The sequence below is a fragment of the Chitinophaga solisilvae genome (genome assembly GCF_009928525.1).
Classification (GTDB): domain Bacteria; phylum Bacteroidota; class Bacteroidia; order Chitinophagales; family Chitinophagaceae; genus Chitinophaga; species Chitinophaga solisilvae.
This window is the reverse complement of record NZ_JAABOK010000019.1, coordinates 51944-104810: the sequence shown is the minus strand read 5'-3', so window position 1 is coordinate 104810 and position 52867 is coordinate 51944. Positions and strand designations below refer to the sequence as shown.

Sequence of the window (52867 nt, the reverse complement as noted above, 5' to 3'; positions counted from 1 at the left end):
TACCTTTATTCATGGTATTTTAAAGTGTGGTAACTTAAATCTACCAAAAAAAGGGGGCAATTGCCCCCTTTTTTCTTGTAGTAGGTCTGATTTTTACCGGACACCAATGATTCGTAATTCGTAATTATTTTTTCATCTGCCTTATCCATTCCCCTATCAACACCACACCTTCCTTGTGTATTAACGTACGTGCAAGTTCCGGCATAGCGGTACCGGGTTCGGTGCTGTTCATGCGGTACCAGAGGATGGAGTGAATGGCATCACCGGGAATAACATCGATGTCGAGGCCTCCGGCTCCGCCGCCGGCGGATACGGGCGCTTTCATGATACCGAGGTGATTGGGATCTGTTTGTTCGTATTCGAGGAAGAGGCCTGTGTTGTAGGCATCACCGCCTTTGGTATGGCAGTGTGCGCAGTTAACGTCCAGGTAGGCACGGGCACGCTGGCTGACGGTAAAGTGGACGCTGTCTTTCCAGTCAGGCAGGCGCGGCACCTGCTGAGGGGCAGGAAGCCCTTTCAGCAGGCCGTTAGCCGCCCATTGTTCCAGCTGCGTAGCAGCAGCGCCGTTAGCGGCGAAGTTGAGATTCCGCGCTTTGGGACCTATGGGAGTCAATACGCTGTTGTTGATATGACAGCGCTTGCAGTCATTGGTATTGGGAACCTGATAGGTTGTTGAATGCTGTGCCCCGCTGTCGTCCAGCAGCGTAACGGGAACTTTCTTACCCAATATCCACCTGACGGCGTCCTGCTGATCTTCCTGCCAGAGGTAATTCATCACCTTCCAGTTTTTGTCGGCCGGATCCTTGAACAGCAGCCGGGTTTCAATCATGATGCGCTGATGCGACGGATTGGTGTAAGCGAAGTTCTTGATGATAAAAGTAGAATCCGGGAAGTCCAGCGGGCCATGATCCGTGTATTGTATGGAAGTACCCGGCGGCACTACTATAAACCGGTCTTTAACTGCATAGTCTGTGAATAAAGGCGTAGTTAACTCATAATGCTCTACGCCTTTCCGTGGTTGTAAATCCTTCAGCGCGCCGGTAAAAAAGCCGTAGTCAGATAATTTTTCCTTAAACCGGAAAGCAGTATCCTTTTCCGCTGACTTAGGCTGGCAGCTGAATAATGCGAAAAGCAATATTAATAAACAAGGTCCCCTCATGATCATTTACGAATTACGAATAACAAATGACGGCCGGCTGTTACTGATGACCATCTGACAAGTAATTTTATATGGTTATTTACAAATGAATGGCGTTACGTCTGTACTGGGTTTCCATGCTTTGGTACCCAGGTGCAGGGCATCGATGTTCACGAAGAGGTTGGGCTGCGACTGGCGGATACAGAGGGAATCCGGGTTGGCAGCCGTACCTTTTGTAAGCACGTTGCTGGTGATACCATCATAAGCGATAAAAGGCATCCTGGCATTTTTGCGGGAAGGATCCTGCGCATTGAGCTGCTGCTCTATACCAACCAGGATCTTGCCTACATGATGCTCATATACGGCAGCTGGAAAACTGCTGTCTGTTTTCATCTCGTTATCATGTATAAAAATATTACGCGGAATAGGATCATAATTGGCGTTCATTTTGGCAGCCGCATTCTGGTCAATAAAAAATCCGGATACTACTGAAATAGCGCTGGAGTTATTATTGATGATGCGGTTGTTGTACAGCTCTATGTCTGATGCAGCCAGGATCACCACACCGCTGCCCGGTGCGGCATTACCTACTCCCCAGGTGGAACCGAAGCTGCCTGCCTTCGCAAAATTCCTTTCGTTATTATCATGAAAATGGTTGTTGTAAGCCTTTACAAAGCCGCCACGGCGCGAAAGATCCGGCAGGTCGAAAATCAGGAACCCGGCAGTGTTACCATAGAAATCATTATCATATACTTCTGCATGCGCCGTATTTTCTATTTCGCAGCCGGCCACATTTTTGTAAGCCTTGCACTTGCGCACAATGGCGCTGTCTGACTGCCCTACGTAGATCCCTGCATCGGAAGCGCCCTGTGCGTAACAGTTTTCTATCAGCACATTTTTGCACATTACCGGGTAGATGGCGTATCCGCCGCTGGTAGAATCTGATTTAGACCATACCGCGTGCAGGTTGGTCACCACCACTTTTTCGCTTTTATTGATTTTAATCAGGTCGCCTTTAGAATCCTTCAGCGTCATACCGTTGATGGTAAAGCCTTTTACGTCAGTCACCCGGATGCCTTCCCCACCCTGGCTCTGGGCGGAAAAGTCCAGGATGGTTTTATCCGGGCCTTCTCCATCTATCAGGATATGATTTACCTGTGCAATACTAAGATTATCAAATTTGTAGGTGCCTGCCTTCAGCAGTATGCTGCTGCTGTCTTTCAGCGACAGGAAGGCTTCCGCTATCTTCATTTCCTCGCCTGGTACGAAGGTCAGTTTATTTTTATAACCGCCGTCGTGTTGTTCCGTCTGTGAATTACAGGCTGCCATTGTACAGCCCAGGGCAACAAAAAGCAAATGGTATATGCCGGGTAATTTCATGAGATTGATTTTTTATGTGGATGATATTAAAATACATTATACGCGAAGCTCACATAGTACATGCCGCCAATAGCCGGACTGCCGAAACCTGTTCTGTAGTAAGTGTTGGTAATATTGGTAGCGCCCAGTTTAATCCTGGAATGTGCCTGCAGGAGCCGGTAGCTTACCTGCGCATCTATCACTGCTGATGCCGGCACCATACCGCTGGCGAAGCCTATCTGGTAAAAATAGCCTGGTCTGTATCGGAAAGTTGTGCTGAACGAATATCGCTCTTTATTTCCAAATCCGGTGTTGCCAAGATCGATGTTGAATTTGTAGTTAGGCGTGTTGAAATTGTTTACCTGGCTGTTATTCCTGTTCTTCAGGAAATCGGAAGAGAAATTCACCTTTGCCTGAAAATGGTAAGGCAGCTCTACCCCTATGCTGGCGGCATATCCGTAGGTGTTCACCTTCTCAGCGCCGTTGTACGCTATATTATAGGACATGTAAGTACTATGGTCCTTAAAGGCGGCAGGATCATCCGTACCGGGTGTGTTGGCCACGTTGACGTATCCGATGAAATTCTTCCAGGTAGAATAATATCCCAGCACATCTATCAGTACACATTTGGCGATCAGGGAAGAATAACCTAACTCGAACGCATCTACGGACTGCGGTTTAATATCGCTGAGGGCAAATTTTTCCAGGTCAGCGGGATTATTGCTCTGCTGGTACTTTGTAACGCTGGCAAGGGTATAGGCCGGGTAGCGGTCAAACTGATACACGCCGTTCAACAGGCGGGATGAGCCTCCGGAGGCAAAGCTGTTGTAGTCGATCGGTGTGCTTTGCAGCGACTGTATATTGGAAGGAAAGCTATAGGCATTCTGGTAGGAAAAGCGGATAAAGCTCTCCTTGTTCACCTCTCCTACTGCGGATACCCGCGTGGTGATACGCGGTTTTTCGAACAGGGTATTTTTATCATAGCGGAAAGCGGCGCTGAGGCTCAGTTTATCATGCATCACCTTTTTAGTCAGATGTGCGTAGGCGCTGTACTCCGCTACATCGATAGGGCCATCGTTATCCGGGAAGAGGGTCCCTTTGGAGTCCAGGCGGTACAGCCTGTAATTCAGCCCGGCAATAAGGTCTGCAAATTTTATCAGATGGGAGAAATTGTATTGAGCTTCCACATTATACAACTTGCTTTTATCGAGGAAGAGGGTACCGCCTTTGGAAGTCGGCAGTTGTGAGATACTGTCTTTCAGGCGCAGGAACAGCGGGCTGCCGGCATCCGGCATTCCCTGGTTAGCGAAGCTGCGTGCAATATTGCCGGCCTCTTCATAGCTTTTACCGCCGGCCATTGCTTCCAGCAGGGCGCCGGTATATTGCGGATACCAGCCGTCGCCGGTGGCAGCGTTATAGCTGGGCTTCCAGGCTTCGTTGATCAGCTGGGCGGTAGGGCTGGCGATGATAGTATTACCGGAATTTTCCTGGGAGGTATATCCTCTGAGGAACCAGTTAGCGGCTTTCAGTTCCGCGCGGTACTGCCCCAGCTGGAAGTTGGTGAGCGCATAGCGGGTATCATTGCTGTATACGGCGTTACCTTTTCCGAATGTTCCGGAAACAATGGCTTCCAGCCCGGGCGTGATCTTATACCGCATCTCCAGGTTGGCCTTCAGTAATTTGGCATCGCTGCTGAGGTAGCCGTATTCGGCATAGCCGCTGCGCGCCACATAGTTGCTGCCCCTGGCGAGCAGCGGATCGATGAGTGGCGCCAGCTCAGGCTGCGCCTGCAGCGCGCCCTGCAGGAAAGGATTGATATCCACAGAAGTTTTACTGCCGTACATATTCACCCCGTTATAATTAGGGTCTGTGAGCGGGCCACCGGGACTGTTTGTATTTGTCGTATCATTGGCCATCCACTCTTTGGCCTGTACGTATTGTACATTGATTTTGAAGGCAAACCGATCGCTCACTTTCTTTGCCCAGCGCACGGCCCAGTCGTAGTACGGCGAAGGGCCAATCGGATCATTGGCTTTTCCTTTCTTAATATGATTAACGCCCTGGGTGATCTGTGCACTCAGGCCCTGGTATTTAAAAGGGTCCTTGCCGGTCATAACCAGCGTACCATTAAGGCCGCGGGAGCCATACAGCGCAGAAGATGCGCCGGACAGCAGTTCCAGGTTATCGACATCCAGTTCCGTTAAACCAATGGCAGTACCCAGCGGGAAATTAAGTCCGGGCGCCTGGTTATCCATCCCATCCACTATCTGCGTAAAATTGGTGTTCCCGCTGGTATTGAAGCCGCGGGTGGTCACGGTGGTAAAGGTCAGGCTGGAGGTAGTGATATCCACCCCTTTCAACCCCTGCAGCATATTAAAGTAGCTGGGCTGCGGGGAGTTAATAATATCTTTGGTGCCTATCCTTTCTATGGTTACCGGCGATTCAATTTTCTTCTGGACGCTCCGGCTGGCAGATACCACTACTTCCCGCCCCAGGATGGATACAGGCGACAGCTCTACCCGCTGCGGTCCGGCAGCGCCGACAATCACTTCTTTCGATTCAAAACCTACCGCAGAAAATATCAGCGTAACAGGTAATGCCTTTCTGGTAGAAAAACGGAAATTCCCCTGGTCGTTGGTATAATCACCATTAGGACCTTCCTTCATAGATACAGATACAGCAGGGACTACTTCTTTTGTGGCAGCATTCCGCACATTACCGGAAAGCACGGTTTGTGCATATGACAATTGAAAACATGCCAGCAGACAAAGAATACTTAACAGGACGGATTTTGACATTGGCTGGTGGAATTTAGACAGGTTGATAAAGGCGATATTACATAAAAGCGGGGAGGTAAATATGCAGTGGCAGGGGATTTGGGGCGAAATGGGGTGTAGAAGGGGTGAAATTGATGGAGATAAGATAATTGCGAATTACGAATTGCGAATTACGAATGTAGAAGCGAAGATTAAAACGAGATTTAAGGAGATAATTACTAGATATCTCCTTAAATCTCGTTTTAATCTTCGCTTCTACATTCGTAATTCGCAATTCGTAATTCGCAATTATTCATTTAAAGTGCTGTTGAAAACCCGGCAACCATGTATTAGATACCGGCACCATCATATCTTCCAGACCTTCTAATTGCAGGTAATGGCCTTTTGTATTTTTCTTAAAAAGCACCACTTTGGAGAGGTTCACCAGGTAGGAGCGGTGTGCACGGGTAAGGCCTGCGGATGAGAGCTGTGCTTCCAGTTTTTTGAGGGAAGTACGCACCAGCTCTTTGGCAATAGTTGTACCGGACAGGTAGAAGACATGTACATAGTTATCTTCTGCCTTCAGGAGCAGCAGTTTACCAGGGTGCAGGGAAAGCACCGGTTTATCATTTTCATCACGGATCTGCAGGCAGGTATCTGTTACCAGCTTCGGTGCGGGTACGGGTACAGATATTACCGGCTGTAGTTGCTCCTGCTCCAGGGTATGCAGCTGCCTCAGCTTTTCCCGGGTATAGAACCAGAGCAGCGCAATAAAATAAGGCAGGGGCATGATGAGCGCCGTATAGCGCAGGGTATTTATAAACTCACTCCAGGTGAGAAAGAATGTATCGATAAGCAGCACGTCTACCGCCGTAACAATGGCGGTGACCAGCACTATTTCTCCGAAAAACCAGAGCAGGTAGGTCGCGTTGGTGAGACGCTGCCGCCATTTCCATCTGGCCAGGGCGAACTGGGAAATGGTGAGTGCCACCATTCCGCAACCGGTGAAGATCCCGAACAGCTGCACCAACGCCAGCTGCTGCCCTTCATACCACATATTGATATTAAATGGGAGAAAGATATACATGAACAGGAAACAGAAAATGCTGCAGAAAGCAATCAGCATGATCCTGTTCTGTACGGAGTCCAGCAGGGAAAACCGGGGTTGTTCCAGGGTGGACTTTACAATCAGTGGTAAGGTTGGCAAGCTTTTCATACCGGGCAGTTTTCACCAATTAAGATAAGGAAATCCGCCGACAGTTGCATCAAAAGGACGGCCTTTCTCCGGGTTTCAGCTCCCGCCCGCGCCGTTGCTCCGCATTGGCAAAGGCGGCCGCATCCAGCGGGGTAAATCCTTTAGGGGCTTTGTGGGCAGGACCACTATAAATCCCTATAAATGCCTTATTCACCATGCGCCTGCTAACGGGATCGGTTGTACGAAAATACTGCGGATACCAGCCCTGTACAGGTCGCTGATCCGGCGCCGGTTTAGCGGCAGCCTTCTCCCTGTTGGCCAGCAGCTGTGCAGCGGTAATCTTCTCTACGGCCGCAGGAGAGAAAAAATAAACCTTCCGGCCGCGCAGGGAAGCACCACTGCTGCCTTTGAAAACACCCGCATGATGCCATTCGGTAGCAAATACGGTCAGTTCCGCAGCGCTCACTTTCATCCCCAGCTTCTTCGACAGTAATACTGCCGCTTCGCCGGCTTTCAGCAGCCCTTTTTCTTCTGCATCCTGGTAATTTTCAGACTTCCCCTGCCGTATATAGTCACGCATTTTCATGCCGGGAAGTTACAGGAAAAATTCAGTTTCGTGGTATTGACGTATCCCATACCAATGAATTGCATAGTCTGCTCCCCCCAAATAGGGATATATCCGTTGACCGGATTTTCTTTCCTTTATCGCGCAGGCATTATTCATAACGTCTTCTTCCTCATAACACATATAATACAACTCCGGAATTACTTCCGGGGTTGTTCCGCAGCATAGATACTGATGGCGGGGAGGCGGCCTTGCTCCTCTTTACAGCTGTTTTTCCAGCATAATCATATGTTTACACTGAATACCATTTTCAAAGATGGGGGCAGGATAATGATCCAGGAAGAAGTTTTTTCGTATAGCCGTGATCTCAAAACCACTTTTCTGATAAAGATGCAGCTGTCCCAGGCTGGAGTTACCTGTACCTATCAGCAGTTTTTCCGCATGCAATTCCTTTGCCTTTACTGTGGCGTCTTCCAGCAGGCGCCGGCCGACGCCTTTCCCCTGGCAGGTTTCCTTCACTGCAATATTCAGAATTTCCGCAACGCCGTGTTCCAGGGACAGCACATAAACGCCGATCGTTTCACCCTGGTGGCGGGCTACAAAAACGGCAGCTGCCGGCAGGTATTTACTGATAGCCGCTTCAGACGGATCCGCAAGCAGGAGTAATGCCAGCGGAGGTTCCTCCTCCGGGGACAGGCGGGTGATCTGTATCTCAGGGAAATCGTTCATGCCGCAAAGGTAGCGCAAAAATGCGGCGGGCAGGCGTTCAGCTGTTTTCTATTTCGCTGAGTGTTCTGCCTGCGGAATCTCTCCAGCTCTGCAGTCCGTTGCTGTTATAGCCCGCAATAATTGCGGCAGCAGCGGAAGGCGACCGGAAGATGATGTCTTCGCTGAAAACGTATTTGCCATCTTCCGGTTTCAATACTTCGGTAGTGATAAGGCTATCTCTTAATTTTTTATATCCCGGAGACAGGGAGCCGGTATTCAGGGCAGCCTGGGAACCTTTGCGTACCAGGATACCTTCGTCCGTCTGCAGGGCATAAGCGCTGAGTCCAGCTACCAGCATGGACAGCGGCCGGTTGTCTGCAGATTCATTCATATTTGCCAGCGTTCTTTCCAGCTGGTTGCGGGAAGGCATGGTAAGATGCTGCGGTTCATCCAGGAGCAGGTGCCCCATAACGCCCAGCAGTAACTTTATCAGCCCGAGGAATTCTTCCATGGAGTCTTTATCCGCTACCGGCAAAACAGCTCCCTGGGACTGGTTAACGTTTTCCAGTTCGTACCTGCCTGCATTGCGGGCCATCTGTATTAATCTGCTTTCCAGGTATTTTACATGCGCTTTGGTAAGATGCTCATCTTTACTGATAAAGAAGATAGCTTCGTTCCAGAAATCCCGGTTGGTCAGATGGTCCCGCAGGCGCATCCGGATATTCTCCGCCTCTCCGATATAGGCTTTCTGTTTGTTGGTCAGCTCTCCCTGTCCGAACAGGAAATATATTCCCGGCTTCCTGATCTGCGTAAAGTCGTCTTGTTCCTGCGAGAGCCGCAGTCTGCTGCAGGCGATGGCCTGTATAGTATAGTTCACTATTTCAACTACCCTGAACCCGGTTGCAGAGCCGTCTTTCAGGTGTATCTTCACATTTTTTCCAATGATGGCCATGAGGGAATGTTTTGTAATGAATATACTGATTATGGTTCAGGAAAAAACGGTTGTATAATTTTTAGCGGTAAAAACTTGGTAAATAAATAAAACCTGTTTATTTTGGTTAACCGGAATAACGGGATGTAGCGCAGCCCGGTAGCGCGCTTCGTTCGGGACGAAGAGGCCGCTGGTTCGAATCCAGTCATCCCGACCTTAAAACCAAAGAGCTTTACGTATTACACGTAAAGCTCTTTGGTTTTATGATAGATTTCCGTTAATATCCATATTAAAATTTTGTACCCTTCTTATATATTGTCCGCTTATCTGACGCCATCCAGCTGCAAAATGTATACTCATTATCAGGAAGAAAAAAAATGTACGGAATTCTCTGATATTAATACTGATTTTTAAGCGGTAGCACAGGTTTGACAAATACCGCACAGCTCAACCTGATCCTGTTCTTTAATCCGTTGATGATCCTTACTGAATGATTGGCATCATCAAGATAAATCACCAGCAAAGCCGCCATGGAGAAAAAGAAGGATAACAATCCATGCGTAAGAATGATTAAAAAATGAAACAGGAACCCCAAAACAAGAAAGATTGTTTTTACTTTTCCATTGGCAAAAATACAGGCAAACATTCCGATCTCAAATATGATCACTCCCCAGGTCAACAAGGTGACCCAATCAGATAAGGTAGCCGTTTCATATATATTTCTCAGCCAATCCGGCGCACCGATTATGGTATGTGAAATCCAGTAGTACAAAGCTGTTCCTTCTTTCCATTCTACCGTATACAGTTTCCCTATGCCGGCATTTAAGTAAATAATTGCCGCCTGTACCTGAATAAAAAACAATGCGACATTGGAAAACACGTTTATGCCGGATCTGCCGGGTAATTTGGGGGCGGACCATTGATTTACTCTCGGATCTGTTACACATAGCGGTATAAGTAAGCATGCGAGATTTGCAGCAATCTGATCTCCTCCATCTACTACAATTACCGTATTCGTTATACTCAGGCTAACCCATAAGTGCAGGAATGAAGTGACTTGCGGCAAAAAACCTGAAATCACGGATAATAATATCGCGATTGCTATGAACCGACCTGATTCAACTGAGAAAACAGTAAAGATATTTATATGAAAAAACAGAAGTTTATCTTGTAAATGATCTGCCCCATTGGCATCGTACATATATTGCGTATGCGTCAATAAACTGATATCATTAAACAGTAATACAGTTAATGTACCAATAGCTAAAAATGCCCTTACAAGCGCGATTTTTTCTGTATGGATAGTTTTAGTGCTTAGTGTTTCCAGGAAGGTCTTCATAAAATTGAAAAATGCTATTTAATAAGAACCGGTATTAAACTGATTTTTTGTTTCACCTCAAATTCATCTTTTCGTTTTAAAATAGACCAGGGCCTAAAGTCTTCTATGATGATCACATACTTCCCACGCAGGAGTTTGAGCTGTTCATCTGCTGTCACGTTATTATACAACAATGTATCCGCAGAGAAATAATCATTTATATTCTCTCTAAACTTTATGTTTTGCAAATAGGTCATCTTTCTCATACCGGCAGCATTTACCTTCCTGATAACATTACTCACTTCTACACTTAGCAACCTGTTATTTCTGTTGGCTCCCCAAAGAAATCTGGATTGAAAGGCACGGAGATCTTCTCTCTTCAGCATTCCATTTTCTACTTTATATAAGGAAAGGGAAGGTTCCTTAACTGTCTTTGTAAAAAAAGACCATCCTTCCGGAAAGATTGAAATATAATTTGCAGCATTAATTTTGAGTTTATTCAGCGGGTTATTCCCGGCGTAATTGGCCAGTAACAATGTAGTCAAAATACAATAGGCGAGTACCGAACAACCGAATATGAACAATAGTTTAATGTATCTATTCATGTTTCTTTATTTAGATCGGTTAAGATATTAGAGATCCGATATCTTAACCGATCAATTACTGAAGTACTTACTTACCTGCAAAACCTATCGTAATCATAGACGAATAGTCATCGAAACCAAAACCATTCGTTTTGGTAAGATCATCGTTAAGCAGTTGCTCGTTAGGAGTATATCCCAATACAATAACAATAATAATTAACACTGCAGCTGCTGCATAATAATACAACAGACTGGCAGTTTGGGTATGTACGGTTGAAGTTACCTGATAGTATGATTCTGATGAGTCAGCAGCCGGGGCAACAATGCTATTAGCCTCTTTGGCGAAATGCCTGATGTTTCTGGCCAGGTCGGTTTTAGATACGCTCTCAAGACTGCCGTATTTTTTTGTAAACTCCTGTACAACCGCCTTTCCTAATTCATCATCTAATTTTTTCTGCCCGTTCAAATGAACGATGGCCTCTAAATATTGCCTGGCTCCTTCTTTCATAGCAGCGCTTACCTGGGAGTAATCACCAGAAGTAACTTTTGCTTTAAAATCAACGAAGAAACCAGCACTGCTACTTTCAATATACTCAAGTACCTTATTCTCTGTAGCCCGTATTTCTTTCAGGGCTTTATCATCATCTACCATCCGGGAAACAGATAATGCCTGATAATCACCCAAATTTTTAACCAGGGGGCCATCAAGGAAAAAAACGGCCTTGAAATAATCACTGTCTGTTACTTTTACCGCTGCTTTTCCTGGTTCCGGTTCCCTTTTCACGTTGTCTTTTGAGCAACTATAGAAAAGAAAAGCAATTACAAGCAGCTGGCATAACTGATACTTTATAATAGTCGATTTGAAGCGTTGGATTAACATAGTTTTCAGATTATGAGGTTAGAAACTCGTCATGAACGGCTGTATTCATTGAAGGACACTAAGGACCTCTGGGTTTAATCAGCATAGACTTGTTCATATAAAGATATAGATGTATAGAGATATAGAGATATTGGGTAACTTATCTACTCCCGGAACAATTTAACAGGGATTATTTACATAACTACAACAAGCAATCATATCAATTTTGGTGGAGTCGGGGCCGTTCTGGAGTTAACGTATGCTTAAGCTGTTCAAAAGTTATACAAATGATGTATCATTTTCCTTAGCTGAATTCTAATATACTTTTTTTGTTTTAAACGGGAAAAAATATTAGCAGAAACGATGTCTGCACCTACGTTACCAGCGCCGCTTGATAACATTACAGACAAACAGAAAACATCCCCCATCTGCGGTATTAATACCGCAATATTACTACAGCATTCTATTGCAGATTATACTGTAGCATAGTCCTGAAAAGCTGGTAATAATTTCCGGAATGCTTGTTCACCAGCAGCAGGATGCCGATAAACATGATCTGGCAAGTTCACCCTGCGCCAGCCCCATAGACTGACATATCCGGAACAGCTGTTCCCAAAATGGGCATAATAAAAGAAAAAAAATCCCGGAATTGTATAAATTTATGGCTAATCAGCGCCTGAAGTTCAACGCAGCATTATTCCGCCTGAAGAGCAAGCAGCAGGATGAACACAATTTTATCTGATAACAGCACCGGTTTCAGACAAAATGTTATACATTTTTTTTCTGCAGTAGAATCAGTTCATCTTATCAAGGCAGGAAATTTATTCAGCCGTTTCAGTCGCAGCTGTATGCAGGGCTGATGACCGGACAACATCGATTAGTCCGGATTAAACCGGAACAGCATGACCTGAGCAGGCATTGATACTCTACTACCTGTCTATACAAAGAAAAGTAAACCGATTCCTATACCCGTACTTAAATAGGTCAATATGAAATCATTCAACCGCTGCGTCCTTGCCTGTTCTGCCTTACTCCTGATTCAACCGGCTGTTCAGTCACAAAACAAACTGCCTGTAATAAAGGCCACTTCCAGGGTAGTGGATGTGATAGACGGAGACGATTTCCGAAAGGGCGCCTGGCGCATCCTGCCGGAGAAAAACCCGGATATTTATCATGTCCTCATTCCCCACAAACCGCACCGGGTCATGTTCCGCACCAATATAGATTCCATTGCCTTCGACACCAGATATAACGGGGTGTATGATTTTATCATTGTCTTAAAAGACAAGGACAGCTGCCATATCCGTATCGAAGCAAAGGAAAATGATTTGCTGCAGTTCACCAGCAACAGAAAAACGGCCGCACAGCAAAGCGATACCATCCCCATGACCATAGGGAAGAACAATAAGATTTTTATTGCCGCAAGTATCAATGGTTCTGCCCCGTTAAATTTTCAGTTCGACCTCGGAGCTGGCGGAAATATCATTAAAAAGGGATCGGTAGATAAGCTCAACCTGCATTTTGACGGAAAAACCTTTCTGATCAATTCAGACGGCCGCAACGAAGTACCCACCAGCAGTAAAAACACACTGGTAGCAGGCCCCATGCGCTGGGAAAACAATATTACCCTGATTGTGGGCGATAATATGGACAATGGAGAAGACGGCCTGCTGGGCAATACCCTGTTTAAGGATAAGGTCATTGAGCTGAATTACGACCACCGCATAATGGTGATACATGATACGATGCCTGCCATCGGAGATGGATATACCCGGCATAACATTATTCTGGACGGAGGCGTAGTACCTTTTATACAGGCGGCCATTAAAGTAAACGGACAAATATTTTCCGACTGGTATATGTTTGACACAGGCTATTCGGGCTACCTGAGAATATCCGCCGCGCAGTATAAAAAACATCAGCTGGAAGGCAAGGTTGAAAATGAATTTAGCTTACGGGGCCACCGGGTTTTATTACCTGGCTTTGAAGTGGGAGGACATACTTTTACCAATGTGAGCACTGTTCTGGAAAAGGGTGATAATCCCCGGGGGCTGATGGGTAATAGTCTGCTGAAAAGGTTTAATGTATTCCTGGATAACAGAAATGGATTCATTTACCTGAAGCCTAACAGCCTGCTGCATACCCCTGACAGGCGCAATGCCTTAATACCCTGGCTGATAGCTGTTACCTTACTGCCGGTGACTTTCTTTACAGGACGTTGGATAATCAGGAAAAGAAAAAGAAAACACCATATCATTTAATACAGTTGGATGTAAGCATCAGCTGACAGCATTCACCTGCCGCGACGCTGGCCAATAACTACCAGTTGCGCCAGTATCCAGTCGGCGAGTGCCTTTCGCCGCTCTTTCATTCGTTGTAAACGCACCAGGTAAACGACGGAAAAAAGTACGCCGCAGGCAGACAGCCACAGGCCCCACGAAAGTCCTTCACCGTGCAGTAACCAGCCCAGACAGCCAATGATGATGCCCAATGCTATTACACAGACCGTGCGGACAATCCGTTGCGTAGCATTCAGGATCAGATACGGCGTAAGATCCGCCTTTTCGGGCCTGATCTCTGTAAGGTATAAAAGCTCCGGTAACTGATGGGAAGGCACCTCTTTGTTCAGCCATAGCCATGCCAATGCATCCGGCATCCGCCGGCAGTTATTGTCAGGTACGGAACAAATCATATAGCCTTGCAACCTTGCCCGTTTATCCATTACAGCATGTGCCGGCACTATCCCTCCTTTATACTGCACACAGATATCAAATTGGGTGAGAAGATTATTATTCCAGGGATTTGCAGCACGAATCCTTTCCAATACTGCTGTTTCGGCGTAAACAAAATGAGCCATGGTTATTGGTTTATCTGTGTCTGCTGTTTATCCCGCCCCCTGCTGTGAGTCTGCAATAAAAGCGTATGCAGCAGCAACCCGAAAAAAAGAAAGAAGCCAGGGTGATAAATTTCATAAACCGGTATTAACTGAAAATTATCTTTAAAAACAGTTTATCATGTCATCACAAACAAAAATCATTCTCTGCATTATCTCCGTTGTATTAACAGGCTTTTGTCTTTATCACTTCTTTGGCTGATTAAAAAAGAATAACATGAAAATACCAGAAGGTCAGCATTGCCCCGTTATTCCCGCTCACCTGCCATGGTACAGGAAGGTGGCCTTAACATTTTTTCGCTTCGGGGTATGCCCGCTCTGTATTACGATGAGCGTCTCCTATAGTATTGGCAGGTGGTTCAGAGAACGAAAAAACAAAAGAACCGGGTAACCGTTTCCCTGGCTGCCTATTGCGGTATTTCGCCTCCCAGCCGCCTGATGGTTGCGTGCAGCAGCTGTACGCGTTCCAGCAGGTGGCTGATGGCTTCCAGTCCTTCCATATTCACCTGCAGGTCATAGTGAAGGCGCATGTATTTTTCCAGCAGGGGCAATTGGTCATAATCCAGGTAGGCTTCTTCTTCCATGCGCAGCAGCGTGATCAGTCCGTGCTCATCCAGATCAAATATGAAAGAAGATGATATACTGTAGTACTGGCTGCATTGCTCAACGGTTATGCTATGTTGTGTTTCCATATGGGCTTATTTTGATCGTTCTTCAGATAATTTCCGGAATAATTCCTTTTCATTTTCAGAAAGATGAGTGGGTAGTTCTACCTGCCAGGTAATGTATAAGTCGCCATACATACCTTCCTGTTTATAAACAGGAAATCCTTTTCCTTTCAGACGTACTTTTGCACCGTTCTGCGTTTCCGGAGCGATCTTCAGTTTCACTTTTCCTCCCGGGGTATCCACCACCTGTTCTCCGCCCAGAAGCGCCTTGTACAGACCGAGTGGCAGGGTGGCGTACAGATCATTTCCCTTCCGGACAAAACCGGTATCATTCCTTACTTCGAAGGTGATGTACAGGTCGCCATTAGGGCCATCATTCATGCCAGGACCGCCATACTTTGCCAGTTTAATTTCCTGCCCGTCAGCAATACCTGCCGGTACGGTGATCCTGATTTTTTTCCCGTTTACGGTAAACGTCTGCTGATGGGTGGCATATGCTTCGGTAAGGGTTATTTCAAGTTTTGCATGAATATCCTGCCCGCGAAACCGGGTTTGTCTTCCACTGCCGCGATCCCCGAACATAGAGGAAAAGAAATCTGAAAAATCGCCGTCATTACCGCTGTAGGTATAGTGCTGCCCTTCGCCGAACGGATTCCCTCCATAAGAAGCATTCCCGGCGTGCGCACCCTGCTGTCTTCTAGCTTCTTCAAACTGTTCCGCATGTTTCCAGTCCTTACCATACTGATCGTATTTTTTCCGGTTATCAGGATCGCTAAGTACTTCGTTGGCCTCATTGATCTGCTGAAAGATCCTGACAGCCTCCGGATTATCAGGATTGAGGTCCGGATGATGCTTGCGGGCGAGCTTCCGGTATGCCTTTTTGATTTCTTCATTCGTAGCATCCTTACTCACGCCCAGGGTTTTGTAGTAATCGATAAAATCCATATGATGCGGTTTACATAATTTGATGGATGATCATTGCAGGGGTATTGTCACATGCTTGCGTTCTGATGCCGGGCAATGCAATGAATTTAAACAATAATATTGTAACTCCTGTCATTCGGATCAGAAAATGCAGCTATACTGCGTTTCTGGCATTCCGTGTTCCCGGCGGGCATTATTTTTTTCTGTCCTGCGGAAAATATGACGGCCATAAATAACGGATACAACAATGATTAATTTTCGATAACTTTAAGAAAGGATGCAATTGTTGAAAACCAGCGCGATAACTACTTTGATCAAACCATTTCCTGCTAATAAAAAGTATGCATTATGGAAAACAAGGAAGACATCAACGATCATACAAAAGGTCATCCACATGCTGCTGACAGAAAACAAAAAAATACCGGGAAACCTGATGCAGAAAATCCCTTTGTGCTTTCCGGCCACCTGAAAGTAGGTCCTGTAGAAAAGAAGGCAGCAGGCATCCCGGCAGTACTGGCTTCCTTTGCAGATCTGATAGAAGAAAAAGCACTGATCAGAGGAACAATAGCACTGTTTAAAATGAACCAGTTTAACGGATTTGACTGCTCCAGTTGTGCCTGGCCTGATCCGGACGACGAGCGGTCCCCCCTGGCAGAATATTGTGAAAACGGTGCGAAGGCACTCGCTGAAGAAGCTACTACCAAAAAAGTAACACCCGATTTTTTCAGGAAAAATGCTGTTTATGAGCTGTCTCTGCTGGATGATTACCAGATCGGGAAAATGGGCCGGCTTACCGATCCCGTATACCTACCGGCAGGAGGCACGCACTACCAGCCCATCAGCTGGGACGACGCCTTCAAAAAAATAGCGGCACACTTAAACTCACTGGCCTCGCCCGACGAGGCTGCCTTTTATACATCCGGCAGAACCAGCAATGAAGCCTCTTTCGTTTACCAGCTTTTTGCGAAAGCATATGGCACCAACAATATGCCCGACTGCTCCAATATGTGCCATGAAACCTCCGGATCGGGCTTACGTCCGACTATTGGTATCGGTAAGGGAACAGTAACGCTGGAGGACTTTTACGATGCCGAAGTCATTGTAATTATTGGTCAGAATCCCGGCACCAATTCCCCGCGCATGATGAGTGCCCTATCGAAATGCAAGGCAAACGGCGGAAAGATCATTGCCATCAATCCGTTGCCCGAAACGGGCCTGATGGGGTTCAAAGATCCGCAAAAGGTAAAAGGCATCCTGGAAGGAGTAAAACTGGCAGACCTCTACCTCCCTGTAAAAATTAACGGTGACATGGCATTGCTGAAAGCCATCGAAATGTTGCTGCTTGATATGGAGAAAGAAACGCCGGGCGAAGTGCTGGACCAAACATTTATCCGGGAAAAGACAACAGGCTTTCCGGCATTCGAGAAACAATTCAGCCAATACCGGCTGGAAGACCTGGGAGCAGGCTGCGGCGTACCTGTTACACAGCTTCGGGAAGCTGCGCAGATGCTGGCATTAAAAAAACGGATTATCATCTGCTGGGGCATGGGCATTACCCAGCAACCCAATGGTGTAGACATGGTAAGAGAGATGCTGAATATCCTTCTGATGAAAGGCAGTATCGGCATCAAAGGCGCCGGCGTATGCCCCGTACGCGGGCACAGCAATGTACAGGGCAACCGTACCATGCTGATCGATGAAAAACCTACTGGTGAACAGCTGGACCGGCTGGAGAAATTCTATGGTTTTAAAATGCCCCGCAAACACGGTTATGATGTGGTCAGAGCCATTAAAGCCATACATGAGGAAAAAGTAAAGGTATTATGCTGCATGGGCGGAAATCTGCTCTCTGCCGCACCTGATACTACCTATACTGCAGCTGCCCTGAGAAAACTGAACCTCCTGGTCTGCGTTTCTACCAAATTAAACCGCGGCCACCTGATCCACGGAAAAGAAGCTATTATTCTTCCTACCTATTCAAGAGCTGATTTTGATATCGTAAATGGCCAGCTGCAGATTATCAGCACCGAAAACTCCATGGGTGTTGTACAGTCTTCCAAAGGTGTATTGAAACCCGTGTCCGGTCACCTCCTCAATGAAACACAAATTGTATGCAGGATGGCGATGGCCACCCTGGGCAGCAGCCCCGTGGTGAACTGGCAACGCTATCATGACAGCTACGATGCGGTAAGAGACGATATTGAACAATGCATACCAGGCTTTGAAGACTACAATACCAGAGTGCGCCGCAAAGGAGGCTTCTACCTGCCCAATGCCGCCAGGGATGAACAACGCTTTGCAGAGGAGCATGACTACAAGGCGCCTTTTACACTCACAGATATCCCCGCCACCCATCTTGCCGAAGATGAATATATGATGGCGACCACCCGTACCCATGATCAGTTCAACACCACCATTTATGGCCTGGACGATCGTTACCGGGGCATCCATCAGGAACGCCGCGTGATTTTTATGAACGAAAAAGATTTAGCACGCGCAGGTCTTAAAGCCGGCGAAAAGGTGGACCTTTTTAACTACGATGATAACATAGAACGGATCGCACCACTCTTTATCATTGTTCCCTATCCTATTCCTGAAAAGAATACAATGACCTACTTCCCCGAAGCGAATGTGCTGGTATCCATCAATAATGTGGTACGGGAGAGTAATATGCCCGCTTCCAAATATGTAAAAATAAAAATCAGGAAACATAATCCTGATATATTTAAAAAGATAGATGAAATGCTTTTCCGGGCTTCCGCACAACAATAATTTTATATCCTGGTCCGGTATACAGTATACCTGCCGCCTGATACACGCATAAATAATCAACAACCGTTTATAAACCCAAAGCGATTTCAATGACAATATCCCAGCATGTTCTTGACTATCACGGCAACAATACAATATTCCAGGTATGGGTGTTTAAACCGCAGCTGTCCGTTAAAGAGGCGTTCATGCGTATTTGCGCACTGGTAGACAACCTGAATAATTCCGGTCAGAACCGCTTTCCTGATTCAGGCGCTACCTGTGTATTGGGTATCGGACACGATGCGTGGCTGCGGCTTGACTTACCCCGCCCGCTGCCGCTGGAACTGGAGAACTTCCGGCCAATTACCGGCGCTAAACATACTGCAGTTGCAACGGCAGGCGACCTGCACTTTCACATCAAGGGCAGCCAGCCGGGGATCTGCTTCGATATGGCTGCTGCCATCACCGCAACGCTGAGCACTGTGGCAGACTGCATTGAAGAAGTGCACGGCTTCAGGTACTGGGACGGCAGGTCTATACTGGGGTTTGTAGATGGTACAGAAAATCCGCATGGCGATGAAAGAGCCGGATTCGGCCTGATTGGCGATGAAGATGCGGCCTACAAAAATGGCAGCTACCTTTTTGTACAGAAATATATCCACAACTTAATGGCCTTCTCTTCCTTAACCGTTGAAGAACAGGAAAAGGTATTTGGCCGGTACAAAATGAGTGATATAGAAATGCCCGATAACATTAAACCCGCCAATGCCCATATTGCTTTAGCCAATATCGGCGATGAGTTTAAAATCATTCGCGATAACATGCCTTTCGGCAATATGGGCACCAATGAAATGGGCACCTATTTTATTGCCTATGCCCGCACTTTCAGCACCGTAAAAAAAATGCTGGATAATATGTTTATCGGATCCCCGCTGGGTAATTATGACCGGTTACTGGATTTCAGCATCGCCAAAACCGGAACACTATTTTTTGCACCTTCGGCCACTTTTCTTTCTGATGCGGCATCAGGCGATATTTTTCAACCAGACACCGGAAAAAACGAGGTGCTTCCCAATGGAAGCAGCTCCTGAAAACAGATAAAGGTTAATGGTATGCCCATAGCAACAACATCCCGGTTCTCTTCCGGAATGTAGCTGATCCTATATCCTGCAATGGAAGCAGTGATACGGGAGGTTGGTGATGTTTATGCTCCAAAAAAGAATTTCTTAATTTGTAAATGCTGGAACATCAACATATATTTGTTTATTACAACCCATTTACATTCGGTGCATATGCGTACATCCAAACTATCAGTTATCCTGTTATTGGCAGTGATTGCAGCGCTTTTTTTTATTCCTTTCCTGGGACGGGTACATTTATTTGACTGGGATGAAATAAATTTTGCAGAGTGCTCCAGAGAGATGTTGAAGCTGGACGATTATACCAGGATCTATGTTAATTTCAAACCCTTCTGGGAAAAACCACCGATGTTTTTCTGGATGCAGAGCCTGTCCATGAAAATATTCGGGATCAATGAGTTTGCAGCACGCTTCCCCAATGCAGTCTGCGGAATCGTTACCCTTATTGTGCTGTACCTTTGCGGCACACGGTTATACGACAGGAAATTCGGTATCCTCTGGGCGCTTGCCTTCGGCGGATCGCTGTTTCCCAATATGTATTTCAAATCCGGTATTATTGATCCCTGGTTTAACCTGTTCACCTTTCTGTCGCTGTACTACTTTATCCTTTATCACTGGAAGCACAATAAATTTGATAAGGAAGGTTTAGATAAAAAGCCGGTATACTATGCAGTCTGGTCAGGCATCTTTATGGGACTGGCCATCCTCACCAAAGGGCAGGTAGCCCTGATGGTTTTCCTGATGATATTAGGCGTTTACTTTCTCTACAACCGCTTTAAAATCTTTTTTAACTGGTGGCATGCGCTGTTATTCCTGGTAGTTGCTTCTCTGGTAACCCTGACATGGTACGGATATGAGACGGCCAAGAACGGCACCTGGTTTATCACGGAGTTTTTAAAATACCAGTACCGCCTTTTTACTACGCACGATGCCGGACAGGAAGGCTTCTTCGGATATCATTACATAGTACTGCTTGTTGGATGTTTCCCTGCTTCTCTTTTTGCTATCCCGTCTTTCTTCAAAGGACGCTACAGCAGCAGGTATGATAAAGATTTCAAGATATGGATGCTGCTGTTATTCTGGGTAGTAACGCTGCTGTTCACAATTGTACAATCCCGCATCATCCACTATTCCTCCCTGGCCTGGTTCCCGGTTACTTTCCTGGCAGCCTACTCCTTTTATAAATGGGACCGGAAGGAAATGGATTATAAAAAATATGTGGGGGTGCTAACCACCATTCTGGGGACCATCATCGCCATCGTATTGCTGGCCGTTGCATTGATAGCCTTAAATATCAGGCAGCTGATTCCCTACGTTCACGATACATTTGCCCAGGCCAATATGGCTGCGGATGTAAGCTGGAGCGGCTGGGAAGGCATAGTAGGCATCCTGCTGGCCGCCACCGTTATCATAGGATTAAGGCAGCTGAAAAAACATGACTTCCTGAAGGCTGCCACCACCTACTTTGTTGGAACAGCCATCGTCATCTTCCTGGCGGCAGCAATCATTGTTCCTAAAGTAGAAAAGTATTCACAGGCCGCCGCCATTGAATTTTTTGAGCAAAGACAGGGAGAAGACTGTTATGTAACCACCCTCGGCTACTGGAGCTATGCGCCCTTCTTTTACACCCACAAGGAAAAGCCCGTCAATCCAAACTCCTACGATGAAAACTGGCTACTGACAGGAGACATTGACAAACCCACCTATTTTGTCACTAAAGTAGACCGGGTAGATGATTACAAACAATATACCTTGCTGAAAGAATTATACAGAAAAAATGGATTTGTGTTTTTGAAACGAGAAACTAATAAGAAATAATAATTACGAATTGCGAATTGCGAATTACGAATGTAAAAGCGAAGAGCTAAACGAAGATTAAAGGTGATAACTATTAAGTATCTCTTTTAATCTTCGTTTAGCTCTTCGCTTTTACATTCGTAATTCGCAATTCGTAATTCGTAATTATTATTTCCTTTGTTTCTTGCGCGAGAAAAACCTCAACACCTTACTCACAATTTTATCATTAGAGCCTAACATACCTTTTATCTCTGTATAGATAGCTACCAGGGTGTTGTCCAGCTTTACCATCAGCTTTTTCCTTTCTTCTCCCGGACGGGTTACGTAGTGGGTAGCACGGCGGAATGGCTGGGCTTCTTCCGTATAATAATACAGCGCAATAGATCTCCTGTGCCGGTCTTCCGGGCAGGCGGTAGGCTCCGGATGTCCATGGTAGGAATCCGCATCGGTATTGAAGATCACGCAACGGTTAAAAACAGGCAGTACTTTCCGTTCGCAGGCCTGCATCTGTTTGTCCCAGAGTTCCAGCTTACCTCCCCACTCTTCTTCCCAGTCTTTGTTGAGGTATACCAGTACATTCACCCTGCGCTGCCAGTGACGATGGTGCGGATGCACCGTGAAATCGGCATGGATATTCAGATAGCCGCCTCTTTTGGACTGATGTATCCCCCCTCCTTCGAGCAGGTCATCTTTCATAAGCCCTTTAATTCCGGTCAGTGTACTGAGGAACTCCAGGAACTCAGGGGAATTCAGTTCATTAATTGTCCGCCTGATAGATGGCGGCAACAGGTCCAGCTTGTTCAGTCCGGCTTTGTTTTCATTATAATGAACATAATTAATCCAGCCATCCTCTTCATTTAATTTGTCGAATTCCTGGACACAAGCATCCAATACCTGCGGGTCCAGAAAATTCTCTAATACAATGTGCGGATAAGGACTGGCACCCTGGTATTCGCTGCTGAGCACGGGGAGCTGGGCATTCCAGTAATCACGATCAAATAATTGCGTGTTGTGGGTTCTTTCTTTGATGGTTTGCACTTCTTGAATTTTTATGCATGACTTTCAAAAGACATATAAATATAAGGTAAATATACTTTACCAATCAAATTATATTTGTACCGCCGCACGCTCATTCCGCGCCGTGCAACGTCTGGAGCAGGCACAGGCATTTTACGGTAACACAGATTTAACGATAAGCGTAGATCAGACCAGTATAAATGCACTGTGCGCTCTCTTGTATTCAACAGAAACATCTTCCGGTTTATTCCCTTACAGTATTATTATGCTGACAGGCCAACAAATAAACTTAATCCACCCGCTGAATTACCGCTTAAATTACTGGTTGGAAATGAGTTAAGGGGATGGAAAGAGAAAACAGGACGGTTTACCTGCTTTGACCTGTTTTATAAAAATGAAAAAAAAACGAAAGAAAATAATCCCGTGAGAGATGCAGGTAAACACACTGATATTAAAATTGTTATGCCAGTTACTCCCCTCGCCTTCCCTGCTTTATTATTTACTGATGAATCAGGAACACTTTGTCAAATCATTTTTATTACATAAATTCAGTGTGTTAGTCCTTATAACCTGTAATTCCAATGTCAACAAGTTCCATACTCTCAAAAAACAAACTGTTATGAAAAAAACCCAAGAAAAAAAACTCCTGCTTAGTAAAGTAAAGGTTGCTAACTTAAGCAAAAAAGAATCTGTTAAAGGACGCATATGTGTTACCTCTATTGAGGACACCAGCTGCACTACATCTTCCAGGTTAATTACACGTTGCGATTGCTTCTAAAGTGCGATTATCATTTAACAGCACTTTACCAATGTTCTTACAAGGTCCCGCCTAACCGGCGGGACTTTTTGTTTCATCAGTATAATCCCTTCACAAATAAGTACGCATCTTCTTCGGCGGCTTTCTGTTGCAGCAGTACTTTATCCTTGGACAGATACTGGATGGTGGTGGCAAGTACAATCAGCTGTCTGATTATACAGAAGCACAGCAGTATAGCCGCAGTAATAAAAATTGTATTCAGCATATGATCGTTATTTAATGGAAAGAATATATCCTGTCAGTTCATTCAGGTCTGCATCAGACAGCTGTGGGAAACCGGGCATCTGCGGATATCCCGGCCGTTTCTTTCCGGGAGCTTTTATCCAGCTTTTCAGTCCCTGTTCGTTGTCATGATAGATGCTGACCATTTCCGTTACGGGAGGGCCTACCAGTTGCTGATCCTGCCGGTGGCATGCGCTGCAGTTGGCCTGGAATACAGCGGCTCCCCTGCCTCCCTTACCGGCTGTAGTATTGCTTACAGGAGGTGCGTCATCTGCCGGCGGGTTACGCCTGGCTTCCGCTGAAATACTTTCAAATTCGGCTGTTCTGGCTGCCATCAGTTTTTTATGAGGCGCCAGTGCATTGGCCCGGTAAACATGCCGTCCGCTTCCCATCAGCAGCACGGTAATGGTCATAGCTGCTATTACCTTACGATAATGCCGGTCTATAAGCTCCGGCGGGCCGGTGATGGCTTTCCACATCCAGTACATGGCAGGCAGCGCTATCGCGGCTCCGCTGAGAATGACCACTATCAGGTTCCATTTAACTCCTTTGGAAGGCAATGTGAGTAATACCACCGGCCCGATCATAAATTGAAACAGGGACATGGCAAATGCCAGCGAGTACACTTTCTTTTTGACATCATAACGGGTAAGGGTATGGAAATAATTTTCAAACGGATAACGTTTCCTGCCAACATACCAGAAAAGAAACAGCCCCGTCACCGCCAATGACGCACAGAGAAAGTGCAGGTAGCGCGGAAATACATTCGGCAGCGTCAGTGCACTCATAAAACCCCTGACAGTTCCCCATTTCTCCGGGAACAGCATCAGGTTGATATTGGTTAAAAATATCAGGGGGATGAAGAGAAACACCAATACGGCAGCGGCAATAATGGATATATGCAGCGGTTTATTATTCTCCAGTTTATGCCAGGTGTATTTATGCAGATACGTTAACAGGAAGGCGATTGTAACCAGCGGAATAATTGAAATCCACATCAGCCCTGTCAGCGCATTGGCTGAATAAAAATAAACGGTATACAGTGCATTTATGCTCAGCAACGGCGCTACTCCCAATACTACCGCAAGGCTTTTATTAACGGTGATCGTCTTGGCAATTTCATACGCCAGCGTATCGTATTCCTTGTCTTTAAGCCCTTTTATCTGTGCCCACAGCGTTAATACGGAGCCTCCCAGCATCAGGTTCACAAATATGATGTGCGCCAGGAAAGATATCACCAGCAATACTACCAATAGCGGTTCAGGTAGCGGAAGAGGAAGCGGAATGTCTCTGGGCACCGGTGTGGTGGCCTGTAATAAAATGTTCATGTGTCGGTTTGCTTATTGATATCGGATACTATTTTTCGTCGGACTCATTTTTTTTCATCAGCTCAACAGCAGCGTCCATACTATTCAGCGGGTTTACGGTCACGCCTTCCGTCTGTGCGCCGCCCAGCGGCTCCCCGGTAAGCTGCAGCTGCCTGATATAGGCTGCAAGTGCTTTCAGCTCCTGGGTGTTACCGGGAAACGGAGGCATATATGTTCTGCCGTTATGCATATTGGGGATATAGGCTTCTATGGAATTTTCATCCAGCGGCTTGCCGGCGCCATACACCCGTTCAAATACTTCTACGATAGAATTAATGCCATTGGTAGTATGGCAGCGGCTGCAGGACAGCATAAACACATCGCGCCCGGCTGCCAGCCTATTCGCGGGGGTTATTTCCACGACGCCTGTATAGGTTGCATATTTCAGTATGCCGTCTCTTTTATAAAGCGGGTAGTCTTCTTCCCGCAGCAGATTGGAATACATGTAACCGCCGATGATATAGGGTTTCCGGATAAACTCCCGGACACGCTCAAAAATACCGAGGAATCCGAATGCCGCCAGGCACGGCGCCAGCACAAAGGCAAATCTAATTGACCGTGGCCGCAGCAGCGCCCATATGCTGATGATGACCACCAGCGAAACCGCACCGGGAATAATGTAGCTCAGCAGCTGATAATACTGTGCAAACTCCATGGTGCCTACGGCTGTGCTCATATTAAAACGCATCGCTTCCGGCATGGCCCGGTAATATATACAGGCCGCCACCAGCGCTACCGGCGCCCACGCCAGTATCCAGCGGGCGGCACTCTTCAGCGCCGTTGTTCTCACGGCTGTTCCCCTGGAGGTGAAAATAGTTGTCAGCAACATACCAAAGATGCCGCCCAGCACCATCGCCGCCGGCGTACGGAAAAAAAGCTGCGGCAGATAAATAGGATTGGTAAACCCGTTCAGCAGACTATGATGCTGGTTCCAGTTTCCCGGGTCCATCATAAACCCCAGAATAGAAACAATGATGACCATCGTAATCCAGGAAAACAATGAAAGAAACCATCCGAATCTGATATGACGCAGCTTTGCTTTCAGGGTGCGGCCGGCATTTTTCCAGGTAAGAAAATAGATCATTATCAACACCACTTCCGTTACAAACGTCAGCCACTCCACAAACCAGGCAAAGTAGAATACCCGTATCAGGCTGCCTATAGAAGCAGGGCTGATCAATGCGGCAGAAAACCATATTCCTACGCCGGTCATGGCTCCCAGCGTGGTGGTGATAATAAACGCCACCTTCATTTTCCGGTATACCATATCATCCCATGCCGGATCGGTAATCTGTGCAGCACCCGCCATGCTCACTCCTTTCTGTTCCAGCCAGGTGATATACGGAATAAATCCAACTGCCAGCCCATGATTGATAAAAACATGAATGATAGCAATCATGGCAATAAGAAACCGGTCATTCAGCCAGTCAAGATGAAACATCGGAAAATCCATCAGGTACTTTTTTAATACCCGCAAAGGTAGAACAGGACTGCATTAAGCGGAAGAAATGAAGAAGCCGGTTGTTTAATTAAACAAGCCGGCTTCTGCTGACACTTAGTATAAGCACTTAGAAAAACAATCGTATTCATATTGTTTTCGGGTACTGTTATTTCGAAAAAACGTACTGTCTACATTAACCTGGACAGCAGCAATAACAGGCAGCACAATAAAATGCCGACTGCTATCCTGTTTATCAATACCAGTACGCCTACCATATCTTTCTTCTGACTATCAAAATTATTCATCGGTTTATTTTTAAACGTGTTAAAATCTGATGTACCCTTACAATTGCTTCAGTATCCTGATAATATGATCGTACTGCAGGATGATGATCAGTACCAGCAGCAGCGCCAGTATAATCTTTACCAGCGTTCTGCTGCGGCGGAATTTGCTTTCATTCCTTTTGATGACTTCATTTGTATCCATATAATTTTTTTTTAAAACTGATCAGTTGAGATTGAGTTTAATGACAGCCGGTTTCTTGACAACCGTAATACGGCTGCCGGAACGGACCTGCACGCGGATGCTGATTTTCTCTCCTGTTGAATGACCTGACATATATACTTTTTTACTGTTGATTTTTCCTGAAACGTTCAGGTGTCATACCTGTATTCTTTTTGAAGAAGGTCACGAAATAGGAAACGCTTTCAAACTCCAGTTCTTTCGCTATTTCCGCTACTGAACCACCTGAATAGTGCAGCAAACGCTGTGCTTCTATAGTGATCCTTTTACGGATCAGTTCTCCGCTGGACAAACTTTTATACTTGCGGCATATCTTATTCATGTAGTTCGTTGTAATATTCAGCTGCTCAGCATAAAAGGAAGGTGTTTTATGCTTTATAAAATGTTCATCCAGCAACAGCTGAAACCGCCGGAGTTTCTCCTCTGTGTTATTCTTCTTTGCTATGGCGGATGGTTCAAACTGTCTGTCCAGCTTACAGAGAAGAATGTTCAGAAAAGACCGGAGTATACTGCCGGCTCCTTTATGGTGGCGGTTAAACTCCTGCTGCATAAAGGAACAGAGCTGCTTCCATTCATATGCTTTCGTTTCATCCAGGCGCACGTAGTGGCTGTTCTCCCGGTTGATGAAAGAAAACTGAAAGAGTGCGTTGTTATTATATCTTAATGAAAAAAAATCTTCCTTAAAAAAAATGATGGTACCGGTTGCGGCCCTGTTTATATCCATGCTGAATATACTGCCAGGTTTAACACAAATGACTTTCGGCCGGTCCAGCCGGATGGCAATGCCATCAATAACCGCAGCGCCCTGCGCATTTTCTATGCACAGCAGCGTGTAGAACGATTGCCGGTGGGCCCATTCCAGCTGAGGGTATTTCTCCAGTATACAGGCCAGAGTACCCATCCAGAAAAAGTCATTACCTGCCTTAAACATGTCAGCAGATAAAACAGCGATTTCGCTGGATTTCATACCCATGTATTAGCTTAATAATGAAATGCAATAAATAGTCAGCTATGCCAGCTGTACGGGAGGTTTAAATACCTGCTGCGTATACAGGTGAGGGAAGTAAGGGGATTTATACAGCTGCAGGCTGCTGATATTTTTTCCGGGTAAGGATTGTTCCGGCAGGTCTGCAATATGTACGCAAAACAATGTCATTTCCTTATACTTGATGTCAGGCGCTTTTTCTTCCCTGCGTTCCTGCTGGCTCAGCTGGCTGTCAAGAAAGCAGGCGCCCCGGCAGACGGGGATGCGGTCAAACCTGTTTATACAAAGGGTTTCAGCGATATGGTTCCTGTTCAGGTAAAAAGCAGCCACTATCCAGCAGTTGCCGGTACTTTGCAACAGCGTGATGCATAAAAGCAATATGGATAATAGTCGCTTCAAATCAATCTATCAGGATGGTTCCTTTAATAAAATGGCGATATCACCTATCAACCGGTAGGTTTCCTGTTTGTTGGTGCCGTCATATACGCCGCGTATGTGACGGTTTTTATCTATAAGCAGCAAGCCTCCGCTGTGGGCATATCCACCGGGTGCGGTGCTATCTTTATAGGCATTGGAAAAATAACCTTTCTCCGCCAGGTGGTAAATACTGTCCTGGTTGCCAGTCACAAATTTCCACTTTTTATCATTAATATTCAAACTAAGTGCGTAGGCTTTTAACCGGGGAACAGAATCCCGCACCGGGTCAATGGTATGGGAGATGAACCTGATACGCTCTTCCGTACTGTAATAGTCATACACCCTTTTCATCTCTGCCGTCATCTTCGGGCAGATAGCCGGACACGACAGGAAGATAAAATCGGCCACGTAAATGTTGCCGGCAAAGGAGTTTTCATCAACCGGCAGCCCGTCCTGGTCGATGAAAGAAAATGGCGGCACAACCGGATAAACGGAATCATACACTTCCCTGCCGCCGGCAAACCGTTTTGACACGGTGGGTTCACCCAGCACCGGCAACCTTTTTTCCGGGCGTTTGCAGCCGGTCGCCATTATAAATATCACAAGCACCCATATGGCAATGCTTCTCATATCTCTGTTCCTTTAGTATATATCAAAATGAACTTACCGGGGGCAAAGCTAGGCATAAGCAGTAAAGCCATCAAACTTTTCTGATGGCTTTACTGCTTACTGAGATGAACAGCGCTGTGGCTAGGCGGTTTGAGCTGCCGTCTTCTCAGTCGTCTGCGGGCATGCGCCATGGTATTCCAGGGAGAGCTTTGTTAATTGCGCTGCCCATACAATGAACTTTCCCAGGATTTCTGCTGCCACGGTACCCGTTACCAGGGTAATGATCCGGGCGAGCAGTGCTGCGAGGCCAAACCAGCCGGCCGCAATAAAAGCGAACTTCAGAATGGGCCAGAGTATTTTTTCGCGATGTATGGCGGTAATGACATCCAGCGCAGATGCCACGCTGATGGTAGTACCTACCAGAGTGGTAATTTTTGCTATCAGCTTCGCATTTTTAACTATCATGTTAAAAATCTTCGTGGGCACCTGATTAAAAGGAGAGAAAATCGGGAGGGGCAGGAATATGCCGAAGAAGCTGACCGTCATGGTAAAAGTAAAAGTGATCCACCAGATGGTGCAGTCGGACACTTCTCCCACCGGCCGGTCATAAAAAAGTACATCGCCACGCAAACCATGATAAATAATTTTCGTTCTGCCGTTTTCATCCGTCCTGGTAACGACTTTCTGCAGTGCGGCATTTCCGGAGAACTCCTTTTCAGCAAGCGCATAGGCTTTCTCAAATGTCTCGTTGAAATCATGTTGCTTTTTTCCCTCCAGTTTAAAAAGGCTGACCAGGCCGGCATATGTTTTCTCTTTATGTTCCTGTGAAAAAAGTTCCGGCTGCGCGGCTGTTTTTACGCCTGGCGGATAAGGAAGCGGTTTTTCTTCCTTCTCATTAAAATAGCTGGAGTTGATGGGCATAGAAATTCCCAGCTGCGCCTTACGCTGGTCCAGGGTGATGACAGTTGTTGCCAGCGCATTTGCTGTGCCATCGAGGAGCTGAACAGGGTGCCCCATGGAATCGGCCGGCGGTGTAACGGTGAAATCAAAATTAGCCACCAGCCGCGGATCTGTAACAACGTCATTCAGCATCCACTGGCGGATTTCCGCCTGCTCCAGGCATTCGTTCCATAAACGGACCTGCTGAAAATAGCCGGTATACCCGGAGCCGCCGATGCTGAGCTTTCCGTTGTCCAGGCTGGCTGCCTTACCCGGGAAGTACTCGGAGGTCTGCAGGTTCCCGTTGATGTACAGGCTCATCATATTTGAGACACCGTTATAGGTGACCGCAAAATGATAGAAGCGGTCTTCAATAATCTGGTCATTTGAAACGATGGCTTCGCCATCTGTATTTCGCTTTGCGATGATACGGCTGTTGTCTTTATCGTACTGAATGAAGTACTGCCATTGCAGATGCTGTTCAAAGGCCAGCATGACAGTGTACTGCGTAGTAGCAGACGGATTAAACCAGCCTTCAATGGTATAGGGTTTATTCCCGTCAAAATTGTATGCAGGAGAAACGCCGCAGTCGATAACGCCCGTCTCCGTTACTTTTACTGAAGGAACGCTGTAGAGGTAATTGGGGGGCTCGGTACTGTATTCAATAGGCGTTAAGTTACCGGAACGGTCATCTGTAGGCATCTCTGTAAAGTCAGCCCAGAATACCAGGTCTGTATTTTTCTGGTTCGGGTAGGTAAGTGCCAGTGCATCTTCTATTGCTTCAAATATATTGCGTGCGGACTTCCAGATAGCAATACGTGAAATCTGCCCGTTGAAATAATTTTCATAGTGACCATCGCGTGCGCTGACGGTAACGCCAATGAGCGTACGAAGCGGCAGCGACGGATAAGGTGTTCCGGTTACCTCCATGCTGGCTACCAGCACACCATCCTGGTAAAGGGAGAGCTGCTTCCCTGCGCTGTCAAAAGTACATGCCACCTGGTGCCACTCATTCAGTGACAGCTCCACCGGAGATGCCAGGTGCAGGTATTTCTTTTCATGGTTGATGCCGGTAAACTGCAGATAGCCGTTAACAATGGTCAGGTTAAATATCATACCGGTACCGGCGGTTCCCTGATCTAAAATGGTTCCTGTAGTAGTGGCGGTAAGAATCGTTGCCTCCAGGGTAAAGGACTGCATGTTGTTCAGGTGCTGCGATGGGAAATAGGCATATGAGTTCCCGTTAAACTGCAGCGCGCTGTATCCCCAGCGTAATGTTAATCCCAGATTCATAATCGTAAGTATTAGTCTGTACTGTTTATCGCCTACTCTATACGGTTTTCGGCATTCCCGGCTGATTACCTCGTCCATCAGTCTTCACAAAGTTGCGCTGATTTCTTCCCGCCGGTAAGAGGAGAAATAAGTGTTTTTCAAAACAGATATAAATACCTGTTTTGAAAAACAATACAGGTATTTATACCCGTTTTCCGAAAATAAAATGTGTTTAATTTTGCGTCCGTGTAATATCTTGTACCACCAATCACCTCAAACAATACTTATGAAACAACGCCTGTTCCCTTTTGCACTGCTGCTCATCATTGTTGCGGCTATGGGATGTAATCGCCCGTCACCTGAAAAAACGAATCCTGCCGCCACCATAACCACCAATGATTGCGGGCAGGCTACAGACAGCGTTAACCGCGTGATGGCCTCCTGGAGTGTGGCGCAGGAAGATATGGCGGCCTACGAAAAGTTGTGTAAATCCCATGGAGAAGAAATACCGGTTAAAGGTTATACTATCCGCGCGGTAGACCTCCTGGCCGCCATGGGTATGCCGCCGGAGCTGGCAGATTCTCCGGATTGCCGGTTCAAACATATCCGCGTATATATAGGTTACCGGAAAAAGATGGGATTCAAGTTATACATCTCCCCTGTAGATGGCGCCTGTTTAAAAGGCAGCGATCCTTCAAAATGGCAGGCAGGCATGGATGTGCTGCTGGACAAACACGCCAACCCGGTGCCGGCTGGTATTGACACTCCCCGTCTTACCTCGCTGAATACCTATGTGCTGGATCTAAATGCCCCCTGTCCTAAAACCTGCCCGGAACCACCCTTACAATTCCGTTAACATGATGAGCTTCCCCGAAATTATAATCATAGTATCCCACCTGCCTATACTGCTGGCAGTGGTATTTGCCGCCATACAGTATAAAAAACTGGATCATCCGCTGCAGGTATTTTCCTGGTTTATTTTTCTGTCCGGAGTTATCCAGTTCGCCTCCCTGGCATGCTGGTTTGCCGGTAAAAATAATATGCTGCTGCTGCACATATATGTGGCAGCAGGATTTGTTTGCCTCGCATGGTTCTATAAAACACTGCTCAGCGGGTTCATCAACGCAGGAATAATATGGCTGATAACCATATTGTTCCTGGTTTTCACCGCTGTCAACTCTATCTTCATCCAGCCGGTTGATACCTTCAACTCCAATGCCTTAACAGTGGAGTCGGTACTCATCGTTATACTGGCGCTATTCACGTTCAGATTTTTCCTGAGTGATATTGTGAAAGCCACCAGCGGCCATCATATCAAAAGCCTTAACTGGATCAATGCCGGCCTTTTCATTTATTATTCTTCCGGCATGCTGATCTTTTACTTTGGCGCGGCCATCATCCGTATCTTCAGCAGGGATCACAATCTGTATACCTGGATATTTCATTCCTTTTTCTCCATTGTTATGTACACCTGCTTTCTTATTGGCTTATGGAAACGATCAATGAACTGAATTTTTTAGATGCATTGCTGCCGCTGGCCGTTGTGATATTCATCATCGGTACGGGCGTGGTACTGCTGAATCTTCATTTCCAGAAAAATCTTTCGGTTCAGAAACTTAAACAGGAAGCGTTAAAGAACATCTATCAGCATGAACTGCTCCGTTCAAATATCCAGGCGCAGGAAGAGGAACGCAAGCGGATAGCGCACGACCTGCATGATGAACTGGGTGCTGTGCTGTCTATCATGCGTATGCACCTGATGGTGCTGGAGCAGCAAAGCACTAACGGCAGCGGGCACCTGCAGGATGGCCTGCTGAATGTACGCCGGCTGTCTGAAACCGCGCTGGCCAGCATCAGAAGTATCAGTCACCAGCTCATGCCGCCGCAGCTGGAATCTTTCGGGTTGCTTGCCACGCTGGAATCTGTTACAGAACAGATAAACAAAACCGGTGAGATTACAATTGAGCTGTCCGGCAACGGCTATACAGAAGAACTACCCTGGCTTGTAAACCTGGGCCTGTTCCGCATTCTGATGGAACTGATTAATAATACACTGAAACATGCCCATGCCGGATGTATAAAAATACATTTTCTCCGCCGCGGCCCTTATCTCATATGCCGGTATAATGATGACGGGAAAGGACTTCCTGCCGACATCACCGGAAAAGGGCTGGGCCATAAAAGTATTGAAGGAAGGGTAAATGCGCTGGCCGGAAAATTTGAAATGGGGAACAGCGCTACCGGTGGCTTCTTCGCCACCATTCAGTTGGCTTTAAAGGATACTGCGGGTATGGGTTGAAACAATTGCGAATTACGAATTACGAATTGCGAATGAGGAGCGGAGATAATTGCGGATGATGAATTGGGAATGAGGAGTTTCGAATGAGGAGCGGAGATATAAGTGAGGAAGTAAATTTTGTTAGTGTATGAAAACAAATATACATATCGGTCTGGTCGAAGACCAGATCCTTTTCAGGGAAGGTATGAAAGCCATCATTGGTACGTGGCAGCACATGGAAGTGGTATTTGAAGCTGCCGACGGTTATTCCGTATTGGATAAATTATCCGGAGGCACGGTTGTTCCGGATGTAATGCTGGTAGACCTTTCCCTGCCGCCTGATGGCAACCGGGAGTTTAGCGGCCTGCATGTAACACTGGCGCTGACAGCTGCATTTCCCGACATGAAAATTCTTATTTTATCTGTTCATGATGATGATAATTTTATTACCCAGCTTATTGAAAGCGGTGCTCATGGCTATCTGGTGAAGGACAGTACTCCGCATGAAGTACAGGAAGCCATTACAGCGGTATATTACAAGGGCAGCTATATCAATGAGCGCGCATTGAAAGCCTTGCAGCATAAGATGTTTAAAAGATCGAAAAACAGGCAGGTCAATGTACCCATTACCCGGAGAGAAGAAGAAATACTACAGCTGGTGTGCAGACAGTATACCGCGGAGGAAATAGCCCAGGAGCTATATATCAGTGTAAAAACGGTGAACGGCCACCGGAACAATCTATTGCAGAAAACAGGCTCCCGCAATGTCACCGGCCTGGTATTATATGCGATCAGAAATAATATTGTAACCCTGGAATGATGCCCGGCCTGTTAGAACAGCCGGCCTTCATCCAGTATGGTCCAGCTGCCTTCTGCTATTTCTGCTTCCAGCTCCTGCGAATCCCAGCCGCAATATCCGATAAATATTCTCATGTCGTTTGCTGACAGGGTGTGGTTATTCATATGCATCACCGCTGCTTTAAAGTCGCCTCCCAGGTAAATATTGTCCGTTATCAGTTCGCCATCAGGTATCAGATCCGGCCGCCGGTGAACGAAATAAAGATGCTCCTTATCTACAGGCCCACCATCATAGAGCGTAAACGGCACACTGTGTCTGAACTCTTCCAGCTCGTTGAATTTACGGAGAAACTCCCGGTTAATGACAAATCCCAGCGCTCCCTGTTCATTGTACGATGCGATGAAGAGTATACTTTTTTCAAAAAAGGTATCATCCAGTAATGAGGTGCTGCGTATAAATGTTCCTGCCTTCATGCTGACCGTTAAGCTATTTAAGCCTGAAAGTACACATCAAAACGGGATTTTTAAATTTAATTTACCAGATGGAGCTTCCTGGATTACCGGGATGAGCTTCTACCTGTTTTTCACGGTAATCAAGGAGAACAACCGCGTTATACAGCCAATGCTATATTAAACCACAAAAGAGAGGGAAAGGTAATGATGGAATAACGGATCCAGGCTTTCGGAAACACTATTATTTCAGGTACAGGTTATTGCTGCTGACAGCTTTTTACTTAATGGCATAAATCCGGTACGCAACTTTACCAGGGCCGGGGAGGCGGCCTACTCCTACTGCCACGGTATGATTCAGCCAGGCGTATTTGGGTGCATTGGTTTCAAAGGAAACAGCTGTTCTGAAGTAATCATCAGCGGGAGCAGCACTTTTGCCATTTGAGTGTTTAAATCCGGAATAGGTAACGTAGATAAGCGCATCATCATCTGTTTTAACGGTGGCGCGTACATCTATCTTAAAGGTATTGGAGTCCAGCACCAGGCCCCAGTCTGCGCCGGATTCCAGTATTTTACCATTTACCTTATCCCCTTTTACAGCACCTCCCTTGAAAGGATAAATGGTTCGTGTACCCTTCAGTACCTGACCTACCTGCTGTGCCGGATTCAGATCTATCTCCAGGTCAAGCAGGAATTCGGATTTCAGTTCCTGTGCGGATCCCCGTTGCAGAAAACAAACAGCACTCACGAACGTGACGAAGAAAAATTTTTTCATACTACCTTTTTTTAATTAAATGATGTGACGTAAAAAGAAAAACGGAAACGATTTAGCGTGCCATAAATATAATAAAAAGTAATTACGAATTACGAATGATGAATGGCGAGTGAGGAGCGAAGATTAAAGCAGATAAAGAATTATCTTTTCGCTTTAATCTTCGCTCCTCACTCGCCATTCATCATTCGTAATTTGTAATTCGTAATTCGTAATTACTTTTTAAGCCTTCCACCAGTTGTAGTAATTATGGTCCTGGTCTATCTCAAAGCCGGTTCTGGGGTATAGTTGGTTGCCGATGGCATTTGTTTTTTCAGTTTCCAGCAGGAGTCCGCAGGCATCGGTTTCATCGCAGAAGGCTTTACATCTGTCTATGATCATGACGGAGAGGCCGCGGCCGCGGTAGGCGGGGTCTACAAACAGGTCGCTCAGTAGCCACTGGCGTTGCAGTTTTTTGTAGTGAAACAGCGGGTAGAGCTGTGCAAATCCGGCGGCTTTGCCATCTACCAGGGCCAGGAAAGTATCAGATTCTCCGTTGGCAATTCTTTCCCGCAGGAATTCGCGGCTTCGTTCCAGGTCTGAAGGCTGGCGGTAAAAAATCCGGTAGCTGTTGAATAATGCTGCGAACTCGTCGAGATGTTCCATGCCTGCTTTTACAATTTGTACCATTTCTTATGATTTAGCGTTTAGGTCGGTAGTTAGCTTACGGTCGCGGATTCGTTCCAGTAGTAGCTGTCGGGCGTAGGCCGTTGCCCGAAAACGGCGGTGCCTACCCGCACGATGGTAGCGCCTTCTTCGACGGCGATTTCCAGGTCGCCGCTCATACCCATAGACAACTCCTTCATATCCACATCCGGGATCCCGGCGGCGATCACCTGTTGCCGCAGGGAGCTGAGTAACCGGAAGCAGTGGCGTACTTTCCCTGTATCGGTACTCAGCAGCCCGATGGTCATCAGTCCTTTTATTTTCAGGGTAGTCAGCTGCGATACCTGTTCCACGAGCTGCAACGTTTCTTCCGGAAGGACGCCGAATTTGCTTTCCTCCCCGGAGGTGTTCACCTGTATCAGTACATCCAGCTGTTGGTTTCCGGTCAGCAGTCGCTGATGGAGCTTTTCCGCCAGGTCGCGCCGGTCCAGCGACTGCAGGCAGGTGACGTTATATTTTAACAGTTCCCTGATTTTGTTGGTTTGCAGGTGGCCGATGAAATGATTTTCGTGAGGTATCTCTTTTAATGCATCATACTTCTCCTTCAGCTCCTGTATTTTGTTTTCGGCGATCAGCGTATGGCCTGCCTGCAGGGCCACGCTGATACGTTCAGCAGGTACGGTTTTGGTGGCCAGCAGCAGCTTTACACTGTCTGTGCTCCGGTGGCTCCTGATACATGCCTGTTCTATCCTGCTTTTAATCTTTCTGATATTATTTAACACATCGTCACTCATATAGTGGTGTTTTGTGCGGTCGCTTCCAGATGCGCTATCAATGCAGCCTTTACCTGGGTATAAACATCATCTTTGGCTTCTGCGAAGGAAATATCCATCTTCCGCCGGATGTGCCGCATATGCTCCGGAAAGCGGGCCAGCAGGGTATCATAATAATTATTGAGTTCTGCTGCTCCGGGCATTTCAAACGGTATGTTCAGCTGAAAGCGGCGCAGCAGTGCTTTGTCGATGATGTGCGCGTGATTGGTAGCGCAGATGAGCAGGGACTTTTCCGGGTAATAGTCGATCAGCTGAATCAGTGTATTCACCAGCCGTCTCATTTCACCCACATCTCTGTCATCGCTTTCACGGGCTTTGCCTATCTGGTCAAATTCATCGAGGAACAATACCGCGTTATCCCGGCCGGCTTTATCAAATACGGATTTTATGTTCTGGGAAGTTTCGCCGATACGCGCACAGATGATATTGCTGAGATTCAGAATAAACAGGGGCTTCCCCAGGGCATGGGCAATGGCTTTGGCTGTGGTGGTTTTACCGCATCCGGAGCTGCCGTGCAGCAGTACTTTATTGTTGACCGGCAAGCCATACTGCTGTAGCGCTTCCACGTAATAGTGTTCTTTTATCAGCAGTTCTATGGACCGGCGGTTGTCTTCGTGCAGGAAAACATGTTCCAGCAGAACAGGTTCCTTATCCTTAATAATCAGATCATAAACAGTCATGCAGTTGGCTGGTTTAAAAAGATGAATAATTACACCTGATGAGCTGCTGCCACCAGGTGTATATTTTACTTCAGGTCAGCAATGGACGCCCCAAAGTTAATGTGTAATACATTACCATTGGGTAAAACCAGGGCCGGTACAGATCTGACGCCCGCTTTCTCCGCTGTTTCAATCTTTGATCTGTCACTGCCCAGGTGAACAACATCCACTTCCCTTTCAGGGATCAGGGTTAAGAGATCCTGCTCTGCGCTGACGCATACCGGACATCCTGCATGATAAAAAACTGCTTTTGCCATGATTTGAAGGTTTTGTTATTGCATGATTGCGACTCAAAAGTAGGCTACCTGTGGATGAGATATATGGGCCAGATTATACAAAAGGGAATGGGCCAGTTACAGGCAGCCGGTCTTCAAATAAAAAGCCAGCGCCCCGGAAGGCACTGGCTTTACTGTATCGGCTTCTCTCTTTGTCCTTATTGCTTAATGATCTTCTTCACATATACTTCTCGCACGCCATTCTTCACCCGCATAATATAAATACCTGCAGGCAATGCAGAAATGTCCAGTTGTGAGTTAGCCATGCTCACCTCGCGGAATAATACCAGGTGGCCTTTGGTATCAAACAGCCTTACATCTGCTTTTCCTTTGAATCCTGTCAGGTTAAGGTTCATGATGTTGTTAACAGGGTTCGGGAATACTTCTACTTTCTCTCCTTTTTCTGCAAATTTCTCTTCATTTTCTTCTGCGATATCATTGCCACGGGTGGCTGTACCTAGCTGTACACGCAGTGTGTAGCAGGTAGTAGCGCTGCTGGCGCCGCTGTAACCATATACCTGTGCATAATAGGTACCCGGAGCAACGGTTCTGCTGATGGTTTCATTGCTGGTACCGGCGGCCTGCGAAATGGCAACCTGTGATCCTGCGCTGTTCAGCAGTTTCAGGTCATAATCGCCAGGCAATGTACCCAGCGTGATGGTAATAGTGCCACGGGTAGTGATCACAAACTTATAGTGATCTACGTCGCCGCTTGGGTTGATAAGACCGGTAACATCTGTATTAAACGGAATGGTGGCGGCGCCGGCGGTAGTGCCATTGGTAGCATTATCCAGGGTGTTGGCGCAACCGGAAGAAGTCAGGGTAGTGAATTGTGCGGTAGCATAGGTGCTGTTTCCGCCGGAGCAGTTGGTTCTTACTCTCCAGTCATATAAAGTGGCTGATGTCAGGCCGCTTAAATTAACGGAGGTGGCAGTAGTGCCGGTGGCGGCACTGGTCCATGTACCGGAAGCATTGGTTTTATAATCCACGTCGTATGATACGGCGCCGCTTACAGCCCCCCAGCTAACGGAGGCGCCGCTGGCAGTTACGCCTGTACTGTTTAAGCCGGCTGGTGCGTTACAGGTGCCTGTTGAGGTAGTTGTAAACTGCGCAGCGGAATAAGAGCTGCTGCCGCTGGCGCAATTGGTTCTAACCCTGTAATCGTAAACAGTTCCTGTTGTAAGGCCGGTGAGGTTCGCAGACGTAGCGGTAGTTGCAGTAGCAACGTTGATCCATGCTGAAGAAGAAGTGGCTTTATAATCCACATCATAGGATACAGCGCCGCTGGCAGCTGTCCAGCCTATGGTAGCAGTAGTGGTGGTGATAGCAGATGCTGTTAAGCCACCCGGAGCAGCACAACCGGAACCGGAGGTAATGGTGAAGTTGGTATTGGAAATATCAAAGAAGATGTTTCCTACAGCTTCTACCTTTATCCTGGCAGTGGTAGTGGGTGTATTGGGAATGGTTACGGCTTCGCTGCCATCATTGGGTGTACTGGCTACCAGGGTGCTGAAGGTAGTGCCACCGTCTGTAGAAATGGAGATTTTCACGTTGGCGCAGCTGACAGGCGCGGTAGTGCTGTTGGCTACATTCCAGGTAATGTTCTGTGAAGAATTACCTGCCCATGATACATTGGTGTTGGGAGATGTCACTGCAAAAGGCCCGGATGTATTGCTGACAGTTACCGTCATATCCGCGAAATTGGTCTGGCCTACGCTTACAGGTGCTACTGCACTGAAGGGAGCATTATCTCTTACTGTGAAGCGGAAGCGCAATGTTCTTGAAACGGAACTCAGCGCTTCAGTGTTGGCGCCTGCATCGCCACCGGGGAGCGGACCGGAGATCAGTCCACCGGCAAGGATGGTAGCCAGTTTCGGGAAATATCTGACAGGAGAAGTGCCAGGTGCGTATGAAATCCAGTTAGGACCAGATGCTTTGGTAGCACTGGCCACGCTGGCGGAGCCGGTCTGTGCTGAAGTGGCATTATCATTCTGCTCCCAGGTGTATGTCAGCACATCGCTGGCATTGGCATCAGTAGCAGTGCCGGTAAGCGCAAACGGTGTACTGATCGGGATAGTAAAATTACCGCCGGCATTGGCAACCGGAGTAGCGTTATTGGCAGATATGTTGATCGTTACCGGGCAGGTTTTGCCAGCCAGATTAGCCTGGATCTGTGCTATAGATGCAGCATGATACATATCAATGGAATGCGGGGCAAGATCCTGGCTGGTAATACCGGCATAACCCATAATGGTAATACCGGATCCGGGTTCCACATTCACGCCGGTGCCTTCATTGCTCATGGAGAAAGTATGGTTGGCGCCCAGCTGGTGGCCTACTTCATGTACTACATAATCGATATCGAAATTATCTCCCTGGGGAATATTATCTGCCGGGGAAGTAAATCCGCTTCCTTTTGAATTATCGACACAGATACAACCGATACATCCTGCGTTACCGCCGCCGCCGGATGCGCCGAAGAGGTGACCTATATCATAGTTGGCAGCGCCGATAACAGAATTCAACGTGTTCTGCAACTCGCTGTTCCACGCACCACCTGCGCCGGAGCTGGCGGCAGAATACGGATCGGTGGAGGGATTGTAATAAAATACATTGGTGTTGCCGGAAACGAGATTCAGATGGATAGCCAGATCTCTTTCGTAAATACCATTACAACGGGTAAGGGTGGCATTCACGGCGGCAAGTACCAGTGATACCTGTGATGCGCTGGTAGCGCCGAAATAATTGGAGTACTCTGCTGTTACTGACTGCGCCAGCCGCAGTATTTTCAAATCGCCGGTTGACCTGGCAGTAACGTCGGGCAACTGTTTGCTGATATCAGCAGCCATCTTATGTTCAGGCGTAGAACATTTCCAGGGTAAGGTCTTCGGGTGTTTTTTGAAGACCATATACACCTTGTGGTCAGCAGAATAAGGTTCAATAAACTCATTCGCTTTTCCGGCCCTGAAAACCGTTGTTTGTATCCCCTGCGGAGAAACACTCAACTTTAAGGTGGCATGTTGATCGGTAATGCCTTTTCCCGAAAACGCCCTTATTTCCGGGAAACGCGCCTGCAAGGCAGGATCAAAATTGGATGCCTCTGAAATTTCAAACTGTTCCAATTCTCCGTCAGCATTGGGCAGGGAGATAATTGTTGAACGCGTGATTGCTCTGCCAACCGTTTTGAATGCTTCGCTTGTGAAGGGAGTCAGATTCAGGTCAAACAATTTGAATTCAGTAGGAGCTGCAAGCCTGGCAACGGCTTTGTCGGTGGTAATTCTGGCGGCATCTGTATGTGGCCTCCAGTAATCCTGGGCAAAGGATAGGGTACTACACAACATGGCTGTTGCGAGGAGTAAAACTTTTCTCATTTTGAAGCTTAGATTTAATGGTTAAAAAATGCTCTCTTCAATAAATTTAGTTGAACTCTCTGCGGTTTAAATTCCACTGTGTAAAAACGAACAGGAAACTTTTAAAATCTTTCATTAACTTATATGCTGATATTATCAGTGAACAAAAACATCCTTTCAATTGAAAATCATTATGCACAGCCCACATTTCCAACACCTTTTCCCGATGAAGCAACTGTTACTGCGTGCAGCCCTTCCTGTTATGGTAACCTTTTCAGTATCTGCCTGTTCCAAAGTTCTGGACACGGGAATCACCTCAAAAAAAACGGCGCCGGCACACACAGAGCTGCAGGCGGATAATGTCAGGACTACTACTTTTAAAGTATTGCAGCTCAACACCTGGATGGACGGCAAACTTGACCTGGTAGCCGACGAAATAGCGGCCAGAGAGCCGGATTTCGTCACATTCTCCGAAACACAGGATGCCGCTAACTTCCATACTAATATGGAGAATAAGTTAAGGGCCAGAAACCTGACTTACTTCGGCGGCCCGGGAAGGAATACTTCCGTTATCAGCAAATACCCCATCAAAAGGTATGAACAGGTATACGGCAGTTCATTTACCAGGCTGATAGCCGTTATCGATGGCCGGGAGGTGGCCGTTTACTCCGGGCATCTGGACTACACCCATTATGCGTGTTATTATCCAAGGGGGTATGATCCGGTTAACTGGAGCGAATTATCTGCACCGGTGACAGATAGTATCCGCATCCATAACATGAACATGGCATCTACCAGGGATGAAGAGATCGCAGCATTTATTACAGCAGCACGGAAAGATATAGATTCCGGCAGGATTGTTATACTAGGCGGCGATTTCAATGAGCCCTCCCACCTGGACTGGACCCGCGCCACCCGCAACATGTTTGACCATCATGGTGTAATCATGCCCTGGACCACGACTACAAGCCTGGCCAATGCCGGCTTCGATGACACCTACCGGCTGCTTTATCCGGATGAGGTAAATTATCCCGGGTTCACCTGGGTTTACCAAAGCGACTGGGCGCCCAAAGCTGATGAGCGGGACAGGATCGACTATATCTTCAGCTCCAGGGATGCCGGCCTGTCTGTAACAGATGGGTATATCGTCGGGCCTAAATCTTCTATTGTAAGACACGTGCTTACGCCTGAAAACACCATGGATAAATTCAGTGAACCGGTAGGTACCTGGCCTTCAGATCATAAAGCACTGATGACGGTTTTTTCTCTCAAAACCACGGTTACAGCCACTATCAGCACCAATAAAAAGCAGTATGCAAAGGGAGAAACGGTAAGCATCAGTTTTACCAACAGCTCTGCCAACACCAATGCCTGGATCGGTATTTATCAGAGCGGCAAAACACCGGGGGCCCAATATGCAGATGCCTGGAAATATACCAACGGAGCTACTGCCGGTACCATGACGCTGACCCTGCCGGCAGACAAGCCCGCCGGGAATTACTATGTGGCCTGTTTTAAAGATAACGGGTATATAGAAACCGCGGCCAGGGTTACTTTCAAGTATGGCCAGTAAATGAATATCCTGCAATATTTTTCATAATAAACCAAAGGCATGTAAACGTTGTGTTTACATGCCTTTTTTGTTGATACCGATAACCGGATTTCCGCACTCAACTCCGTATATACATTACATTTATACCTGCTTAAAAACTTATGTAAGGATGACTGACCTCCGGCGGAATAGCCATCCACTGCATGTTACAACACATTTATATTTACTTTTCACAAGTGATTAACAAAATACACACCTGATATAATAGGGGGCTGGTGAATACAGGGACGTTAATAAATAAAAGTGGAGTAAGCACGATGCATATTCCCGGATTATATTATATTGCCGGCCAAAAGGGGGAAACAGCCGGATGCATTGTTGTTAATCGTAAGGCCTGACCAATGTTTGAGAATTAAACTATTGACAGAATGGATGTTTTTACACAGTGAACTTTATTTCGCTGCTGGCTGGCGTATACTGCCAAAAGGGGGATCATTTATTTACTGAACTTGTTGACTTCAGGATTGTTTCCACTGAAACTATTTATTGTTTACCCACGCTGATGCAGAGCGCTGGCGTAGCTATGATATACTATTATCTAAACCCGGGATTTCCCTGTTATGCTATTGCAGGCGGGGAAGTGCATGAACGTTAACTAAACTATGGCAGCGGATCAAAATAAGCTGGACAGTGAGGAATTTGACAATCACTTCAGAGAACACTACAACTGGTTATGCTATTGTGCGGTAAAAGTCACCAAAGACATGGATGTTGCCCGTGACCTGGTACAGGATTTTTTTGTTTATTTCTGGACCAACCGGGACCGGCTCCAGATTGAAGGATCTTTTAAATCCTATGCGTCGCGGGCTGTGCTGAATATTGCCGTATCTCATATGAGGCATACCAAAATCAGGGAAGAGAATAATTCGGCTATCGCCGGAGAGGAAGCTGACAACAGCTTTGATACCGGCACTGCCCTGCAGGAGCAGGAGTTCCGCATCAGCCGTCTTTTTGAGGCCATCAATGAATTACCCGAACAGCGGAAGCGTATTCTGATTATGCACCAATTCGGCAAACTCAAATATGCAGAAATTGCAGATAAATTAAGTCTGAGTAAGAACACTGTTAAAACACACCTGAAACTGGCATATAAAATTCTGCGGGAAAATCTTGATTATTAATTTGTAATTTGCAGAATCCTCAAATAACATTTCACCAAAACCAATCTTTATATTGAAAACTTCTGAAACAAACCAGATTAACTGGAGTGCGGTCATAGCCTACCTGGAGAGTGGCGGTCAGGGTGTTACACTTACACCGGAAGAACAGGAGATTGCCGCAGCATTCGCGGCGTGCAGGGATAATCCATTCCTGTCTGCCTCCCTGTGCATACCAACGGAAGATGACCTTCGCAGACTGAAATCCCGTACCGGCCAATAAAGGCAGCGTTCGCTTATGGCATAACCAGAACGGATAAACGATTTTAATCCGGATTTATAAAAAAATAACAATCCCCGCAAATCATCTGCTGCAGATGATTTGCACTATATCTTCCTTCAAAAGGGAAAGGCTGACAGAAATTTTCTTCTAAAAAATCTTCTCTTTCATTCACCCCATTTCCTTCAAACAGTTACTTAATATCAGTATTGCTATTGCTTACCGGACTTCATCTGTATTACGCCTCTTTAGGATGTATTGTCAATGCAGTTCCCGTAGTTAACCAATTCTGCCCATATCCTTTCTTTATATCCGGTAACACCTGGTGGCTGACAGTCACCAGGTTTATCTGAATTAAGGAAAGGTGTGCCGTTTGTCCCTGGTCCCTCCCTGCTTATGATCACATTGCCTGCTGACTATTCAGCGAAGGCCCCTGGCCTGTATACAGCAATGACTCCATAAAGTATTGACCATTTATTGAAAACTTGTTGCCTGCTCTGCGTCCCCCTGCGCGGACAGGGAATTCCATGCTCTCAGTGTTCACCTTAATGTGTATCCGATATGAAGTGTAAAATTCTACCCGACAAGTTATTTTTGTTTCTCCGGTTATCCCTCCTGCTGTTGCTGCCACTGCTGAAAACAATGGTTGTCTGCGCCCAGCAGGATGCCATGTTCTCACAGTACATGTTCAATACGCTGGCAGTGAATCCCGCCTATGCAGGCAGCCGCAATGTGTTGAGTCTGACTGCCATGCACCGTAATCAGTGGGTGGGCATGAAAGGCGCTCCTAAAACCACTACATTTTCCGCAGATATGCCTACCTGGAATAATAAGCTGGGACTGGGGTTCATCGCCTTCAACGATGAGATAGGCGTAACAAAATCAACCGGTTTCTATGGAGTGTATAATTACCGTATCCGGTTTACCGGCGGCGGTACGCTGGCGATAGGGCTGCAGGGAGGTGTTACAAATTACAAAGCCAATCTGGCGGGGGTAAGCCTGAAAGACCAGAATGATCCTGCCTTTGCCAATAATATCAATTCCTTTCTGCCTACTTTCGGCGCCGGTGTATTTTACAGTACAGATAAATTCTATGCAGGCTTTTCCGCTCCCAATATCATCAAAAGTTATCTCAGAAAAGATGTATACCTGTATTCTTCGGAGTTGATTGCCCAGAAGTTCGAACATATGTTCCTGATGGCCGGGTATGTTTTCGATATGGGCAATGATATAAAACTGAAACCTTCCTTCCTCGTCAAATATGTGAAGGGCGCACCGATACAGGCAGATATCAACACGCAGGTATGGCTGAAAGATGTCATCAGTGTGGGTGGCTCCTTCCGCACAGATAAAAGCGGAGCTATACTTACAGAGATACAATGTACGCCTCAGTTCAGGCTGGGATATTCCTATGACATTTCCAACAAATCGCTGGCAGCCTATAACCGTGGTTCACACGAAGTCATGATACGATACGAATTCGGCTTTGAGAAAGGCAAGGTATTATCACCCCGCTATTTTTAATCCATACTGAAAACTATGAAATGCTATATCATCCTTGCAACATCCCTGCTGCTGTTGTGTATCAATGCCCGCGCACAGACGGCCTCCCGCCTGCTCGGCAGGGCGGACAAGGCCTATGCAGCCATCAGATTACCGGAGGCTATGCGCTATTATCTGCAGGCTAATGCCAGGGAACCCGGCAATCAGTATACCATCCGGCAGCTGGCGCTGGTAGCGCAGGAGCTGAAATATTACCGGGAAGCGCTGCATTGGTTTGAAAAAACAGATTTCAATCAGGCGCCTTCCTCCTGGCTGTTACTGTATGCACAGGCATTATCCGGCAATGAACAATATGAAAAAGCAGATAGCTGTCTGCGGGCCTATCAGCGCCGGACCACCTCTTCCGGTCACTATAATTTTCAGCCGCCGGACCGGCTGTTCCGTGATTCCGCCTGCTGGCAGATAGATTATTTGTCTGTCAATTCAGCGCTGGATGAGTTTTCCCCCTGCATGTACGGCCGCAACCTGGTGTATGTCACCAACCAGCAGCTGCCTACTGCCGTGAAAAGAGTGGACCTGCATAATGAACGGCCGTTTCTGCAGTTGCGGATGGTGCCAGATACCGGCATTATCACGTACAGGGATATACGAACATTAGATACCAGCCGGGGTACAGACCTGCTGTACCGCTATATTGTAAACGATGACGATACCAGGCCCACCAGCAATGACAGCCGCACCACCGGCATTTACAGCATCCGTACAGCAGGCTGGAAAGGTATACATCGCCTGAACTGGAATAACGGCGTCAATATCTTCGGAAAAAATATAGCCACCCGTTACAATGAAGGCCCGGTAACGTTCTCACCGCTTTTTGACACTGTATATTTTACCAGGAATAATTTTACAGGAGGCAGTTTCAGGAAAGATTCCCTGGGGCTGAACCGCCTGAAGATCTACCGGGCCGTTTACCGCAATGGCGGCTGGATACAGATTACGGAGCTTCCGTTTAACAGCGGCAGGTATTCGGCCGCGCATCCGGCGCTTACCCCGGACGGCCATACCTTATACTTTGCTTCAGATATGCCCGGCGGATTTGGCGGGAAAGATATTTATTATGTTACCAGACAAACAGATGGCAGCTGGAGCGCGCCGGTGAATGCCGGTCCGGCGGTTAACACTGCCGGAGATGAGGTATTTCCCTATGCAGACAATCAGCAGCATCTTTTCTTTTCGTCCAATGGACGCACGGGTTTGGGCGGGCTCGACATTTACCGCATAGCGCTGGTAAACAACATAATCACGGGAGAAGCCGTCAACCCGGGCTATCCGCTGAATACCTCCAGAGACGATTTTGGTATCTGGTGTACGCAGGATGCCACCGGGTTTCATGGGTTCTTCAGTTCCAACAGGTATGGCGATGATGATCTGCTGCGATTCCGCTGGCGGCAATTATCACTGCAGTTAACCGGCAGCGTATTTAACCGTATCACCGGTTTACGGCAGGCCGGTGTCACGATCTCCTTGCGCAGCACCGACCGGCAACAGGATACCCTCACCACGCATACCGGCAATTTCAGCTGGCAGCTGCAACCCTCCACAGATTATGAGGTATGGGTAGCTGCCGACGGAATGAAAAAACAGGTGATTCCATTCAGTACTAAAGGCATTACGAACGACAGCATCATTCATTACGACATACAGCTGGAACCATTTCCGGAAGCGGCTTCCGGATGGCGCCGGCATTGCGACTCCCTGAAAAAACAATATACCGTACCGGACATCTATTTCCATCTGGACAGTTACCAGATCAGGGAAGATGCGTTACCTACGCTGCAACGTTTATCAGTCTTGCTCCGGCAGGATAGCACCCTGACGCTCATTATACGCTCCTACACGGATTCCAGGGCGAGCACCCGCTACAATAACCGGTTGTCTGCACAGCGCTCTGCCGCCGTAGCCGGATGGCTGGAGCAGGCAGGTATAGCCGGCAGCAGGCTCAGAAGGGAATATTTCGGGGAAACCAGATTGAAGAACAACTGTGCCGATCAGGTGCCCTGCCCTGAAAGTCTGCATCAGCAGAACAGACGAACTGAATTCAGCATCGTAAAAAATGGTACAGACATCCTGCTGGAATGCGCGGGAAGCCAAACAGAACATTGATTTACCGGATAAAGATCAACGATATGAAATTGAAATTATACACACTACTGACCTTTCTTTTATTATTCACCCTGATCGCCGGGGCACAGGTGGGCATAGGCACCAATAGCCCCCACCCTGCCGCCGCGCTGGATGTAACCGCCGCTGACAAAGGTATACTGGTACCGCGGGTAGCATTGCGGGATGTTTCAGACCCGTACCCTGTAAGTGTTGCCCCGGCAAATGGCCTGTTGATTTTCAATACGGCCGCCAATGTCAGGGGTGGTAACGGCAGTGGGTTTTATTACTGGAGAGCTGCCACTGATGCAGGAATTACTGCCCGGTGGGTATTCATTGGCGGTGATTTTGTAACAGAGATTATCAATAACAAAGTATTGAGAGATTCCATTATTAATCTGATAAGAAACTCCGGCGCTGCTATGCGTTCCCGTACCAACAAGTTACTGGTGGCAGGGGGCGACAGCAGTGTATTGAAACCGGTATGGCTGGATATCAATATGCAGGCGTTACTGACGGACACCACTTTCAGGGATACGGTTATCAGTATCATACGTGGTAAATCCATCAAAGCGGATAGTGTGGGCCGGCGCGGATTTATTGATCTGTATGACGGTAACGGCAATACGTTGGCAAAGGCAGACAGCAGTGTATTAAAGCATTTCAAAATCGGTATTAACAGTAAAGGATTCAGGGACAGCACCAGCATCGTTGTACTGGACTCTCTATCCCGTGGCCGCATCCGGGACAGTATTATTCAAATTACCGGAAGGTCTACCAGAGACAGCATCATCAAAAGCACCGTATTCAGAGATAGCATTTATACCAGGCTGCAAGGGAAAGCAGACAGCGTGGGTAAACGCGGATTCATTGATCTATATGATCTAAACGGTAATGCACTGAGCAAAGCTGACAGCAGCGTATTTAAGCACTTCAAAATTGGTATCAACAGCAAAGGGTTCAGGGACAGCACCAGTACCGTTGTACTGGACTCCCTATCCCGTGGCCTCATCCGCGATAGTATCATTCAAATCACCGGAAGATCTACCAGGGACAGCATCATCAAAAGCACCGTATTCAGAGATAGCATTTATACCAGGCTGCAAGGAAAAGCGGACAGCGTGGGTAAACGTGGATTCATTGACCTATATGATCTTAACGGTAATGCACTCGCCAAATCTGACAGCAGCGTATTTAAGCACTTCAAAATTGGTATCAACAGCAAAGGTTTCAGGGACAGCACCAGTACGGTAATACTCGATTCCCTTTCTGCCGGCCGTATCCGCGATAGCATCATTCAGATAACAGGTAGAACAACAAGAGACAGCATCATCAAAAGCACCGTATTCAGAGACAGCATTTACACCAGGCTGCAAGGGAAAGCAGACAGCGTGGGTAAACGCGGATTCATTGATCTATATGATGTTAATGGTAATGCACTGAGCAAAGCTGACAGCAGCGTATTTAAGCACTTCAAAATTGGCATTAACAGCAAAGGGTTCAGGGACAGCACCAGCACTGTAGTACTCGACTCCCTTTCTGCTGGCCGCATCCGCGATAGCATCATTCAGATAACAGGTAGAACAACAAGAGATAGCCTTATCAAAAGCACCGTATTCAGAGACAGCATTTATACCAGGCTGCAAGGAAAAGCAGACAGCGTGGGTAAACGCGGATTCATTGACCTATATGATCTTAATGGTAATGCACTGAGCAAAGCTGACAGCAGCGTATTTAAGCACTTCAAAATTGGTATCAACAGCAAAGGGTTCAGGGACAGCACCAGTACAGTTGTACTTGACTCCCTATCCCGTGGCCGCATCAGGGACAGTATCATTCAGATAACCGGAAGATCTACCAGGGATAGCATCATCAAAAGCACCGTATTCAGAGATAGCATTTATACGCGCCTGCAAGGAAAAGCGGATAGTGTAGGTAAACGCGGATTCATTGATCTATATGATCTCAACGGTAATGCACTGAGCAAAGCTGACAGCAGCGTATTTAAGCACTTCAAAATTGGCATTAACAGCAAAGGGTTCAGGGACAGCACCAGCACGGTAGTACTCGATTCCCTTTCTGCCGGCCGTATCCGTGACAGCATCATTCAGATAACAGGTAGAACAACAAGAGACAGCATCATCAAAAGCACCGTATTCAGAGATAGCATTTATACCAGGCTGCAAGGGAAAGCAGACAGCGTGGGTAAACGCGGATTTATTGATCTATATGATCTCAACGGTAATGCATTGAGCAAATCTGACAGCAGCGTATTTAAGCACTTCAAAATTGGTATCAACAGCAAAGGGTTCAGGGACAGCACCAGCATCGTTGTACTTGACTCCCTATCCCGTGGCCGCATCCGGGACAGTATTATTCAAATCACGGGTAGATCTACCAGAGACAGCATCATCAAAAGCACTGTATTCAGAGATAGCATTTATACCAGGCTGCAAGGGAAAGCAGACAGCGTGGGTAAACGTGGATTCATTGACCTATATGATGTCCATGGTAATGCACTGAGCAAAGCTGACAGCAGCGTATTTAAACACTTCAAAATTGGCATCAACAGCAAAGGGTTCAGGGACAGCACCAGTACCGTTGTACTTGACTCCCTATCCCGTGGCCGCATCCGCGACAGTATCATCCAGATCACCGGTAGATCTACCAGGGATAGCATCATCAAAAGCACCGTATTCAGAGATAGCATTTACACGCGCCTGCAAGGAAAAGCAGACAGCGTGGGTAAACGTGGATTCATTGACCTATATGATCTAAATGGTAATGCACTGAGCAAATCTGACAGCAGCGTATTTAAACACTTCAAAATTGGCATCAACAGCAAAGGGTTCAGGGACAGCACCAGCACGGTAGTACTCGATTCCCTTTCTACTGGCCGCATCCGTGACAGCATCATTCAGATAACAGGTAGAACAACAAGAGATAGCCTTATCAAAAGCACCGTATTCAGAGATAGCATTTACACCAGGCTGCAAGGAAAAGCAGACAGCGTGGGTAAACGTGGATTCATTGATCTATATGATGTTAATGGTAATGCACTGAGCAAATCTGACAGCAGCGTATTCAAGCACTTCAAAATCGGCATTAACAGCAAAGGGTTCAGGGACAGCACCAGCACTGTAGTACTCGATTCCCTTTCTGCTGGCCGTATCCGTGACAGCATCATTCAGATAACAGGTAGAACAACAAGAGATAGCCTTATCAAAAGCACCGTATTCAGAGACAGCATTTATACCAGGCTGCAAGGGAAAGCAGACAGCGTGGGTAAACGCGGATTCATTGATCTATATGATCTAAATGGTAATGCACTGAGCAAAGCTGACAGCAGCGTATTTAAGCACTTCAAAATTGGTATCAACAGCAAAGGATTCAGGGACAGCACCAGCACTGTAGTGCTCGATTCCCTTTCTGCCGGCCGTATCCGTGACAGTATCATCCAGATAACAGGAAGAACAACAAGAGATAGCATCATCAAAAGCACCGTATTCAGAGATAGCATTTATACCAGGCTGCAAGGAAAAGCGGACAGCGTGGGTAAACGTGGATTCATTGACCTATATGATGTTAACGGTAATGCATTGAGCAAATCTGACAGCAGCGTATTTAAACACTTCAAAATAGGTATCAACAGCAAAGGGTTCAGGGACAGCGCCAGCACTGTAGTACTCGATTCCCTTTCTACTGGTCGTATCCGTGACAGTATCATTCAGATAACAGGTAGAACAACAAGAGACAGCATCATCAAAAGCACCGTATTCAGAGATAGCATTTATACCAGGCTGCAAGGAAAAGCAGACAGCGTGGGTAAACGCGGATTCATTGATCTATATGATCTCAACGGTAATGCACTCGCCAAATCTGACAGCAGCGTATTTAAGCACTTCAAAATCGGCATTAACAGCAAAGGGTTCAGGGACAGCACCAGCACTGTAGTACTCGATTCCCTTTCTACTGGCCGTATCCGCGATAGTATCATTCAAATCACGGGTAGATCTACCAGAGACAGCATCATCAAAAGCACCGTATTCAGAGATAGCATTTATACCAGGCTGCAAGGGAAAGCAGACAGCGTGGGTAAACGTGGATTCATTGACCTATATGATGTTAACGGTAATGCATTGAGCAAATCTGACAGCAGCGTATTTAAACACTTCAAAATTGGTATCAACAGCAAAGGGTTCAGGGACAGCACCAGTACCGTTGTACTTGACTCCCTATCCCGTGGCCGCATCAGGGACAGCATTATCCAAATAACAGGAAGAACAACAAGAGATAGCCTTATCAAAAGCACCGTATTCAGAGACAGCATTTATACCAGGCTGCAAGGAAAAGCAGACAGCGTGGGTAAACGTGGATTCATTGACCTATATGATGTTAACGGTAATGCATTGAGCAAATCTGACAGCAGCGTATTTAAACACTTCAAAATTGGCATCAACAGCAAAGGGTTCAGGGACAGCACCAGTACTGTAGTACTCGATTCCCTTTCTGCCGGCCGTATCCGCGATAGCATCATTCAGATAACAGGAAGAACAACCAGAGACAGTCTCATCAAAAGCACCGTATTCAGAGACAGCATTTATACCAGACTGCAAGGAAAAGCAGACAGCGTGGGTAAACGCGGATTCATTGATCTATATGATCTAAACGGCAATGCACTCGCCAAATCTGACAGCAGCGTATTTAAGCACTTCAAAATAGGTATCAACAGCAAAGGATTCAGGGACAGCACCAGTACCGTTGTACTTGACTCCCTATCCCGTGGCCGCATCCGCGACAGCATCATCCAAATAACAGGAAGATCTACCAGGGATAGCATCATCAAAAGCACCGTATTCAGAGATAGCATTTACACGCGCCTGCAAGGAAAAGCAGACAGCG

The 52867-nt window shown here is 46.8% G+C and carries 45 protein-coding genes and 1 tRNA gene; 17 read left to right on the top strand and 29 right to left on the bottom strand.

The annotated features are described in order from the left end of the window. Nucleotides 1-124: 124 nt before the first annotated feature. The 7 genes from GWG06_RS27205 to GWG06_RS27175 all read right to left on the bottom strand — a co-directional run bounded on the left by GWG06_RS27205 (nt 125) and on the right by GWG06_RS27175 (nt 8673). Nucleotides 125-1159: an SO2930 family diheme c-type cytochrome gene (locus tag GWG06_RS27205; RefSeq protein WP_160717539.1), complete on the bottom strand. Its 1035-nt coding sequence runs from the start codon at nt 1157-1159 to the stop codon at nt 125-127. A 75-nt stretch (nt 1160-1234) separates the two neighbouring features. Then, a complete protein-coding gene (locus GWG06_RS27200; protein WP_160717538.1) occupies nt 1235-2518 on the bottom strand; it encodes a parallel beta-helix domain-containing protein in 1284 nt (427 codons plus the stop codon). Between the two features lie 26 nt (nt 2519-2544). Continuing rightward, entirely contained in the window at nt 2545-5295 is a 2751-nt protein-coding gene (locus tag GWG06_RS27195; protein ID WP_160717537.1) for a TonB-dependent receptor, read from the bottom strand. Between the two features lie 271 nt (nt 5296-5566). Then, nucleotides 5567-6469 carry a LytTR family DNA-binding domain-containing protein gene (locus tag GWG06_RS27190; RefSeq protein WP_160717536.1) on the bottom strand — a complete coding sequence of 301 codons (903 nt, stop codon included), beginning with the start codon at nt 6467-6469 and terminating at the stop codon, nt 5567-5569. Between the two features lie 49 nt (nt 6470-6518). After that, nucleotides 6519-7034 (bottom strand): hypothetical protein, encoded by a 516-nt coding sequence (locus GWG06_RS27185; protein ID WP_160717534.1) that lies wholly within the window; start codon nt 7032-7034, stop codon nt 6519-6521. 240 nt (nt 7035-7274) lie between these two features. Beyond that, nucleotides 7275-7742: a GNAT family N-acetyltransferase gene (locus tag GWG06_RS27180; protein ID WP_160717532.1), complete on the bottom strand. Its 468-nt coding sequence runs from the start codon at nt 7740-7742 to the stop codon at nt 7275-7277. 37 nt (nt 7743-7779) lie between these two features. Beyond that, entirely contained in the window at nt 7780-8673 is an 894-nt protein-coding gene (locus GWG06_RS27175; RefSeq protein WP_160717530.1) for a GIY-YIG nuclease family protein, read from the bottom strand. Nucleotides 8674-8792: 119 nt separating this feature from the next. Between GWG06_RS27175 and GWG06_RS27170 the strand changes: the two genes are divergently transcribed. Continuing rightward, a tRNA-Pro gene (locus GWG06_RS27170) sits at nt 8793-8866 on the top strand. 183 nt (nt 8867-9049) lie between these two features. Here GWG06_RS27170 and GWG06_RS27165 read toward each other — a convergent pair. From GWG06_RS27165 to GWG06_RS27155, 3 genes are all read right to left on the bottom strand, one after another. Continuing rightward, a complete protein-coding gene (locus GWG06_RS27165; RefSeq protein WP_160717528.1) occupies nt 9050-9991 on the bottom strand; it encodes a sporulation-delaying protein SdpB family protein in 942 nt (313 codons plus the stop codon). Between the two features lie 14 nt (nt 9992-10005). Next, entirely contained in the window at nt 10006-10575 is a 570-nt protein-coding gene (locus GWG06_RS27160; protein WP_160717526.1) for a hypothetical protein, read from the bottom strand. A gap of 67 nt (nt 10576-10642) precedes the next feature. Next, complete coding sequence (locus GWG06_RS27155; protein WP_160717524.1) at nt 10643-11434, bottom strand: sporulation delaying protein family toxin; 792 nt, start codon at nt 11432-11434, stop codon at nt 10643-10645. A gap of 968 nt (nt 11435-12402) precedes the next feature. Between GWG06_RS27155 and GWG06_RS27150 the strand changes: the two genes are divergently transcribed. Then, nucleotides 12403-13674, top strand: coding sequence for an aspartyl protease family protein (locus tag GWG06_RS27150; protein WP_160717522.1), 1272 nt, complete (start codon nt 12403-12405; stop codon nt 13672-13674). 32 nt (nt 13675-13706) lie between these two features. Here the strand turns inward: GWG06_RS27150 and GWG06_RS27145 are convergent, their stop codons facing one another. Then, nucleotides 13707-14270 (bottom strand): hypothetical protein, encoded by a 564-nt coding sequence (locus GWG06_RS27145; RefSeq protein ID WP_127040372.1) that lies wholly within the window; start codon nt 14268-14270, stop codon nt 13707-13709. Between the two features lie 253 nt (nt 14271-14523). On the opposite strand from GWG06_RS27145, the gene GWG06_RS27140 reads away from it, so the two are divergent. Further along, nucleotides 14524-14697, top strand: a complete 174-nt coding sequence (locus GWG06_RS27140; RefSeq protein ID WP_158631512.1) for a hypothetical protein — start codon at nt 14524-14526, stop codon at nt 14695-14697. A gap of 16 nt (nt 14698-14713) precedes the next feature. Here GWG06_RS27140 and GWG06_RS27135 read toward each other — a convergent pair whose 3' ends face one another. Beyond that, nucleotides 14714-14998 (bottom strand): chaperone modulator CbpM, encoded by a 285-nt coding sequence (locus GWG06_RS27135; protein ID WP_160717520.1) that lies wholly within the window; start codon nt 14996-14998, stop codon nt 14714-14716. A 6-nt stretch (nt 14999-15004) separates the two neighbouring features. Beyond that, entirely contained in the window at nt 15005-15919 is a 915-nt protein-coding gene (locus GWG06_RS27130; RefSeq protein WP_160717518.1) for a DnaJ C-terminal domain-containing protein, read from the bottom strand. A gap of 327 nt (nt 15920-16246) precedes the next feature. Between GWG06_RS27130 and GWG06_RS27125 the strand changes: the two genes are divergently transcribed. From GWG06_RS27125 to GWG06_RS27115, 3 genes are all read left to right on the top strand, one after another. Beyond that, nucleotides 16247-18670, top strand: a complete 2424-nt coding sequence (locus tag GWG06_RS27125) for an FdhF/YdeP family oxidoreductase (protein ID WP_160717516.1) — start codon at nt 16247-16249, stop codon at nt 18668-18670. A gap of 89 nt (nt 18671-18759) precedes the next feature. Next, nucleotides 18760-19740, top strand: coding sequence for a Dyp-type peroxidase (locus GWG06_RS27120; RefSeq protein ID WP_160717514.1), 981 nt, complete (start codon nt 18760-18762; stop codon nt 19738-19740). A gap of 201 nt (nt 19741-19941) precedes the next feature. Then, nucleotides 19942-21606 carry an ArnT family glycosyltransferase gene (locus GWG06_RS27115; RefSeq protein WP_160717512.1) on the top strand — a complete coding sequence of 555 codons (1665 nt, stop codon included), beginning with the start codon at nt 19942-19944 and terminating at the stop codon, nt 21604-21606. A gap of 147 nt (nt 21607-21753) precedes the next feature. Here GWG06_RS27115 and GWG06_RS27110 read toward each other — a convergent pair whose 3' ends face one another. Beyond that, nucleotides 21754-22623, bottom strand: coding sequence for a 2OG-Fe(II) oxygenase (locus GWG06_RS27110; protein WP_235938557.1), 870 nt, complete (start codon nt 22621-22623; stop codon nt 21754-21756). A 186-nt stretch (nt 22624-22809) separates the two neighbouring features. Between GWG06_RS27110 and GWG06_RS27105 the strand changes: the two genes are divergently transcribed. Beyond that, complete coding sequence (locus GWG06_RS27105) at nt 22810-23148, top strand: hypothetical protein (protein ID WP_160717510.1); 339 nt, start codon at nt 22810-22812, stop codon at nt 23146-23148. Between the two features lie 308 nt (nt 23149-23456). Here GWG06_RS27105 and GWG06_RS27100 read toward each other — a convergent pair whose 3' ends face one another. The 8 genes from GWG06_RS27100 to GWG06_RS27065 all read right to left on the bottom strand — a co-directional run bounded on the left by GWG06_RS27100 (nt 23457) and on the right by GWG06_RS27065 (nt 31214). Further along, on the bottom strand, nt 23457-23624 hold the full coding sequence (locus GWG06_RS27100; protein ID WP_160717508.1) for a hypothetical protein: 168 nt from the start codon (nt 23622-23624) through the stop codon (nt 23457-23459). 7 nt (nt 23625-23631) lie between these two features. Further along, on the bottom strand, nt 23632-24969 hold the full coding sequence (locus tag GWG06_RS27095) for a c-type cytochrome (protein ID WP_160717506.1): 1338 nt from the start codon (nt 24967-24969) through the stop codon (nt 23632-23634). A gap of 28 nt (nt 24970-24997) precedes the next feature. Further along, entirely contained in the window at nt 24998-26461 is a 1464-nt protein-coding gene (locus GWG06_RS27090) for a c-type cytochrome (protein ID WP_160717504.1), read from the bottom strand. Between the two features lie 330 nt (nt 26462-26791). After that, nucleotides 26792-26935: a hypothetical protein gene (locus GWG06_RS27085; protein ID WP_158631515.1), complete on the bottom strand. Its 144-nt coding sequence runs from the start codon at nt 26933-26935 to the stop codon at nt 26792-26794. A gap of 142 nt (nt 26936-27077) precedes the next feature. Next, nucleotides 27078-27938: an AraC family transcriptional regulator gene (locus GWG06_RS27080; RefSeq protein ID WP_158631516.1), complete on the bottom strand. Its 861-nt coding sequence runs from the start codon at nt 27936-27938 to the stop codon at nt 27078-27080. Between the two features lie 42 nt (nt 27939-27980). Continuing rightward, on the bottom strand, nt 27981-28355 hold the full coding sequence (locus tag GWG06_RS27075; RefSeq protein WP_127040401.1) for a hypothetical protein: 375 nt from the start codon (nt 28353-28355) through the stop codon (nt 27981-27983). 9 nt (nt 28356-28364) lie between these two features. Beyond that, the gene (locus tag GWG06_RS27070) at nt 28365-29003 is read right to left on the bottom strand and encodes an SCO family protein (protein ID WP_160717502.1); all 639 of its coding nucleotides are present in this window, start codon (nt 29001-29003) and stop codon (nt 28365-28367) included. Nucleotides 29004-29123: 120 nt separating this feature from the next. Beyond that, entirely contained in the window at nt 29124-31214 is a 2091-nt protein-coding gene (locus GWG06_RS27065) for a LamG domain-containing protein (RefSeq protein ID WP_160717501.1), read from the bottom strand. Between the two features lie 265 nt (nt 31215-31479). On the opposite strand from GWG06_RS27065, the gene GWG06_RS27060 reads away from it, so the two are divergent. From GWG06_RS27060 to GWG06_RS27045, 4 genes are all read left to right on the top strand, one after another. Beyond that, a complete protein-coding gene (locus GWG06_RS27060; RefSeq protein WP_160717499.1) occupies nt 31480-32049 on the top strand; it encodes a hypothetical protein in 570 nt (189 codons plus the stop codon). 1 nt (nt 32050) lies between these two features. Then, complete coding sequence (locus GWG06_RS27055) at nt 32051-32704, top strand: hypothetical protein (protein WP_160717497.1); 654 nt, start codon at nt 32051-32053, stop codon at nt 32702-32704. Next, the gene (locus tag GWG06_RS27050; protein ID WP_127040416.1) at nt 32683-33492 is read left to right on the top strand and encodes a sensor histidine kinase; all 810 of its coding nucleotides are present in this window, start codon (nt 32683-32685) and stop codon (nt 33490-33492) included. Before GWG06_RS27055 ends, GWG06_RS27050 begins: the two co-directional genes overlap by 22 nt. Nucleotides 33493-33619: 127 nt before the next feature. Next, nucleotides 33620-34291 (top strand): response regulator transcription factor, encoded by a 672-nt coding sequence (locus GWG06_RS27045; RefSeq protein ID WP_127040419.1) that lies wholly within the window; start codon nt 33620-33622, stop codon nt 34289-34291. 11 nt (nt 34292-34302) lie between these two features. Here GWG06_RS27045 and GWG06_RS27040 read toward each other — a convergent pair whose 3' ends face one another. The 7 genes from GWG06_RS27040 to GWG06_RS27010 form a co-directional block, all read right to left on the bottom strand. Then, nucleotides 34303-34743: a YqgE/AlgH family protein gene (locus GWG06_RS27040; RefSeq protein WP_160717495.1), complete on the bottom strand. Its 441-nt coding sequence runs from the start codon at nt 34741-34743 to the stop codon at nt 34303-34305. Nucleotides 34744-34999: 256 nt separating this feature from the next. Continuing rightward, entirely contained in the window at nt 35000-35494 is a 495-nt protein-coding gene (locus tag GWG06_RS27035) for a DUF3237 domain-containing protein (RefSeq protein ID WP_160717493.1), read from the bottom strand. 219 nt (nt 35495-35713) lie between these two features. Then, nucleotides 35714-36160: a GNAT family N-acetyltransferase gene (locus GWG06_RS27030; protein WP_160717491.1), complete on the bottom strand. Its 447-nt coding sequence runs from the start codon at nt 36158-36160 to the stop codon at nt 35714-35716. Nucleotides 36161-36189: 29 nt separating this feature from the next. Further along, nucleotides 36190-36930 carry a YggS family pyridoxal phosphate-dependent enzyme gene (locus tag GWG06_RS27025; RefSeq protein WP_160717489.1) on the bottom strand — a complete coding sequence of 247 codons (741 nt, stop codon included), beginning with the start codon at nt 36928-36930 and terminating at the stop codon, nt 36190-36192. Beyond that, entirely contained in the window at nt 36927-37649 is a 723-nt protein-coding gene (locus tag GWG06_RS27020; protein ID WP_127043602.1) for an AAA family ATPase, read from the bottom strand. Before GWG06_RS27020 ends, GWG06_RS27025 begins: the two co-directional genes overlap by 4 nt. 65 nt (nt 37650-37714) lie before the next feature. Beyond that, nucleotides 37715-37945 carry a thioredoxin domain-containing protein gene (locus GWG06_RS27015; RefSeq protein WP_127043601.1) on the bottom strand — a complete coding sequence of 77 codons (231 nt, stop codon included), beginning with the start codon at nt 37943-37945 and terminating at the stop codon, nt 37715-37717. Nucleotides 37946-38121: 176 nt separating this feature from the next. Next, the gene (locus GWG06_RS27010; protein WP_160717487.1) at nt 38122-41334 is read right to left on the bottom strand and encodes a zinc-dependent metalloprotease; all 3213 of its coding nucleotides are present in this window, start codon (nt 41332-41334) and stop codon (nt 38122-38124) included. A gap of 205 nt (nt 41335-41539) precedes the next feature. On the opposite strand from GWG06_RS27010, the gene GWG06_RS27005 reads away from it, so the two are divergent. The 6 genes from GWG06_RS27005 to GWG06_RS26980 form a co-directional block, all read left to right on the top strand. Further along, the gene (locus GWG06_RS27005; RefSeq protein WP_160717485.1) at nt 41540-42886 is read left to right on the top strand and encodes an endonuclease/exonuclease/phosphatase family protein; all 1347 of its coding nucleotides are present in this window, start codon (nt 41540-41542) and stop codon (nt 42884-42886) included. Between the two features lie 641 nt (nt 42887-43527). Then, complete coding sequence (locus tag GWG06_RS27000; protein WP_127043598.1) at nt 43528-44046, top strand: RNA polymerase sigma-70 factor; 519 nt, start codon at nt 43528-43530, stop codon at nt 44044-44046. A gap of 52 nt (nt 44047-44098) precedes the next feature. Continuing rightward, on the top strand, nt 44099-44305 hold the full coding sequence (locus GWG06_RS26995) for a hypothetical protein (protein WP_160717483.1): 207 nt from the start codon (nt 44099-44101) through the stop codon (nt 44303-44305). A gap of 558 nt (nt 44306-44863) precedes the next feature. Then, nucleotides 44864-45826: a PorP/SprF family type IX secretion system membrane protein gene (locus tag GWG06_RS26990; RefSeq protein WP_127043596.1), complete on the top strand. Its 963-nt coding sequence runs from the start codon at nt 44864-44866 to the stop codon at nt 45824-45826. Between the two features lie 15 nt (nt 45827-45841). Next, entirely contained in the window at nt 45842-47968 is a 2127-nt protein-coding gene (locus tag GWG06_RS26985; protein ID WP_160717481.1) for an OmpA family protein, read from the top strand. A gap of 23 nt (nt 47969-47991) precedes the next feature. Then, on the top strand, nt 47992-52867 hold a 4876-nt coding region (locus tag GWG06_RS26980; protein ID WP_202183134.1), incomplete at its 3' end, for a hypothetical protein.

What these genes read in the sequence shown, in the direction of transcription:
- GWG06_RS27205 (WP_160717539.1), bottom strand. Translation starts at nt 1,159, where the DNA reads ATGAGGGGACCTTGTTTATTAATATTGCTTTTCGCATTATTCAGCTGC.
- GWG06_RS27200 (WP_160717538.1), bottom strand. Translation starts at nt 2,518, where the DNA reads ATGAAATTACCCGGCATATACCATTTGCTTTTTGTTGCCCTGGGCTGT.
- GWG06_RS27195 (WP_160717537.1), bottom strand. Translation starts at nt 5,295, where the DNA reads ATGTCAAAATCCGTCCTGTTAAGTATTCTTTGTCTGCTGGCATGTTTT.
- GWG06_RS27190 (WP_160717536.1), bottom strand. Translation starts at nt 6,469, where the DNA reads ATGAAAAGCTTGCCAACCTTACCACTGATTGTAAAGTCCACCCTGGAA.
- GWG06_RS27185 (WP_160717534.1), bottom strand. Translation starts at nt 7,034, where the DNA reads ATGAAAATGCGTGACTATATACGGCAGGGGAAGTCTGAAAATTACCAG.
- GWG06_RS27180 (WP_160717532.1), bottom strand. Translation starts at nt 7,742, where the DNA reads ATGAACGATTTCCCTGAGATACAGATCACCCGCCTGTCCCCGGAGGAG.
- GWG06_RS27175 (WP_160717530.1), bottom strand. Translation starts at nt 8,673, where the DNA reads ATGGCCATCATTGGAAAAAATGTGAAGATACACCTGAAAGACGGCTCT.
- GWG06_RS27165 (WP_160717528.1), bottom strand. Translation starts at nt 9,991, where the DNA reads ATGAAGACCTTCCTGGAAACACTAAGCACTAAAACTATCCATACAGAA.
- GWG06_RS27160 (WP_160717526.1), bottom strand. Translation starts at nt 10,575, where the DNA reads ATGAATAGATACATTAAACTATTGTTCATATTCGGTTGTTCGGTACTC.
- GWG06_RS27155 (WP_160717524.1), bottom strand. Translation starts at nt 11,434, where the DNA reads ATGTTAATCCAACGCTTCAAATCGACTATTATAAAGTATCAGTTATGC.
- GWG06_RS27150 (WP_160717522.1), top strand. Translation starts at nt 12,403, where the DNA reads ATGAAATCATTCAACCGCTGCGTCCTTGCCTGTTCTGCCTTACTCCTG.
- GWG06_RS27145 (WP_127040372.1), bottom strand. Translation starts at nt 14,270, where the DNA reads ATGGCTCATTTTGTTTACGCCGAAACAGCAGTATTGGAAAGGATTCGT.
- GWG06_RS27140 (WP_158631512.1), top strand. Translation starts at nt 14,524, where the DNA reads ATGAAAATACCAGAAGGTCAGCATTGCCCCGTTATTCCCGCTCACCTG.
- GWG06_RS27135 (WP_160717520.1), bottom strand. Translation starts at nt 14,998, where the DNA reads ATGGAAACACAACATAGCATAACCGTTGAGCAATGCAGCCAGTACTAC.
- GWG06_RS27130 (WP_160717518.1), bottom strand. Translation starts at nt 15,919, where the DNA reads ATGGATTTTATCGATTACTACAAAACCCTGGGCGTGAGTAAGGATGCT.
- GWG06_RS27125 (WP_160717516.1), top strand. Translation starts at nt 16,247, where the DNA reads ATGGAAAACAAGGAAGACATCAACGATCATACAAAAGGTCATCCACAT.
- GWG06_RS27120 (WP_160717514.1), top strand. Translation starts at nt 18,760, where the DNA reads ATGACAATATCCCAGCATGTTCTTGACTATCACGGCAACAATACAATA.
- GWG06_RS27115 (WP_160717512.1), top strand. Translation starts at nt 19,942, where the DNA reads ATGCGTACATCCAAACTATCAGTTATCCTGTTATTGGCAGTGATTGCA.
- GWG06_RS27100 (WP_160717508.1), bottom strand. Translation starts at nt 23,624, where the DNA reads ATGCTGAATACAATTTTTATTACTGCGGCTATACTGCTGTGCTTCTGT.
- GWG06_RS27095 (WP_160717506.1), bottom strand. Translation starts at nt 24,969, where the DNA reads ATGAACATTTTATTACAGGCCACCACACCGGTGCCCAGAGACATTCCG.
- GWG06_RS27090 (WP_160717504.1), bottom strand. Translation starts at nt 26,461, where the DNA reads ATGGATTTTCCGATGTTTCATCTTGACTGGCTGAATGACCGGTTTCTT.
- GWG06_RS27085 (WP_158631515.1), bottom strand. Translation starts at nt 26,935, where the DNA reads ATGGATACAAATGAAGTCATCAAAAGGAATGAAAGCAAATTCCGCCGC.
- GWG06_RS27080 (WP_158631516.1), bottom strand. Translation starts at nt 27,938, where the DNA reads ATGAAATCCAGCGAAATCGCTGTTTTATCTGCTGACATGTTTAAGGCA.
- GWG06_RS27070 (WP_160717502.1), bottom strand. Translation starts at nt 29,003, where the DNA reads ATGAGAAGCATTGCCATATGGGTGCTTGTGATATTTATAATGGCGACC.
- GWG06_RS27065 (WP_160717501.1), bottom strand. Translation starts at nt 31,214, where the DNA reads ATGAATCTGGGATTAACATTACGCTGGGGATACAGCGCGCTGCAGTTT.
- GWG06_RS27060 (WP_160717499.1), top strand. Translation starts at nt 31,480, where the DNA reads ATGAAACAACGCCTGTTCCCTTTTGCACTGCTGCTCATCATTGTTGCG.
- GWG06_RS27055 (WP_160717497.1), top strand. Translation starts at nt 32,051, where the DNA reads ATGATGAGCTTCCCCGAAATTATAATCATAGTATCCCACCTGCCTATA.
- GWG06_RS27050 (WP_127040416.1), top strand. Translation starts at nt 32,683, where the DNA reads ATGGAAACGATCAATGAACTGAATTTTTTAGATGCATTGCTGCCGCTG.
- GWG06_RS27045 (WP_127040419.1), top strand. Translation starts at nt 33,620, where the DNA reads ATGAAAACAAATATACATATCGGTCTGGTCGAAGACCAGATCCTTTTC.
- GWG06_RS27040 (WP_160717495.1), bottom strand. Translation starts at nt 34,743, where the DNA reads ATGAAGGCAGGAACATTTATACGCAGCACCTCATTACTGGATGATACC.
- GWG06_RS27035 (WP_160717493.1), bottom strand. Translation starts at nt 35,494, where the DNA reads ATGAAAAAATTTTTCTTCGTCACGTTCGTGAGTGCTGTTTGTTTTCTG.
- GWG06_RS27030 (WP_160717491.1), bottom strand. Translation starts at nt 36,160, where the DNA reads ATGGTACAAATTGTAAAAGCAGGCATGGAACATCTCGACGAGTTCGCA.
- GWG06_RS27025 (WP_160717489.1), bottom strand. Translation starts at nt 36,930, where the DNA reads ATGAGTGACGATGTGTTAAATAATATCAGAAAGATTAAAAGCAGGATA.
- GWG06_RS27020 (WP_127043602.1), bottom strand. Translation starts at nt 37,649, where the DNA reads ATGACTGTTTATGATCTGATTATTAAGGATAAGGAACCTGTTCTGCTG.
- GWG06_RS27015 (WP_127043601.1), bottom strand. Translation starts at nt 37,945, where the DNA reads ATGGCAAAAGCAGTTTTTTATCATGCAGGATGTCCGGTATGCGTCAGC.
- GWG06_RS27010 (WP_160717487.1), bottom strand. Translation starts at nt 41,334, where the DNA reads ATGAGAAAAGTTTTACTCCTCGCAACAGCCATGTTGTGTAGTACCCTA.
- GWG06_RS27005 (WP_160717485.1), top strand. Translation starts at nt 41,540, where the DNA reads ATGAAGCAACTGTTACTGCGTGCAGCCCTTCCTGTTATGGTAACCTTT.
- GWG06_RS27000 (WP_127043598.1), top strand. Translation starts at nt 43,528, where the DNA reads ATGGCAGCGGATCAAAATAAGCTGGACAGTGAGGAATTTGACAATCAC.
- GWG06_RS26990 (WP_127043596.1), top strand. Translation starts at nt 44,864, where the DNA reads ATGAAGTGTAAAATTCTACCCGACAAGTTATTTTTGTTTCTCCGGTTA.
- GWG06_RS26985 (WP_160717481.1), top strand. Translation starts at nt 45,842, where the DNA reads ATGAAATGCTATATCATCCTTGCAACATCCCTGCTGCTGTTGTGTATC.